At 69.0% G+C, this 56617-nt stretch carries 56 protein-coding genes and 3 pseudogenes (1 of these 59 running past the window's edge); 30 read left to right on the top strand and 29 right to left on the bottom strand.

What is annotated here, in order from left to right; genetic code table 11:
- Positions 1-1094 carry the 3' portion of a sensor histidine kinase gene (locus G6N64_RS00620; RefSeq protein WP_281361475.1) on the top strand. The gene continues 340 nt to the left of window position 1, outside the view, so the window shows 1094 of its 1434 coding nt (coding positions 341-1434); its start codon lies off the left edge, out of view; the stop codon is at positions 1092-1094.
- An 11-nt stretch (positions 1095-1105) separates the two neighbouring features.
- Here the strand turns inward: G6N64_RS00620 and G6N64_RS00615 are convergent, their stop codons facing one another.
- From G6N64_RS00615 to G6N64_RS00570, 10 genes are all read right to left on the bottom strand, one after another.
- The gene (locus G6N64_RS00615; RefSeq protein ID WP_163795151.1) at positions 1106-1510 is read right to left on the bottom strand and encodes an HIT family protein; all 405 of its coding nucleotides are present in this window, start codon (positions 1508-1510) and stop codon (positions 1106-1108) included.
- 114 nt (positions 1511-1624) lie between these two features.
- The gene (locus tag G6N64_RS00610) at positions 1625-2470 is read right to left on the bottom strand and encodes an SDR family NAD(P)-dependent oxidoreductase (protein ID WP_163801339.1); all 846 of its coding nucleotides are present in this window, start codon (positions 2468-2470) and stop codon (positions 1625-1627) included.
- Positions 2467-2916: a nuclear transport factor 2 family protein gene (locus G6N64_RS00605; protein ID WP_163795150.1), complete on the bottom strand. Its 450-nt coding sequence runs from the start codon at positions 2914-2916 to the stop codon at positions 2467-2469. Before G6N64_RS00605 ends, G6N64_RS00610 begins: the two co-directional genes overlap by 4 nt.
- A gap of 4 nt (positions 2917-2920) precedes the next feature.
- Entirely contained in the window at positions 2921-4048 is a 1128-nt protein-coding gene (locus G6N64_RS00600) for an NDMA-dependent alcohol dehydrogenase (protein WP_163795149.1), read from the bottom strand.
- A 91-nt stretch (positions 4049-4139) separates the two neighbouring features.
- Complete coding sequence (locus G6N64_RS00595; protein WP_163795148.1) at positions 4140-4679, bottom strand: nuclear transport factor 2-like protein; 540 nt, start codon at positions 4677-4679, stop codon at positions 4140-4142.
- Positions 4680-4681: 2 nt separating this feature from the next.
- Positions 4682-4888, bottom strand: coding sequence for a ferredoxin (locus tag G6N64_RS00590; protein ID WP_163795147.1), 207 nt, complete (start codon positions 4886-4888; stop codon positions 4682-4684).
- Between the two features lie 5 nt (positions 4889-4893).
- The gene (locus tag G6N64_RS00585; RefSeq protein WP_163795146.1) at positions 4894-6249 is read right to left on the bottom strand and encodes a lanosterol 14-alpha demethylase; all 1356 of its coding nucleotides are present in this window, start codon (positions 6247-6249) and stop codon (positions 4894-4896) included.
- Positions 6246-7070, bottom strand: coding sequence for an SDR family oxidoreductase (locus G6N64_RS00580; RefSeq protein ID WP_163795145.1), 825 nt, complete (start codon positions 7068-7070; stop codon positions 6246-6248). The genes G6N64_RS00585 and G6N64_RS00580 overlap by 4 nt, the downstream gene beginning before the upstream one ends.
- A 13-nt stretch (positions 7071-7083) precedes the next feature.
- The gene (locus G6N64_RS00575) at positions 7084-8289 is read right to left on the bottom strand and encodes a cytochrome P450 (protein ID WP_163801338.1); all 1206 of its coding nucleotides are present in this window, start codon (positions 8287-8289) and stop codon (positions 7084-7086) included.
- A gap of 73 nt (positions 8290-8362) precedes the next feature.
- Positions 8363-8971 (bottom strand): TetR/AcrR family transcriptional regulator, encoded by a 609-nt coding sequence (locus tag G6N64_RS00570; RefSeq protein WP_163795144.1) that lies wholly within the window; start codon positions 8969-8971, stop codon positions 8363-8365.
- Between the two features lie 185 nt (positions 8972-9156).
- On the opposite strand from G6N64_RS00570, the gene G6N64_RS00565 reads away from it, so the two are divergent.
- The 5 genes from G6N64_RS00565 (at position 9157) to G6N64_RS00545 (ending at position 13972) form a co-directional block, all read left to right on the top strand.
- Positions 9157-10626 (top strand): aldehyde dehydrogenase, encoded by a 1470-nt coding sequence (locus tag G6N64_RS00565; protein WP_163795143.1) that lies wholly within the window; start codon positions 9157-9159, stop codon positions 10624-10626.
- A gap of 82 nt (positions 10627-10708) precedes the next feature.
- The gene (locus tag G6N64_RS00560) at positions 10709-11464 is read left to right on the top strand and encodes an SDR family oxidoreductase (RefSeq protein WP_163795142.1); all 756 of its coding nucleotides are present in this window, start codon (positions 10709-10711) and stop codon (positions 11462-11464) included.
- Positions 11461-12309: an NAD(P)-dependent oxidoreductase gene (locus G6N64_RS00555; RefSeq protein WP_163795141.1), complete on the top strand. Its 849-nt coding sequence runs from the start codon at positions 11461-11463 to the stop codon at positions 12307-12309. Before G6N64_RS00560 ends, G6N64_RS00555 begins: the two co-directional genes overlap by 4 nt.
- Before the next feature lie 3 nt (positions 12310-12312).
- Complete coding sequence (locus G6N64_RS00550) at positions 12313-12756, top strand: carboxymuconolactone decarboxylase family protein (protein ID WP_163795140.1); 444 nt, start codon at positions 12313-12315, stop codon at positions 12754-12756.
- Entirely contained in the window at positions 12746-13972 is a 1227-nt protein-coding gene (locus G6N64_RS00545) for a hypothetical protein (RefSeq protein WP_163795139.1), read from the top strand. The genes G6N64_RS00550 and G6N64_RS00545 overlap by 11 nt, the downstream gene beginning before the upstream one ends.
- Here the strand turns inward: G6N64_RS00545 and G6N64_RS00540 are convergent.
- The gene (locus G6N64_RS00540; protein WP_246230873.1) at positions 13969-14424 is read right to left on the bottom strand and encodes a hypothetical protein; all 456 of its coding nucleotides are present in this window, start codon (positions 14422-14424) and stop codon (positions 13969-13971) included. The genes G6N64_RS00545 and G6N64_RS00540 overlap by 4 nt on opposite strands.
- Before the next feature lie 2 nt (positions 14425-14426).
- Positions 14427-15617 (bottom strand): DUF6973 domain-containing protein, encoded by a 1191-nt coding sequence (locus G6N64_RS00535; RefSeq protein WP_246231364.1) that lies wholly within the window; start codon positions 15615-15617, stop codon positions 14427-14429.
- Positions 15618-15763: 146 nt separating this feature from the next.
- Between G6N64_RS00535 and G6N64_RS00530 the strand changes: the two genes are divergently transcribed.
- Together G6N64_RS00530 and G6N64_RS00525 are read left to right on the top strand one after the other, a co-directional pair.
- Complete coding sequence (locus tag G6N64_RS00530; protein ID WP_163795137.1) at positions 15764-16453, top strand: DUF5642 family protein; 690 nt, start codon at positions 15764-15766, stop codon at positions 16451-16453.
- 9 nt (positions 16454-16462) lie between these two features.
- Entirely contained in the window at positions 16463-17176 is a 714-nt protein-coding gene (locus G6N64_RS00525; RefSeq protein WP_163795136.1) for a DUF5642 family protein, read from the top strand.
- A gap of 43 nt (positions 17177-17219) precedes the next feature.
- Here the strand turns inward: G6N64_RS00525 and G6N64_RS00520 are convergent.
- The 3 genes and pseudogenes from G6N64_RS00520 to G6N64_RS00510 form a co-directional block, all read right to left on the bottom strand.
- Positions 17220-18853, bottom strand: a pseudogene (locus G6N64_RS00520) (13E12 repeat family protein).
- A gap of 131 nt (positions 18854-18984) precedes the next feature.
- The gene (locus tag G6N64_RS00515) at positions 18985-19614 is read right to left on the bottom strand and encodes a TetR/AcrR family transcriptional regulator (protein ID WP_163795135.1); all 630 of its coding nucleotides are present in this window, start codon (positions 19612-19614) and stop codon (positions 18985-18987) included.
- 40 nt (positions 19615-19654) lie between these two features.
- On the bottom strand, positions 19655-20884 hold the full coding sequence (locus G6N64_RS00510; RefSeq protein WP_163795134.1) for a cytochrome P450: 1230 nt from the start codon (positions 20882-20884) through the stop codon (positions 19655-19657).
- A 99-nt stretch (positions 20885-20983) separates the two neighbouring features.
- On the opposite strand from G6N64_RS00510, the gene purD reads away from it, so the two are divergent.
- Positions 20984-22258 carry a phosphoribosylamine--glycine ligase gene (gene purD, locus G6N64_RS00505; protein WP_163795133.1) on the top strand — a complete coding sequence of 425 codons (1275 nt, stop codon included), beginning with the start codon at positions 20984-20986 and terminating at the stop codon, positions 22256-22258.
- On the opposite strand, the gene G6N64_RS00500 is transcribed toward purD, so the two are convergent.
- Positions 22255-23163 (bottom strand): alpha/beta hydrolase, encoded by a 909-nt coding sequence (locus G6N64_RS00500; RefSeq protein ID WP_409370790.1) that lies wholly within the window; start codon positions 23161-23163, stop codon positions 22255-22257. The genes purD and G6N64_RS00500 overlap by 4 nt on opposite strands.
- A gap of 130 nt (positions 23164-23293) precedes the next feature.
- Between G6N64_RS00500 and G6N64_RS00495 the strand changes: the two genes are divergently transcribed.
- From G6N64_RS00495 to G6N64_RS00485, 3 genes are all read left to right on the top strand, one after another.
- Positions 23294-23917, top strand: a complete 624-nt coding sequence (locus G6N64_RS00495) for a TetR/AcrR family transcriptional regulator (RefSeq protein ID WP_163795132.1) — start codon at positions 23294-23296, stop codon at positions 23915-23917.
- Between the two features lie 19 nt (positions 23918-23936).
- The gene (locus G6N64_RS00490) at positions 23937-24920 is read left to right on the top strand and encodes an SDR family oxidoreductase (protein WP_163795131.1); all 984 of its coding nucleotides are present in this window, start codon (positions 23937-23939) and stop codon (positions 24918-24920) included.
- Positions 24921-24983: 63 nt separating this feature from the next.
- Positions 24984-26408, top strand: a complete 1425-nt coding sequence (locus tag G6N64_RS00485) for an APC family permease (protein ID WP_163795130.1) — start codon at positions 24984-24986, stop codon at positions 26406-26408.
- Here the strand turns inward: G6N64_RS00485 and relZ are convergent.
- Positions 26374-28116: a bifunctional ribonuclease/(p)ppGpp synthase gene (relZ, locus tag G6N64_RS00480; protein ID WP_163795129.1), complete on the bottom strand. Its 1743-nt coding sequence runs from the start codon at positions 28114-28116 to the stop codon at positions 26374-26376. The genes G6N64_RS00485 and relZ overlap by 35 nt on opposite strands.
- Positions 28117-28174: 58 nt before the next feature.
- On the opposite strand from relZ, the gene purB reads away from it, so the two are divergent.
- The gene (purB, locus tag G6N64_RS00475) at positions 28175-29593 is read left to right on the top strand and encodes an adenylosuccinate lyase (RefSeq protein WP_163795128.1); all 1419 of its coding nucleotides are present in this window, start codon (positions 28175-28177) and stop codon (positions 29591-29593) included.
- A 2-nt stretch (positions 29594-29595) separates the two neighbouring features.
- Positions 29596-30777 carry a cytochrome P450 gene (locus G6N64_RS00470; protein ID WP_163795127.1) on the top strand — a complete coding sequence of 394 codons (1182 nt, stop codon included), beginning with the start codon at positions 29596-29598 and terminating at the stop codon, positions 30775-30777.
- Between the two features lie 93 nt (positions 30778-30870).
- Here G6N64_RS00470 and G6N64_RS00465 read toward each other — a convergent pair.
- A pseudogene (locus tag G6N64_RS00465) lies at positions 30871-32065 on the bottom strand (IS481 family transposase).
- Positions 32066-32163: 98 nt separating this feature from the next.
- On the bottom strand, positions 32164-33024 hold the full coding sequence (locus tag G6N64_RS00460) for a type IV toxin-antitoxin system AbiEi family antitoxin domain-containing protein (RefSeq protein WP_163795126.1): 861 nt from the start codon (positions 33022-33024) through the stop codon (positions 32164-32166).
- Positions 33025-33182: 158 nt separating this feature from the next.
- Between G6N64_RS00460 and G6N64_RS00455 the strand changes: the two are divergent.
- Positions 33183-34378 (top strand): annotated as a pseudogene (locus G6N64_RS00455) (IS481 family transposase).
- An 85-nt stretch (positions 34379-34463) separates the two neighbouring features.
- Here G6N64_RS00455 and G6N64_RS00450 read toward each other — a convergent pair.
- Positions 34464-35081 carry a hypothetical protein gene (locus G6N64_RS00450; RefSeq protein WP_163795125.1) on the bottom strand — a complete coding sequence of 206 codons (618 nt, stop codon included), beginning with the start codon at positions 35079-35081 and terminating at the stop codon, positions 34464-34466.
- A gap of 29 nt (positions 35082-35110) precedes the next feature.
- On the opposite strand from G6N64_RS00450, the gene G6N64_RS00445 reads away from it, so the two are divergent.
- The 4 genes from G6N64_RS00445 (at position 35111) to G6N64_RS00430 (ending at position 39423) form a co-directional block, all read left to right on the top strand.
- Positions 35111-36001 carry a phosphoribosylaminoimidazolesuccinocarboxamide synthase gene (locus tag G6N64_RS00445; RefSeq protein ID WP_163795124.1) on the top strand — a complete coding sequence of 297 codons (891 nt, stop codon included), beginning with the start codon at positions 35111-35113 and terminating at the stop codon, positions 35999-36001.
- Complete coding sequence (locus G6N64_RS00440; protein ID WP_163795123.1) at positions 35998-38139, top strand: S9 family peptidase; 2142 nt, start codon at positions 35998-36000, stop codon at positions 38137-38139. Before G6N64_RS00445 ends, G6N64_RS00440 begins: the two co-directional genes overlap by 4 nt.
- The gene (locus G6N64_RS00435; protein WP_163795122.1) at positions 38136-38624 is read left to right on the top strand and encodes a glutathione peroxidase; all 489 of its coding nucleotides are present in this window, start codon (positions 38136-38138) and stop codon (positions 38622-38624) included. Before G6N64_RS00440 ends, G6N64_RS00435 begins: the two co-directional genes overlap by 4 nt.
- Positions 38625-38718: 94 nt before the next feature.
- Complete coding sequence (locus tag G6N64_RS00430) at positions 38719-39423, top strand: DUF2334 domain-containing protein (RefSeq protein WP_163795121.1); 705 nt, start codon at positions 38719-38721, stop codon at positions 39421-39423.
- On the opposite strand, the gene G6N64_RS00425 is transcribed toward G6N64_RS00430, so the two are convergent.
- Both G6N64_RS00425 and G6N64_RS00420 read right to left on the bottom strand, forming a co-directional pair.
- On the bottom strand, positions 39420-40025 hold the full coding sequence (locus tag G6N64_RS00425) for a hypothetical protein (RefSeq protein WP_163795120.1): 606 nt from the start codon (positions 40023-40025) through the stop codon (positions 39420-39422). The genes G6N64_RS00430 and G6N64_RS00425 overlap by 4 nt on opposite strands.
- A complete protein-coding gene (locus G6N64_RS00420) occupies positions 40025-40678 on the bottom strand; it encodes an MBL fold metallo-hydrolase (RefSeq protein ID WP_163795119.1) in 654 nt (217 codons plus the stop codon). The genes G6N64_RS00425 and G6N64_RS00420 overlap by 1 nt, the downstream gene beginning before the upstream one ends.
- Positions 40679-40738: 60 nt before the next feature.
- Here G6N64_RS00420 and purS point away from each other — a divergent pair, with 60 nt between their 5' ends.
- Complete coding sequence (purS, locus tag G6N64_RS00415; protein ID WP_163795118.1) at positions 40739-40978, top strand: phosphoribosylformylglycinamidine synthase subunit PurS; 240 nt, start codon at positions 40739-40741, stop codon at positions 40976-40978.
- On the top strand, positions 40975-41649 hold the full coding sequence (gene purQ / locus G6N64_RS00410; protein WP_163795117.1) for a phosphoribosylformylglycinamidine synthase subunit PurQ: 675 nt from the start codon (positions 40975-40977) through the stop codon (positions 41647-41649). The genes purS and purQ overlap by 4 nt, the downstream gene beginning before the upstream one ends.
- 7 nt (positions 41650-41656) lie before the next feature.
- Here purQ and G6N64_RS00405 read toward each other — a convergent pair whose 3' ends face one another.
- Positions 41657-42454 (bottom strand): family 1 encapsulin nanocompartment shell protein, encoded by a 798-nt coding sequence (locus tag G6N64_RS00405; RefSeq protein ID WP_163795116.1) that lies wholly within the window; start codon positions 42452-42454, stop codon positions 41657-41659.
- A complete protein-coding gene (locus tag G6N64_RS00400) occupies positions 42454-43467 on the bottom strand; it encodes a Dyp-type peroxidase (protein ID WP_163795115.1) in 1014 nt (337 codons plus the stop codon). Before G6N64_RS00400 ends, G6N64_RS00405 begins: the two co-directional genes overlap by 1 nt.
- Positions 43468-43681: 214 nt before the next feature.
- Here G6N64_RS00400 and G6N64_RS00395 point away from each other — a divergent pair, with 214 nt between their 5' ends.
- On the top strand, positions 43682-44938 hold the full coding sequence (locus G6N64_RS00395; RefSeq protein WP_163795114.1) for a M18 family aminopeptidase: 1257 nt from the start codon (positions 43682-43684) through the stop codon (positions 44936-44938).
- On the opposite strand, the gene G6N64_RS00390 is transcribed toward G6N64_RS00395, so the two are convergent.
- Positions 44912-45847, bottom strand: coding sequence for a PfkB family carbohydrate kinase (locus G6N64_RS00390; RefSeq protein ID WP_246230868.1), 936 nt, complete (start codon positions 45845-45847; stop codon positions 44912-44914). The two genes, G6N64_RS00395 and G6N64_RS00390, sit on opposite strands and share 27 nt — an antisense overlap.
- A 41-nt stretch (positions 45848-45888) precedes the next feature.
- Between G6N64_RS00390 and G6N64_RS00385 the strand changes: the two genes are divergently transcribed.
- From G6N64_RS00385 to G6N64_RS00365, 5 genes are read left to right on the top strand one after another with little or no spacing between them, the layout of a single operon-like run.
- Positions 45889-46233, top strand: coding sequence for a VOC family protein (locus tag G6N64_RS00385; protein WP_163795112.1), 345 nt, complete (start codon positions 45889-45891; stop codon positions 46231-46233).
- A gap of 39 nt (positions 46234-46272) precedes the next feature.
- Complete coding sequence (locus G6N64_RS00380; RefSeq protein ID WP_163795110.1) at positions 46273-46413, top strand: hypothetical protein; 141 nt, start codon at positions 46273-46275, stop codon at positions 46411-46413.
- 9 nt (positions 46414-46422) lie between these two features.
- On the top strand, positions 46423-48741 hold the full coding sequence (purL, locus tag G6N64_RS00375) for a phosphoribosylformylglycinamidine synthase subunit PurL (protein WP_163795108.1): 2319 nt from the start codon (positions 46423-46425) through the stop codon (positions 48739-48741).
- Positions 48738-50462: an alpha/beta hydrolase gene (locus G6N64_RS00370; RefSeq protein WP_163795105.1), complete on the top strand. Its 1725-nt coding sequence runs from the start codon at positions 48738-48740 to the stop codon at positions 50460-50462. The genes purL and G6N64_RS00370 overlap by 4 nt, the downstream gene beginning before the upstream one ends.
- Entirely contained in the window at positions 50462-51076 is a 615-nt protein-coding gene (locus tag G6N64_RS00365; protein ID WP_163795103.1) for an Rv0804 family intramembrane glutamic endopeptidase, read from the top strand. Before G6N64_RS00370 ends, G6N64_RS00365 begins: the two co-directional genes overlap by 1 nt.
- Here G6N64_RS00365 and G6N64_RS00360 read toward each other — a convergent pair.
- Positions 51073-51498: a PPOX class F420-dependent oxidoreductase gene (locus G6N64_RS00360; protein ID WP_163795101.1), complete on the bottom strand. Its 426-nt coding sequence runs from the start codon at positions 51496-51498 to the stop codon at positions 51073-51075. The two genes, G6N64_RS00365 and G6N64_RS00360, sit on opposite strands and share 4 nt — an antisense overlap.
- A 74-nt stretch (positions 51499-51572) precedes the next feature.
- Here G6N64_RS00360 and G6N64_RS00355 point away from each other — a divergent pair, with 74 nt between their 5' ends.
- Positions 51573-51968, top strand: a complete 396-nt coding sequence (locus G6N64_RS00355; RefSeq protein WP_163795099.1) for a sterol carrier family protein — start codon at positions 51573-51575, stop codon at positions 51966-51968.
- A gap of 143 nt (positions 51969-52111) precedes the next feature.
- Entirely contained in the window at positions 52112-53653 is a 1542-nt protein-coding gene (gene purF, locus G6N64_RS00350; RefSeq protein ID WP_163795097.1) for an amidophosphoribosyltransferase, read from the top strand.
- 39 nt (positions 53654-53692) lie between these two features.
- Here the strand turns inward: purF and G6N64_RS00345 are convergent, their stop codons facing one another.
- Together G6N64_RS00345 and G6N64_RS00340 are read right to left on the bottom strand one after the other, a co-directional pair.
- Positions 53693-54676: an NAD(P)H-binding protein gene (locus tag G6N64_RS00345; RefSeq protein WP_246230867.1), complete on the bottom strand. Its 984-nt coding sequence runs from the start codon at positions 54674-54676 to the stop codon at positions 53693-53695.
- 55 nt (positions 54677-54731) lie between these two features.
- Positions 54732-55157: a cupin domain-containing protein gene (locus G6N64_RS00340; RefSeq protein WP_163795094.1), complete on the bottom strand. Its 426-nt coding sequence runs from the start codon at positions 55155-55157 to the stop codon at positions 54732-54734.
- Between the two features lie 65 nt (positions 55158-55222).
- Between G6N64_RS00340 and purM the strand changes: the two genes are divergently transcribed.
- On the top strand, positions 55223-56305 hold the full coding sequence (purM, locus tag G6N64_RS00335) for a phosphoribosylformylglycinamidine cyclo-ligase (protein ID WP_163795092.1): 1083 nt from the start codon (positions 55223-55225) through the stop codon (positions 56303-56305).
- A gap of 45 nt (positions 56306-56350) precedes the next feature.
- Here the strand turns inward: purM and G6N64_RS00330 are convergent, their stop codons facing one another.
- Positions 56351-56542, bottom strand: coding sequence for a DUF3073 domain-containing protein (locus G6N64_RS00330; protein WP_163795090.1), 192 nt, complete (start codon positions 56540-56542; stop codon positions 56351-56353).
- Positions 56543-56617 lie beyond the last annotated feature (75 nt).

Here is a 56617-nt window from a genome sequence, read left to right as displayed (position 1 = left end):
TGCCGGTGACCGTCGGATCGATCAACGACTCCGGCGTGGAGTGGCGGGCGATGACGGTCCGCGGGCCGCAGGGCGAGCGGACCACGGTGGCGATCGACCTGTCCGAGGTGCAGTCGACGATGCGTGCGCTCGCGTGGTCGCAGGTCGGCATCGGCGCCGCGGTTCTCCTGGTCCTCGGCATCGCCGGTTACGCGGTGGTGCACCGCAGTCTGCGTCCGCTGGCGGAGGTCGAGCAGACCGCTGCGGCGATCGCGGCGGGTGAGTTGGACCGCCGCGTGCCGCAGCGCGACCCGCGCACCGAGGTCGGTCGACTCTCGTTGGCGCTCAACGGGATGCTCGCCCAGATTCAGCGCGCCGTGGCGTCCTCGGAGGCGTCGGCGGAGCGGGCCCGCACTTCGGAGGATCGCATGCGACGGTTCATCACCGACGCCAGCCACGAACTGCGGACGCCCCTGACCACCATTCGCGGTTTCGCGGAGCTGTACCGCCAAGGTGCTGCGCGGGACATGGAGATGTTGATGAACCGCATCGAGAGCGAGGCCCAGCGGATGGGCCTGCTCGTCGAGGATCTACTGCTGCTGGCGCGACTCGACGCGCAGCGGCCGCTCGAACACAACCGCGTCGACCTGCTGGCACTGGCCAGCGATGCCGTGCACGACGCGCAGTCGGTGGCGCCCAAGCGGTCCATCACGATGGAGGTGTTCGACGGCCCCGGCACCCCCGAGGTGCTCGGCGACGAGGCACGACTCCGGCAGGTGCTCGGCAACCTGGTGGCCAACGCGCTGCAGCACACCCCGGAGAGCGCGCAGATCGCGGTTCGGGTCGGCACCGACGGCGACAGCGCGGTACTCGAGGTGTGCGACGAGGGTCCGGGCATGAGCCGCGAGGATGCCCAACGCGTCTTCGAGCGGTTCTACCGCACCGATTCGTCGCGGACGCGCACCAGCGGAGGCACCGGTCTCGGACTGTCGATCGTCGACTCGCTGGTGTACGCGCACGGCGGGACCGTCAGCGTCACCACGGCGCCGGGGCAGGGCTGCCGTTTCCGGGTCTGTCTGCCGCGCATCGCCGAGGTGCCGGCGCCCGTCGGGTGACCGGGGCGCCCTCAGGCCTGGTCGGCCAGCGCAGCCTTGATCTTGGCCTGCGCGTCGTCGAGCGATTCCGGCGACGGGTTCCGGTCGACATTGGCGAAGCCGAAGTCCGCGAGGTCGCGCGCGGGGAAGACGTGGACGTGCAGGTGCGGTACCTCCAGCCCGGCGATGATCAGACCGGATCGCTCGGTGCCGAATGCCGTGGACACTGCCTTGCCGATGCGTTGCGCCACCGCCATCACGCGGGCGAACGCCTCGGGTTCGACGTCCTGCCAGTTGTCGATCTCCGCCCGCGGAACCACCAGCGTGTGGCCCGGGGTCATCGGCTCGATCGTCAGGAAGCCGACGACCTCGTCGTCCTCGTAGACGAAGCGACCCGGGATCTCCCGGTTGATGATCTTGGTGAAGACGGACGCCATGGCGTCGAGCATGCCAGACGGTCGCGTGAGCCAACAGTTGCCGCCGACACTACGGTTGATGACAAAATTCGGCCGGAATCCGTCATCAACCGTAGTCTCGGCAAGCCTCGGGCTTCACGCGGCGCCGACGAACCCGGCCAGCTCGTCGACCGTCCAGGGTGGCTCGTCGACGTGTCCGCGGTAGGCCAGGAAGGTGGGTGTCGGCCGGTCGAACCGTCCGACGAAATTACCTGCGGCGATGAAGATCTGACCCGTCACGTCGCGGGCACGGTCGCTGACCAGGTAGGCGTAGGTCGGCGCGACATACTCCGGCGGGGCGGCGTCGAGGGCGCCCTGTCTGCTGACGTCGTCGAGCAGACCGCGGCGGTGCAGCGCCTCGATGTGCTGCTCGTAGTCGTCGCCGGTGGACAGTCGCGTCCTCGCACCAGGACAGACCACGTTGGCCCGAACGCCGTGCTCGCGCAGTTCGGCGGCGACGGCGAGCGTCAACCCGTTCACCCCGCCCTTGCCTGCGGGATAGCCGGTACCGCCGTAGTCCCCGAGGAAGGCGAACGAACTGGTGTTGACGATCGCCCCACCGCCCTGGGCGACCATCCGCGGCGCGGCGGCGCGGCACGTCTCGAACGCCGTCAGCAAATGGGCGTCGAGAAGGTCACGGAACTGTGCGGACGTCACGTTCAGGATCGACGAGCCCGGAGGTTCCGCGGTGCCCGCGCAGTTCACCAGCGCGTCGATGCTGCCGAACTCCGCGACGCAGGTGTCGACGAGGGCGTCGGCGACGGTGGGGTCGGCGGGGGAGCCGGGGAAACCGACTGCGCCGCCGCCGATCCTGGTGACCGCGTCGGCCACGGCGTCACCGTCACGGCCGTTGACCACCACACCGTAGCCGAGCGTGCCGAGGAGTTCGGCGACGGCGAGTCCCACACCGCGGGACCCGCCGACGACGACTGCGCCGGTCAGCCGGCGTCCTGCTCGCCGAACGTCATCGCGTCCATGTTCCAGTAGCCACGCAGGTTGGTGATCAGCCCCGCGTCGTTCACTCGGTAGGTGAACACGCCTCGGACGGTCGCGGTGAATCCGTTCGGAAACACGGTGTGCAGCACCAGGATGTAGGCGATCTCGGTCGGAGAACTCGACGGGAACGTCTCCTGGCACGTCACGGTGAGCGTGTTCGGGCCGATGTTGGCGTCGTAGAACGCCGCCAACGCCTCCTTGCCGCGCACCCCCGTGCCGTCGGGGTTGGTGACGGCCTCGCCGATCGGATCCTCGACGACGACGTCGTCGGCCATCAGGGCCAGCCAGCCGTCGCGGTCACCCGATTGCACGCAGCGCCACGATGCGCGCGACGCCGCGACGACGGGAGTCTCGACCGTGGTCTCGGTCTCGGTCTCGGTGGAGCCGGTCACGCGACTACCGGTCGGCGTCGGTGTAGCGGATGACGCCGCGGATGTTGCGGCCCTCGAGCATGTCGGTGTAGCCCTCGTTGATCTGCTCGAGCGAGTACTCGCGCGTGACCATGTCGTCGAGGTTGAGCCGGCCCGCCTTGTACATCGACAGCAGCTGCGGGATGTCGAAGTGCGGGTTGCCGCCGCCGAAGATGGTGCCCTGCAACCGCTTCTGCATCAGCGTCAGCATCGCGAGATTCAGCGTGACGTTGGTGTCCATCATGCTGCCGATGGCGGTCAGCACGGTGGTGCCGCCCTTGGAGGTCAGGTTGACGTAGTTGTCCACGTCCTTTCCGTCGAGTTCGCCGACGGTCACGATGACCTGCTTCGCCATCAGTCCCTGGGTAACTTCGGCAACGCCCGCGAAGGCGGCCTCCATGTCGGGGTAGGCATGCGTGGCACCGAACTTCAGCGCGGCGTCGCGCTTCCACTCGACGGGCTCGATGACGAAGAGATTCCGCGCACCGGCGTTGACCGCACCCTGCAGCGCCGACATGCCGACGCCGCCGACGCCGATGATCGCGACGTCGTCGCCGGGGCGGATGTCACCGGCCTTGACCGCCGAGCCGTAACCCGTCGTCACGCCGCAGCCCACCAGGCAGGCCACCTCGAACGGGATCGACGGATCGATCTTCACCACGGAACTCTTGTGCACCACCATGTACGGGCTGAAGGTGCCCAGCAGGGTCATCGGGAAGACGGGCTGGCCCTTCGCGGTGATGCGGTGGGTGCCGTCGGAGACGGCGACGCCGCCGAGCAGTCCCGCGCCCAGGTCGCAGAGGTTGCGCATACCGGCCTGACAGGACGGGCAGCGGCCACACGACGGAATGAAGGCGAGGACGACGTGGTCACCGGGTGCCAGGTCCTCGACGCCGGGTCCGACCTCGGTCACGATGCCTGCGCCTTCGTGGCCGCCGAGCACGGGGAAGCCCATCATCGGGATGCCACCGGTCACCAGGTGGTGATCGGAGTGGCACATGCCCGAGGCTTCCATCTGGATCTTGACCTCGTCCTTGACGGGGTCGCCGATCTCGATCTCCTCGATCGACCACGGCTTGTTGAACTCCCAGATGAGAGCACCCTTTGTCTTCATTGGTACGCGCCTTCCGATAGAGCCATCAGGGCCAGACTAGAGCCTCTAGTTAAGTACGTCACAGCCACCCCAAGCAACTGCTTGGTGGAGATCACCAGATGGGAACGGGGCTGGTGCCGATCTTGTAGTAGCCCGGCAGTTTCTCGCCTGCCACGCTGCGTTCGATGCGCCTTTGCATCCCCTGGCTCAGTTCGCCGGACTCGATGAGTTTCATGAACATCTTCGACACGTGGCCGAAGTCGAAGAAGTCGCGCTGCCACTCGATCAACAAGTCGTCGTTCAAGCGGAACCAACTCCCACCGATGCCGTAGATCTCGTCCTGGGTGCCGTCGCCCAACTTCGCGATCTGCTTCCAGAATCCGACGATCTCGTTCTGCTTCTCGTCGACGAGCACCTTCTGGTACTCGTAGACCCAGTTGTCCAGGCCCTCCATCTCGAAGCCCAGCGCGACGTCCCGGATCTCGTCCTTGCCGACGCACATCACGTCTTCCTTCGGCCCGATGTTCCAGCCGTAGGTCGCGTCGTCGGTGTAGAACTCGGCGAGGTTCTTCCAGTCGCCGGCCGCTTCGGAGTCCTTGTTGGCCTGCAGCCAGCGCTGCACCCAGTCGTCCAGCTGTTCACGTGACGCCATTGTCAGTCCTTTTCTACGAGGGATAGGGCTTGGGTGGGGCACATCTCGATCGCCCGCTCGACGTCCTCGCGGATGTCGTCGGGTGGCTCGGGGTCGAGGATCTCGACGACGCCGCGCTTGGGCACGGCGAAGACGTCAGGGGCCTCCAGTTCGCACATCGCGTGGCCCTGGCACAGATCCTCGTCGAGGACGACGCGGTAGCAGCCCATGGAACTCAGGCCCGTACGCGCTTGCGGTAACGCACCTTGGCGGGCTGGGCCAGCTGCACGACCATCTTGGAGTGGTCGTTCTGGTAGCTATCGGCGGGCTGTGACATCTCGAACTCGTACTCGCGCAACAGCACCGAGAAGATCGCCTTGATCTGCATCTGCGCGAACGCCGCGCCGACGCAGCGGTGCTTGCCCGCGCCGAACGGAATCCACGTCCAGCGGTTGGCCAGATCCTCCTGGCGTGGCTTCTGGTAGCGGTCCGGATCGAAGGCGTCCGGATTCGGGAAGTCCTCGGCGATGCGATTCGAGATCGCCGGAGACGCGGCCACGAACTGTCCCTTGTGAATCGGGTGGCCCGCCACCTCGAACTCGTCCTGCGCGACGCGCATCAGGATGATGAGCGGCGGGTGCAGGCGCAGGGTTTCCTTCAGCGAGTTGTCGAGCTTCGGGATCTGGCGCAGCGCGTGGAAGCTCACTTCCTGGCCGTCGGAGTAGAGTTCGTCCAGCTCCTGCTGGACCTGGGCGTAGACCCCGGGGTTGCGCAGCAGCTCGATCAGCGTCCACGACGAGGTGCCCGAGCTGGTGTGGTGACCCGCGAACATCAGCGAGATGAACATGCCGGTGACCTCGTTGGCGGTGAAGCGGTGGTTGCCCTCGTCGTCCTTGATCGAGACCAGCACGTCGAGCAGGTCGCGATCTTCCTTCCCCTTGGGCGGATTCGCGATCCGCCCGTCCATGATCTCCTGCACCAGGTTGACGAGCTTCACGCGTGACTCGTCGCGGATGCGGAAGCTCTCGATGTCAAGGTAGGGGTCGACGTAGCAGAGTGGGTCGGTCCCGCGCTCGAGTTGGTGGTAGTAGTGCGCGAAGCGACCGTCGAGCTGCTCGCGGAACTTGAGGCCGATGAGGCAGGCCGTCGAGGTGTAGATGGTCAGTTCGGAGAAGAAGTCGAGGAGTTCGATCTCGCCCTCGTCGCCCCAGTCGGCGATGATCTTCTTGACCTCGTTCTCGATGGTCGCCGCGTGGCCCTTCATCTGCTCGCCGCGAAGTGCGGTGTTGTGCAGCATCTCTGCTCGGCGCTCGGGGTCGGCGTCGAACACCACGCCCTCGCCGAAGATCGGCGTCATGAACGGGTAGGCCTCGGCCTGGTTCAGTTCGGCGTCGCTGGACCGGAAGAAGAACTCGTTCGCCTCCGCCCCGGACAGCATGACGACCTGCTTGTCGACCAGCTGGAACCAGCCGACGTCACCGCACTCCTGCCGGATGCGGTTCATCAGGCCGATGGGGTCGGTACGGAACTCCTCGAGGTGGCCGTACTCCTCCTCGCCGCCGGAGACGCGCGGAACGATAGTGGCTGTCATGTGAGCTTCTCCTCGTCGAGCTTCAGCTGCCGGCGCTCCTGGGGAGCGGTGGTCAACGGCGCCTCGGGTTGCAGTTCCATGTTTGCGATGAACCCGCCGCGCGGCGTCTCGGCGACGAACGTGATCGCACGTGCGAGGTCGGCTGCGCGCAGGAAGTAGTCGTGCCGCGCCTGTCCCCACTTGGCCCAGTCCTCCAGGGCCGGCCCGATCAGGTCGGCGGGCAGACTCCAGCCCATCGATGTCTTCGTCGGGCCCGGATGCACGATCGACGCGCGGACACCGGTGCCCTCGAGCTCCATCTGCAGGTTGTTGACCATCGCGACGAGTGCCGCCTTCGCTGCGCCGTAGGCACCCATGTGCGGCCGTTGCCGAAGTGCCACTTCGGATCCGACGAAGATGAGGTCGCCGCGCTGCCGCTCGAGCATGCCGGGCAGCACCGCGGTGGCCAGCCGATTGGCGCCGACGAGGTGGATCTGCAACTGGGAGTCGAACTCGTCGGTGCTGATGTCGGCCAGCTTGCCGAAGTAGGTGTCACCGGCGCCGGCGACCATCACCTCGATCTCGCCGAGGGCCTCCTCGGCGTTGGCGACGAACGACTTCACCGAGTTTGGATCGGTGACGTCGAGGTGGAAGCCGACGGCCTCACCGCCGCCGGCGTTGATCTTGCCGACGATGTCCTCGAGCTTCTCGACGCGGCGCGCGCCCAGCGCGACCGGAAAGCCGCGCGCGGCGAGTTCGATCGCGGTGGCCTCGCCGATGCCGGCGGATGCGCCGGCGACGATGGCCGGTCTGCGATCGGGGAGGGGGGCGAAACGTGGCATTGCCGGGGTCCCTTCAGCGGGGGTGGATCGTCATGGGGAGGTGGGCGAAACCGCGGACGTTGCTCGAGTGCACGCGGACCGAGTTGGCCTCGTCCACCTCGTAGCCGCGGATCCGCTTGAAGAGTTCGGCCAGGGCGACGCGCGCCTCCATGCGGGCCAGATGGGCCCCGAGGCAGAAGTGCGCCCCGCTGCCGAAACTCAGTAGTTTCGAACCGATCTCACGACCGATGACGAAGTCGTCGGGCCGATCGAACACGCGCTCGTCACGGTGTGCGGAGCCCGGCAGCAGCAGGACGACGTCGCCGTCGGGAATCGTGGTGTCGTGCAGCGTGAGGTCGCCGGCGACCGTGCGCGCGAGGATCTGGCTCGACGTGTCGTAGCGCAGCGTCTCCTCCACCCACAGGGGGATGCGCTCGAGGTTGTCGTAGAGCGGAGCGAGCTGGTCGGGGTTCTGGTAGCCCCAGAAAGCCGCGTTCGCAAGCAGTTTGGTGGTCGTCTCGTTGCCCGCGATGACCATCAGGAACATGAAGCCGAGCACCTCGTCGTCGGTGAGGCGGTCACCGTCGATCTCGGCCTCGAGCAGCGCGGTGGTGAGGTCGTCGGACGGCGTCTTCCGGCGCTCCGCGACCATCTCCTGGTAGTAGACGATCAAGTTGAGCGACGCCTCGATGGCGGCGGGAGGCACGTCGGTGACGCCCTCGTCGCGGTGCATCACGCCGTCGGCCCAGGCGCGGACCTGATCGCGGTCGGGCACCGGTACGCCCATCAGTTCGGAGATGACGTCCATCGGCAGCTTGCCCGCGAACTCCTCGACGTAGTCGACCGTGCCGTCGGCCGCCCTCTCCATCAGCACGTCGAGGTGCTGGGTGGCGATCTGCGTGACGCGGGGCTCCAATTCGCGGATGCGTCGCGGGGTGAAGCCCTTGGACACCAGCGTGCGCAGCCGCAGATGCGAAGGATCGTCCATGGCGAGGAACGACATGGTCTTGGCCGCGTGCGGGCCGCGCGACGCCGGGTCGAGGGACACCCCGAACTTGTTCGACAGCGTCGTGCTGTTGCGGAATCCCTGGTGGACGTCGGAATGCCGTGACAGTGCCCAGAATCCGAGTTCGTCGTTGCGATACAGCGGCGCCTCGTCGCGCAGCCGCCGGTAGTACGGGTACGGGTCTTCGTGGAAGTCGTAGTCGTAGGGGTCCAGCAGGACCCCGGGCGGGTTCATCGGGGCGGGAGTCGTCGCAGGCATGCCGGTGGTCATGGGTGTTCTCCCGAACTCTCGTCTCCGACGGTGTAGCTCACTGGTCGTCCCCGACGATGAGGGCGACCACATAGCTGAGGCGGTCGGCGATCTGGTGGTAGGTGAAGGCGCCGCTGCCTGCGTTGACCAGCGCACCGAAGAACGTCATCTCGAGCGCCGAGATCACGCGCGGGTCGCCCGTCGGGCCGACGGCGGATCGGATCCGCCGGTGGATCTCCGCGCCGATGCGGTCCCGCACCTTGCGGACGGTCGGGTCGGTGCCGGTGAGCAGGGCCGTGGTGCAGGCCGCGGCGACCTCGGGCTCGTCGGCGACGGTCAGCGCCATCGCGCGCAGCGCCTGCTCGACCCGCGACGGCATCGGCTCGTTGACGTCGGTGAACAGGGGTACCTGCTTCATCAGGTCGAGGTAGACCTCAGCGATCAGGTGGTTCTTAGACGAGAAGTAGGTGTACGCGGTGGCGGGCGCGACCTTGGCCCTCGCCGCGACGGCCCGCACCGTGAGGTCCGCATAGGACGACTCCCGCAGCATCTCGATGCCCGCGGTGAGGACCTTGCGGAAGGTCTCCTCCTGCCGGCGGTTGCGCGGCGTCTCGCCGGGTTCGGTGGTCGCCGCACCCGTCATCGCCACTACTGCATCGCTGGACACATGTCCAAGTTATCGGACGCAGTTCCCGAAAGGCAAGCCTCGGCGGCGATCCTGCACGTGGACAGCGGTTTAGCGTGTGATCGCTGGTCGATGCTAGGGCGCGACCCTTGCCTCTCCGACACGGCAGAGGTTATGGTTCGACCGGGAACAGCCGGACAGCTGTCCAGAATCGGAGGCGAAGTCTGATGGCGTTACTGGGCGATCGCGAGAGTCGGCTGCTCATCGACGGGAAGCTGGTGGCCGCCGGCGGCGGCACGTTCGCCACCATCAATCCCGCCACCGAGGAGACGCTGGGCGTCGCGGCCGACGCCACGCCCGACGACATGGACGCCGCGATCGGCGCCGCCCGCCGCGCGTTCGACGACACGGAGTGGTCGACCGACGTCGCGCTGCGGGTGCGGTCGATCCGCCAACTGCAGCAGGCGATGCGCGACCACACCGAGGAACTTCGCGCGCTGACCATCGCCGAGGTGGGCGCGCCACGGATGCTGACGTCGGCCGCCCAGCTCGAGGGCCCGGTCGAGGACCTGAGCTTCTGCGCCGACACCGCCGAGTCCTACCAGTGGACCACCGATCTGGGCGTCGCCTCGCCGATGGGGATGAAGACCCACCGCACGATCGCCCGCGAGGCCATTGGCGTCGTCGGCGCCATCACGCCGTGGAACTTTCCGCATCAGATCAACCTGGCGAAGCTTGGGCCGGCGTTGGCGGCGGGCAATACCATCGTTCTCAAGCCGGCACCCGACACACCGTGGGCGGCAGCAGTTCTCGGCGAGCTGATCGCCGAGCACACCGACATCCCCCCGGGCGTCGTCAACATCGTCACCTCGAGTGACCATGGCGTCGGCGCGCTGCTGTCGACGGATCCCCGTGTCGACATGGTGTCGTTCACCGGGTCGACCAACACCGGGCGCGCCGTGATGTCCGACGGGTCGGCGACGCTGAAGAAGGTGTTCCTCGAACTCGGCGGCAAGTCCGCCTTCCTGGTGCTCGACGACGCCGATCTCGGTGGCGCCTGCGCGATGGCGGCGTTCACCGCGTCGATGCACGCCGGTCAGGGCTGTGCCATCACCACCAGGCTGGTCGTCCCGCGGGCACGCTACGACGAGGCCGTCGAGGCGGCGGCGGGCACCATGGCCGGACTCAAGCCCGGCGACCCGAACGATCCCGGCACGATCTGCGGCCCGGTGATCTCGGCGCGTCAGCGAGACCGCATCCAGGGCTACCTGGACTCGGCGATCGCCGAGGGCGGCCGGTTCGCCTGCGGCGGCGGCAGTCCCGCCGACCGTGACACCGGCTTCTTCATCGAGCCGACGGTGATCGCCGGACTCGACAACGACGCGAAGGTCGCCCGCGAGGAGATCTTCGGGCCGGTGCTGACGGTCATCGCGCACGACGGCGACGACGACGCGGTCCGGATCGCCAACGACTCGCCGTTCGGACTGTCCGGCACGGTGTTCTCCGGTGACGACGACCGTGCACAGGCGGTCGCGAGGCGCCTGCGCGTCGGCACGGTCAACGTCAACGGTGGCGTCTGGTACTCCGCGGACATGCCCTTCGGCGGATACAAGCAGTCCGGCATCGGCCGGGAGATGGGCCTCGCCGGTTTCGAGGAGTACCTCGAGATCAAGGCGATCGCCACACTCGCGCGGTAGTTCGTCGGCGCCGAGTGTGCACATACGTCACGCCAATCGCCGAGAAGCGTGTCTCGACAAGACACTCGGCGGAAAGGAAAACATGTACGGAGAGCAGTTCAAGGACAAGGTCGCGATCGTCACCGGTGCCGGCGGCGGCATCGGGCAGGCGTACGCGGAGGCGCTGGCACGCGAGGGGGCCGCGGTCGTCGTCGCCGACATCAACGTCGAGGGCGCGCAGAAGGTCGCCGACGGCATCACGGGCGAGGGCGGCCGCGCGTTGGCGGTGCGGGTCGACGTGTCGGATCCCGACTCGGCCAAGGACATGGCCGCCCAGACGCTCGCGGAGTTCGAGGGCATCGACTACCTCGTCAACAACGCGGCGATCTTCGGCGGCATGAAGCTCGACTTCCTGATCACGGTGGACTGGGACTACTACAAGAAGTTCATGAGCGTGAACATGGACGGCGCGCTGGTCTGCACCCGGGCGGTGTACCGCAAGATGGCCAAGCGTGGCGGCGGGGCGATCGTCAACCAGTCATCCACCGCGGCATGGCTGTACTCGAACTTCTACGGTCTGGCCAAGGTCGGCATCAACGGGTTGACCCAGCAGCTGGCCACCGAACTCGGTGGGCAGAACATCCGGGTCAATGCCATCGCGCCCGGTCCGATCGACACCGAGGCCAACCGCACCACCACGCCGCAGGAGATGGTCGCCGACATCGTCAAGGGAATCCCGTTGTCGCGCATGGGTGAGGTGGACGACCTGACCGGTATGTGCCTGTTCCTGCTGTCGGATCAGGCGAAGTGGGTGACCGGACAGATCTTCAACGTCGACGGCGGACAGATCATTAGATGACCGAGTTGAAGCTGGGGTACGTCGGACTGGGCAACCAGGGCGCGCCGATGGCCAAGCGCCTCGTCGACTGGCCCGGCGGCCTGACGGTGTTCGACGTCCGCCCGGAGTCCATGACCCCGCTGGTGGAACTCGGTGCCACGGCGGCCCACGACCTCGCCGACGTGGCCGCCGCCGGGGTCATCAGCGTCACCGTGCTGACCGACGCGCAGGTGCGCGACGTCGTCACCGAACTCGCCGCCCATGCCGGGCCCGGTACCGTCATCGCCATTCACTCCACGATCGAGCCGGACACCGCCGCTGAACTCGCTGAAACGCTGCGGCCACGGGGGATTCACGTCGTGGACGCACCCGTCAGCGGTGGTGCGGGTGCGGCCGAGAAGGGTGAGTTGGCCGTCATGGTCGGCGCCGACGGCGAGGCGTACGAACGCGTGAAGCCCGTCTTCAAGCGGTGGGCGTCGATGGTGGTCCGCGCGGGTGAGCCCGGTGCGGGCACGCGGATGAAGTTGGCGCGCAACATGTTGACGTTCATCGGCTTCGCCGCCGCGTGTGAGGCGCAGAAGTTGGCGGAGGCGGCAGGCATCGACCTGCAGAAGCTGGGCCGGGTGGTGCGGCACAGCGACGCGCAGAGCGGCGGTCCAGGCGCGATCATGGTGCGGGACGACACGTCGCCGCTCGAACACGACAACTTCGTGTACGACATGTTCGTCCACACCCGTGGGCTGGCCGAGAAGGATCTGAAGCTGGCCCTGGGCTTGGGCGAGGCCACCGGTGTGGATCTGCCGCTGGCACGAATTGCGTTGCGAGACCTGGCAGACGGCCTCGGTGTGCCGCACGAGAGGAGCTAGACGATGGACGAACTTCGCCGCAAGGGCCTCGAGAAGATGAACGAGGTCTATTCGTGGGAGATGCCGAACATCGAGGGGGACGCGTACTTCGACCTCACCGTCGATCACCTCTTCGGCACGATCTGGACCCGGCCCGGTCTGTCGATGCGGGACAAGCGGCTGATGACGCTGGCCGTCGTGACGGCGCTCGGTGAGCAGGGTCTCGCGGAGATCCAGGTGAACGCCGCCCTGGCCAACGGCGAGCTGACCGAGGAGGAGCTGAAGGAGATGGCCATCTTCCTGACGCAGTACGTCGGCTTCCCGCGGGGCGCCGGCTTGAACGGCGTCGTGGGCAAGGTCGCCGGCAAGCGGAAGAAGGCGGCGGAGAAGGGTTCCGACGAGGACAAGCGCGCCAACGTGAACTCGGCGGTCAAGATGAGTACGGGGAAGTCACTCGATGATGAGTAGGTATGCCGCGCTGTCGCGCGAAGAACTCGCCACCCTGGTGCCCGAGCTGCTGCTGATCGGCCAGCTCATCGACCGATCGGGGATGGCGCACTGCATCAGTGCGTGGGGCCGCGACGAGATGCTGCAGATCGCCATCGAGGAGTGGGCGGCGTCCAGTCCGCTCTACACGAGGCGGATGCAGAAGGCGCTGAAATACGAAGGCGTCGACATCTTCACGCTGTTCAAGGGTCTGCAGCTCGACATCGGTGCGCCGCCGCAATTCATGGACTTCCGCTACACCGTCCACGACCGGTGGCACGGCGAGTTCCACCTCGACCACTGCGGCGCACTGCTCGACGTAGAGCCGATGGGCGAGGACTACGTCCACGGGATGTGCCACGACATCGAGGACCCGACGTTCGACGCCACGGCGCTGGCCACCAATCGCAAGGCCCAGGTGCGTCCCATTCACCGGCCGCCGCGCGTGCCGTCCGGCCGGACGCCGCACTGCGCGTGGACGGTCATCATCGACGAGTCCTACCCGGAGGTGCCGTTCATCCCGGCGATGGACGTGGTCGCCGCCAGTAATGCGCACGCCTGTGAACTCGACCCCATCGACCCGGACGACGAAGGCGCGGCCGACTATTCGGGCGAGCTGCTGGCCGACGTGGACTTCGGCGCGTTCTCGCATTCGGCGCTGGTCCGCATCGCCGACGAGGTGTGCCTGCAGATGCACCTGCTGGTGCTGTCGTTCACCCTCGCGGTGCGGGCACGCGCCAAGGGCGACGTGGCGCTCGAGGAGTCGATCCGTTACAAGCAGCTGATCGGCATCGCGGGCGTGGCGGCCGAACGCATCCACCGGGCGCTCGGTCTCTCGAGCGACGTCGCCGGTGCGCTGCGCGTCCTCGAACTGCACCCGCTGCTGAACCCGGCGGCCTACGTGTATGCCGACGTCGACTCGGAGTCTCTGCGAGTGCGGCGGTCGCCGGCCTTCGAGGACGGGTCGTGGATATCGCTCTGCTCGCCGGTCGCCGACCTGCCGCTGCAGGCCATCGTTGCCGCCGTCGACCCGCACCTGCGCGCCGAAGTGACCGGTACGCAGTCGGATTGGACGGTGCGCATCATCGAGACCGACACCCCGGCCAAGGAACTGGGCGAGGTCGCGGTGACCAAGTTCAGCGGCGGCGCGAGCTGGGTGTTCGAGGAACGGAAGTCCCTGCCGCTGACCGTGGTCTAGGAGGCGGGCACGGCCAGCTGGACGGCGCCCCGGGGTGACGTCTCGACCACCACGTCGGCGGGGAAGCTCACGCGATCGTCCGCTCCGCGCAGATAGTCGCCGCTGACACCGACGGCCTTGACCGGCTTGCCGCCGTCCTCGAAGACCAGCAGGCTTGCCTTCGATCCGTAGAACTTGCTCTTGATGACCGGTTCGCCCACGGTCTTCTCGATGAAGTCACCGGGAGTGCCCTCGTGGAAGAGGTGCACCTCGTCCCACGTCCACGACGTCATGTCCCGCAGTGGACGCGAGCCGCCGGACGCGACCAGCGCCGAGAGACCGTCGTTCAGTTGCTTGTCGTTGTAGTCGACGTCCATCGATTTCTGCATGAATCCGCAACCCGTCAGGAGGAGGAGTAGGCACAGCGCCGACACGATCGCGACGACACGTGGCCTACCGGCAGGTGAACTCACGATCAGTAGCCTCCCGTCGATATGCCGCCGGGTTGGCCGGGGTCGTACGGACCACCGGGTCCCGCCCCGGTCGGATCGGCCGGCTGGCCGGGCAGTGTGTTGGGCGTCGTGTGTCCAGCCCCGCCCTGAGGGATGTCGTCACTGTAGGCGAGCCTGTCGCCGCTGGGAGCGATCACCACGGTGTCGCCGTTGGTGACGGCCTGCTCCACCAGGTCCGCCAACTCTTCGGGGTTGGCGTCCGGGTTGGCCATCGCGATCTGTCGTCCGACCTCGTTGTTGTGCAGATCCATCGCCTCCGCAGTCGCGGGGTTGCCAGGCAGTCCTTCGTGAGCGGTGGCGAAGTCGCTCGTCCACTCCTCGCCGAACCGCTGCGTCATCAACGCGTTCCAGTAGGCATGCCTGTAGGCGTCGGTGTGGTTGTCCGCGGTGTCGCTCCCGCCGTTCGGCGGGGGGAAGCGTTCGATCGCCTCCGCTGCGGCGGCCTCCTTGATCTGGTTGAGATCGCGGAGTTCGAACGGCGACATGTCCTCGAGCATCCGAGCTTCGGTAGCGGTGACGTGCATGGGATCGGTGAACTCGTTGAGGGGCCAGCCTGGCTCCCAATCCAGGGCGCCGCCCGGGTCCTCGCCCGTCTGATACTTGCGGAGTATGTCGTCCAGCGGATCGGTGGGCGGTGGGGGAGGCTCCTCCTTCCAGCCGGCAGGTTTGGCCTCGCCGCCTACGGCGTCGTACTCGCCACCCAATCCGCGGATACGGCCCGCGATCGAGGAGAGTTCACCGTTCGAGCGATTGACGATCTCCGCCATGTCTGCGGATCCCTTGCGGACGATCGGCCAGAGCAGTTGGTCCCCGCCCGCCATCTGTGGCACCGTCGCCGCTGCGCTGGTGACCCACTGTTTGACCGCGTCGAGGTCGCGGCGACCGGCTGACACCACTGCCGCCGACCGCCCCACCTCGTTGCCGAGGCTCTGATCCAATTCGCTGATGCGGCCGAGCTTCTCGGCCTGCCTGCTGTTGGCGTCGGCGTAGACGTCGGACGCTGAACCGGACCACGCCGAGCCTGGTGCCGCCGATCGGACCCGGTCCTGCATCTGGCTCAGCTGTGCGCTCTGGTCGAACTCGGATCCATCCGGCGGCGCACCCTGGCCGAACGCCGCGCGCGCCTGTGACCACGTCGCCAAGAAGGCGTTCATCAGGCTCACCGGTGCCGACCTCCCCTTGCGTCTCCGCTGAGTCTAGTGCCGCCGGGGAGGGGCCAGTGGCGGGTAATGACGCGGTCGCGGGAGTCGGGTGCTTGGTCGAACCACCGCTCATCCCCAGACCCGCCTAGGCTCCGTGCATGAGACCGTTGAATCGAGCGGTCATCGTCGCGGCGAGTACGTGCGTGGTACTCGGTGGTTGTGCGACCACGGGTACTCCCGCCCAGCAGTCGGCAGCGGTCCATCCGGTTGACTTGGCCCGGCTCGGTGCCGTCGGGAGCGAGTTTCCGACCGGGCAGGTGGTCAACCCCCTCAACGGTCCGTCGGCGCTGACCGGGTCGAAGGCGGCGGAGGTCGGCGACCTCGTGGCCTACGGCGAGCGAATGACGGCCATCCCGGACTCCTGTCGCGTACTCCTCGAACCCGTTGCTGCGTCCGACGGCGTCGAACAGGCATCGGTCACCTCCGCGACCGGACCCATGGATCCCTTCATCGCCGTCAGCGCGTACCTCCCGGTGTCCGTTCCCGTGGCGATCCCTGACGGGGGTTGCGAACAGTTCGACTATGAGGTCGAGGGCGCGATCCCGGATGGCACCGTGCGACGTCTGACGGCGCCGGTCATCGACGGCGCACAGACGTATGCCCTGAGGACCGCGATCACGGTCGATGGAGTCCCGATCGCAGGTGCGCTCGTCGAGTACTTCTACGTCGCGATCCTCGACGGGCGTACCTTCGTGAAGATTTGGGCACGCGTCCCGAACGAGTTCGAAGCCGAACCGGCGCTGGGGAAACTCTTGACTCGGACCGTGTCGGCACTGGCAGACGCATAGGCTCGGCCGGTGCTGACGCTGCGGAGTGGAGCGGTCGTGCTGACGTGTGCGCTGGTGATGTGCGGTTGCGCCACCGAAGACGAGCCGCGCGACACGGGTATGGGCGAAACACGTTCGAGCGTCGTGGTGACCACGCCCGCCCGGCCCGGGCTCGACCTGTCTCGCATCACCGAGGCGATGCCGGCGCTTCCCTCTGGATTCGTTCGGACGGAGAAGCAGCCGATCGTGCCGCTCGAACTGGCAGATCGATTCGTGGACAGGGTCTCGACCGTCGTGTCGTACGGGCGGCCGTTCGTCGTAGAGCCTGCAACGTGCCGGCCGCTGCTCAAGCCCGTGGATGCCGCCGTCGGAGCTGACACGATCCGATTCCGCGGCGACCGCGGGAGGAAAGAGATGATCTCGGTGGGAGCCACTCAACCGGTGACGATTCCGCAGCCCATCCCGGCGACGGGATGCGACAGGATGTCGTTTCAGGTCCCCGACGACGGACATCCGATGAGCGGAACGGTCGATCGCTTCGCGCCGCCTCCCATCGAGGGCGCTGAGACCATCGCCCTGAGGGTCCTCGTCGACGACTCTCCGTACACCGAGTATCACTACGCGGCGATCCTCGACGGTGGTGGCTTCGTCGACGTTCACACCAGAGTCGATCCAGCCTTCGCCGCAGAGCCCGCACTATCGGACCTGCTGGTCACCGCCGTCGACGCCGTGCGCGGCCGCTGAGGGGCGCGCGTGTCCTGAACCTTTTGTCACCCGCAGCATTCGGCTAGGCCGCGGTGGTGGTGGTGGGTGGTGCTGGTGCGCCGGGTTCGTGGGTGTCGTTGTCGCCGTGCTCGTTTGGCGGGTCGGGGTGTTCGGTCGCGGTGTCGTTGACGGCGGCGTCGCCGGCTGCGGGGTCCACGGGCCACCAGGGGATGGGCTCGTCGTGGGTGTCGCGCTCCGCGTCCGTGTCGGCTGCGGGGTCGGGAGGCGTGGCTGCCGCGTCGTCGGCGCCGTCCGTCCAGGCGGGTGGTTGCCATACGGGTGGTTGCCAGGCGTCCTGTGGTGGTGGGCGCAGTGTTTCGGGGTGGTGGTAGTCGTTGGTGCGTGTCTGTCCGGTGTCGAGGCCGGGTGGGGGGATCCATTCGACCTGGTGGGTGTCGGTGAGGCGGGTGGTCCAGCCGCCGGGGCCGACGGCGCGGTTGTCGGGTCCGCAGGCGAGGGTGAGGTCGTCGACGTTGGTGTCCCCGCCGGCTGCCCAGTCGGCGGCGGCGTGGTGGACCTGGGTGCGGTAGGCGGGGACGGTGCAGCCGGGTTTGGTGCAGCCCCCGTCCCGGGCGATCAACGCCAGGCGTTGGGCGACCGAGGCGGTGCGGCGGGTGCGGAACAGGTCCAGGACGGCGCCGGTGGCGTCGTCGAACACGGCGAGGTAGTTGGTGGCGTCGGTGCGGGCGGCCATGGTGAGGACGTCGGCGACGGGGATGAGGGTGCCGCCGCCGGTGACACCGATCCCCGCCCGGGTGGCCAGCTCCTGCAGGGTGGTGCGGACGATGATGGTGGTGGGCAGGCCGCCGTGCTGGCCGCGTTCTGTCTTGTCCAGGGCCATCCGGCCGATGTATTCGAACGCGTCGTGACGGCGCTGTTCGAGGGTGCGTAGGTCGCGGTCGATCTGGTCTTGGGTGGGGGTGCCGGTGGTGCAGGGGTGCTCGTCGGCGGGGTTGCACATCCCGCGGGCGGAGAACCGGGCGTCGAGGGCTTCCCACACGGCGTACGCCGACGGGGTGAGATTGCCGCGCACGCCGGTCATGGCGTCGTCCTGCTGGCGGCCGAAGATCAGGCTGCGGCGGCGGGCGCGTTCGGTGTCGTCGGGGGCGGGGCCGTCCTGGTCGAGGAGGAACACCGTGCGGCGGGCGAGGTTCTCCAGTTCGGTGGGCCCGCAGCCCACGGCGTGGCGGACCCAGTCGACTTCGATCTGGTCGCGGGTCGCGCCGTCCACCCAGCCGGGAACCTTCTTGAATTGTTTGCGGATCACGGTGACGTGTTCGCCGGTGATGAGTCCCAGCCGCTGCGCGGTGGCGGTCGCCGCCAACCGAGGCGCCATCGGTTCCCCGGTCAGGGACTGGCGGGGCCGAGGTGCTCGGCGTCGGTGAGCCGGCGCCCGGCCTCGGCGGTCGAGATGCGGTACCGGGTCGCGAGGACGTCGCGCCAAGACTTCGCCCCCAACTCCGCCGGGGTGGTCTCGGCGCGCAGGCGGGCCAGGATCCGGTGGTCCTGGGTGGGCAGTTGGCAGCCCAGGGTCTGCAGCCGGTCGAGGACCTGAAGCAGTTGAGGGCTGGTGAGGGTGTCGAGGTCGCAGCGATCGAAGGTGTCGTAGGCGTCGCACAGCGAGGTGAGCGCTGCGAGCACCTCGTCGATCGACATACTTCGAACATACGTTCGAAAGCAGTAGGTTTCAAGGTTCCGGAGGTAAGGGATCCCGAAGAATTCACGGTGCGGTGTGACCACTGAAACGCAAGTGGCGCAACGCATCCAGTGTGACTGCGAGACTGTCGTCAACCCGTCGACGGCTCGTCCGCCATCGACCCCCGAGGCGGCAGAACCGCCCCCGCCACCCACCGTCGCATGTACGCCCGCAGGTCGCGCCCGGTCCGCGGCGGGCGGCCGGGATCGATCACGAACGATTGGATGATCCGCAGGAGGTGCTCGGCCAACTGGTCGAGGTCGCCGTCGGTGAATCCGAGGGCGGCCCAGTCGACGTCGAATCGCCGCACCATCGCGTTCGCGAACCGAAGTGCGACGTCGGAGGTGACCGACTCGGTGTGTGCGTCCGCGCGTCCGGGCACCAGCAGCAACCCGATGTGCTTGTCCTTGGGTAGCCACTCGAGGGCGGTCGCGATCGCCTCCGTGACGGCGTCCACCGGATCGGTGATCCCGCGGAGGTGGTCCGCCACGCGCTCGAGGAAGTCGTCGGCGGCGTGCACGGCGGCGGCGATCAGCAGGGCGTCGGTGCTCGGGAAGTAGCGGTACACGGTCTGGCGGGTGACGCCCAGCGTCCGGGCGACGTCGGCGATGGAGATCTCGGCGCCGCGTTCGTCGATGGCCTTGCCCGCGGCAGCGAGGATGCGCGCGACCGCCTCGTCGTCGCTCGCGGGGGCAGACCCCGCCCAACCGTGGGTGCGCACCGGCGAATGGTACCCGGCGGTTTTCGATCCCGGCCCCGGGTCAGCCCCGGTAGGAGACCTGCAGGTCCTTGACCCCGTTGATCCATCCCGACCGCAGCCGTTGCGGCTCAGCGAGTTTGGAGATGTTCGGGAGCTGGTCGGCGATCTCGTTGAAGATCAGCTTGATCTCCATGCGAGCGAGGTTGGCTCCGATGCAGTAGTGCGCACCGTTTCCGCCGAAGGCCAGGTGCGGGTTGGGGTTTCGCGTCACGTCGAAGTCGTACGGCCGGTCGAAGACGTCGCCGTCGAAGTTCGCGGAACTGTAGAACAGCCCGACTCGCTGACCCTCCTCGACGGTGACCCCGCCGAGTTCGACGTCGGTCAGCGCCGTGCGTTGGAAGCAGTGCACCGGGGTGGCCCAGCGGATGATCTCGTCGACGGCGGTGGCCGGGCGCTCCCGATTGAACAGCTCCCACTGGTCGGGGTTGTCGAAGAACGCGTTCATGCCGTGGGTCATCGCGTTGCGCGTGGTCTCGTTGCCCGCCACCGCCAGCAGGATGACGAAGAATGCGAATTCGACGTCGCCCATCGCCTCGCCGTCGACGTCGGCCTGGATGAGTCGGGTGACGATGTCGTCGGCCGGGTTGCGCCTGCGCTCCTCGGCCATGTTGTACGCGTAACCCATGAGTTCGGCGTTGGCCGTCGTCGGGTCCGAGTCGAAGTCGGGATCGTCGGTGTTCATGATGCAGTTGGTCCAGTGGAAGAGCTTCTGCCGGTCCTCCTCGGGTACGCCGATCAGATCGGCGATCGCCTGCAGCGGCAGGTTCGTCGCGATGTCGTCGACGAAGTTCCCGCTCTCCTTCTCGGCGGCCCGGCGGACGATGTCGGCAGCCGCCGAGGCCAACGTCTGCTCCAGCGCGGCCACGGCGCGGGGCGTGAACAACCGCGAGACGATCTTGCGCAGCCGCGTGTGCTCGGGCGCGTCGTGGTTGATCAGCAGCGCCTTCGTCAGTTCGAGCTGGTCGCTGGTGACGCCGTCGGGCAGTCGCATGACGGCGCCCTTGCGGTTGGTCGACCACAGGTCGCCGTTCTTCGAGATGGACTTGACGTCCTCGTGCTTGGTCACCACCCAGTAGCCGCCGTCGTCGAAGATCGACTGGCCCTGGGCATTCCACCAGACCGGTGCCGTCTGACGTAGCTCCGCGAATTCGGCGACGGGGATGCCCTGGAGGAGGACGTCGGGGTCGGTGAAGTCGTACCCGGGGGGCAGGGGATTCTGCATGGTCGTCATGGCGGCCACCTTCCGTGTGACGTGCGGCACGTGTGCCTGCGACCATACACCCAAGCGTCGGATGTATGGCCGTGGTCGTTGGGTCTAGGGTGGTCAACCGTGCACGTCCTCGTGATCGGGTCAGGCGCCCGCGAACACGCCCTGCTGTTGGCGCTGCGGCGCGATCCGGAGGTGACCGCTCTGGCGGTGGCGCCGGGCAATGCCGGTACGGCCGCCGTGGCCGATCAGTACGACGTCGACATCACCTCGAGTGAGGCCGTCGTCGCACTCGCCACGAAGCTCGGGACCGACCTGGTGGTGGTGGGTCCGGAGGTCCCACTGGTACTCGGTGTCGCCGACGCGGTGCGCGAGGCGGGCATCGCCTGCTTCGGCCCCTCCAGGGACGCCGCCCGCATCGAGGGTTCCAAGGCCTTCGCGAAGGACGTGATGGACGCCGCGGGCGTCCGCACCGCACGCAGCGAGATCGTCGACAACCCAGCGCATCTCGACGCCGCGCTGGACCGGTTCGGCCCCGCGGCCGGCGAGCGGGCATGGGTGGTCAAGGACGACGGGCTGGCCGCGGGCAAGGGCGTGGTGGTGAGTGACGACCGCGACGCGGCACGCGCGCACGCGGCCAGCCTGCTCGACTCGGGCCACCCGGTGCTGCTCGAGTCGTTCCTCGACGGCCCCGAGGTGAGCCTGTTCTGCGTGGTCGACGGCGAGACCGTCGTCGCACTACTGCCTGCCCAGGACTTCAAGCGCGTCGGCGACGGCGACAGCGGACCCAACACGGGCGGCATGGGCGCCTACGCGCCGTTGCCGTGGCTGCCCCCGGGAACCGTCGAGCAGATAGTCGCCGAGGTCGTCGAACCCGTTGCCGCAGAACTGGTTCGCCGCGGATCGTCGTTCTCCGGCCTGCTCTACGCGGGCCTGGCGATGACGTCGCGCGGTCCCTCCGTGGTGGAGTTCAACTGCCGTTTCGGTGATCCCGAGACGCAGTCGGTGCTCGCGCTGCTGGGGACGCCGCTTGCGGGGCTGCTGCACGCCGCTGCGACCGGGTCACTCGCGGAGCAGCCACCGCTGGTCTGGAACGACGGTGCGGCGGTGACGGTGGTGCTGGCCGCGGAGAACTATCCCGGGCGACCGCGGGTCGGCGACGCGATCATCGGCGCGGAGGCCGACGGCGTGCTGCACGCGGGCACCGCGCGACGGGACGACGGTGCGATCGTGTCGTCCGGCGGCCGAGTGCTGTCGGTCGTCGGCACCGGTGCCGACCTGACGGCGGCCCGCGACGCCGCGTACGCGCTGATGGGCTCGATCCGCCTGCCGGGCGCCCACTTTCGCACCGACATCGGGTTGGCCGCGGCCGAAGGCCGGCTGGCCCTCGACGGCTAAGCGACCAGGAGTGGCGCCAACCAGGTGATCTCGGCCGGCAGCTGCGAACTCCAGAACGCGCCGTCATGACCGCCGGGAGAGAAGCCGCCGGCCGGCGGGGTCGGCAACTCGGCGATGAACTGGCGCGTGGCGGACGCGAACGGATCGCCGTTGCCGCAGTCGATCCGAATCGGGATCGAACCCAGGTTCGGCAGCCCCCACACGCTGTTGGCAGCGAAGTCGTCGGCGCCGTCGAACGCTCCAGGTGCGGCGGCGCCCGACGTCGTCCAGAGTGCCGGGCTCACCGCGCAGATCGCGGCGGTCCGGGCCGGACCGAGCCGGGAACCCAGCAGCAGTGCGCCGTATCCGCCCATCGACCAGCCGAGGAAGCCCACGCGGGAGGTGTCGAGGTTCTGTCCCGCCAGCATGGGGATCAACTCATCGAGGACCATGGCGCCGGTGTCCTCGCCCGACGCGCGGCGGTGCCAGTAGCTTCCCCCACCGTCGACGGCGACGACAGCGAACGGCGGCAGGCCGGCGGCCACCGCCTGCGCGAGGCCCTGTTCGACTCCGCCGGCCATCACGGTCGCGGCGTCGCTGCCCTTGCCGTGCAGCGCGATGACGGGACGCAGCGGCGCGGTCTGCCCCGGCGGGCGTGCGATCGCCCAGTTGGTCGTGACGCCGCCGCGTGCCGCGGAGGTGAACGATCCGGTGACGTAGGTCGGGGCGGGCGTGGCGGGCTGGAGCGGGGGCTGCGGGGCGAGTGGAGCCATCGGAGAACCGACGCCGGTCATCGAGACGGGTGTCCCGTCGACGGATACGTGACTCGCTGTCGAACCGATCGCGTAGGCGCCGGCGGCGCCGACTGCCGCCCCGACGCCGAGGCGCAGGATGGCTCGCCGGCTGAGTTCGGACACGGGGGCCACTATGCCAAAGCCGGCTGAGTGCCGGACCGGGGCGGGGCGGAACACGCGAAAAACGAAGCGAACGACGGATTCCCGAACCACGCCTGACGATTGGCCGAAACCGCTATGCCGCGACCCCGCGACTGGCAGCATGCAAGACGTGACGGCAGCGGTCACCCCGAAGGGTGAGAGGAGACGGTTCGCGCTCGTCAGCGCGGCCGCCGACCTCCTGTGCGAGGGCGGCTTCGACGCCGTCCGGCACCGTGCCGTCGCGCGCCGCGCGGGCCTCCCGCTGGCGTCGACCACCTACTACTTCTCCTCGCTCGACGACCTCATCGCCAAGGCCGTCGAACACGTCGGCAGTCGCGAACTGGAGATGCTGAACTTCCGCGTCGCCGGACTTTCCCGCCGCCGGCGCGGCGCCGAGTCGACGGCCGACGTCCTCGTCGACCTCCTGGTGGGCGAGGGCCCCGGCAGTCGGGAGTCGGAGGAACTCATCTCCCGCTACGAGCGGTACATCGCATGCGCACGCCAACCCGGCCTGCGCGACGTGCAACGCCGCATGATGCAGCAGCGTGCGGATGCCGTCGTCGAGGTCGTCGAACGCTCCGGTCGCGCGGTCCGCGACGAACTCGTCACCGCCCTCGTGTGTGCGGTCGACGGTGCCGTCGTCGCCTCCCTCGTCGGTGTGGGAGACGGGCCCCGCGCCACGGCGCGCGCGACGCTCGTCGAGGTCATCGACGTCCTGGCGCCGTTCGACACCGCGGGCGTCTGACCGGATACCGTCGGGGGCGATGAACCCCTCCCTGACCAGCATCGCCGACGTCCTGCTCGACCGCTCGCTGGTCGGGTACACCAAGCTCGGCTCCGGTCTGCGCAGGCTGTGGTGGCCCGCGGACCCGCCGTCAGACGCACTCGCGGGCAAGCGCGTCGTCGTGACCGGCGCCACCGCGGGCATCGGAGAGGCGATGGCCGGCTCGTTCGCCGGCCTCGGGGCAGAGGTGCACCTGGTGGGCCGCAATCGCGACCGGGTACGCCGGTCCGCCGCGGCGATCCGCGAGACCGTGCCCGGTGCGGTAGTCCACGACGAGGTCTGCGACGTCGGGGATCTCGACGCGGTGCGGGAGTGGACGGACGACCTGTCCACGCGCGTCGACGCCCTGCACGGCGTCGTCCACAACGCAGGCGCCATGCCGAAGCAGCGCGTCGAGACGCCGCAGGGCCACGAGAGCCAACTCGCCGTCCACGTGCTCGGACCACACCTGATCACCGATCGGCTGCTGCCGCTACTGCGCAATGCGGGCGGCTCGTCGGTCGTGTTCATGTCCTCGGGTGGCATGTACAGCAGTGCGCTCAGCGCCGACGACCTCGAGTCCACCCGCGGCGACTACGACGGCGTCCGGGTCTACGCGCGAACCAAGCGCATGCAGGTGGTGCTCGCCGACGCGTGGGCCACACGGCTCGCGTCGGGCGACGTCCGCGTCGAGAGCATGCATCCCGGCTGGGCCGAAACTCCCGGGGTCGCCGAGGCCCTGCCGACCTTCCGCAGCATCACCCTGCCGCTGCTGCGCGACGCGCGCGACGCCGCCGACACCGCCGTGTGGCTCGTCGCGACGCGTCCAGAGTCCAGTCCCGGCCACTTCTGGCACGACCGCGCCCAGCGCCCGACGACCTTCGGGTGGCAGCGGCCGCAGGATCCTGCGGTGGTCGCGCGCGTGCTGGACGCGGTGTCGAGCATGACCGGTACGACACGAAACTGGGCGGCTTTGGGCGATTGACGCGCGCCGTGGCGGGGGTTGACCCATGATGTCCTGACACAGTCGACTGACAGGAAGGTCGCGATGTCCAAGGCCGAAACGGTCGACAAGCAACCCGAACTGAAACGCGTGATGGGCCCCGGCCTCCTGCTGCTGTTCGTCGTGGGGGACATCCTCGGCACCGGCGTCTACGCGCTGGTCGGTGACGTCGCCGCCGAAGTCGGTGGGGCGGCATGGGTTCCGTTCCTGGTGGCCTTCCTGGTCGCCACCATCACGGCCTTCAGCTACCTCGAACTCGTCACCAAGTACCCCCAGGCGGCGGGTGCTGCGCTATACGCGCACAAGGCATTCGGCGTCCAGTTCGTCACGTTCCTGGTGGCGTTCATCGTGATGTGCTCGGGGATCACGTCCGCGAGCACCGCCTCCCGGTTCTTCGCCTCGAACTTCTTCACGGCGTTCGACTTGGACTGGGGCAAGACCGGAATCGTCGTCATGGCCCTGGCGTTCATGGCGCTCATCGCCATGGTGAACCTGCGCGGCGTCGGCGAGAGCGTCAAGCTCAACGTCGTCCTGACCATCATCGAGATCTCGGGACTGCTGCTGGTGATCGGCGTCGGCTTCTGGGCCTTCGGCGGCGGCGGAGCCGACGTGGACTTCTCCCGCGTCGTGGCGTTCGAGACCGCAGAGGACAAGCACTGGTTCCTCGCCGTCACCTCGGCGACGTCGCTGGCCTTCTTCGCGATGGTGGGCTTCGAGGACTCGGTGAACATGGCCGAGGAGACCAAGGACCCGGTGCGGATCTTCCCCAAGGTCCTGCTGACTGGCCTCGGGATCGCCGGCGTCGTCTACGTCATCGTGGCGATCGTGGCCGTGGCACTGGTGCCCATCGGGGTGCTCGAAGCCAGCGACACCCCGCTCGTCGAGGTGGTCAAGGCCGGCGCGCCCGGGCTGCCGATCGAGACGATCCTGCCGTTCATCTCCATGTTCGCGGTGTCCAACACCGCCCTGATCAACATGCTGATGGCCAGTCGGCTGATCTACGGCATGTCCCGCCAGCACGTCCTGCCGCCGGTCTTGGGCGTGGTGCACCCCAAGAGCCGCGCACCTTGGGTGGCGATCCTGTTCACCACGCTGATCGCGTTCGGGCTCATCTTCTACGTGACGGCCTTCGCGAACAGCAACGCGATAGCCGTGCTCGGCGGCACGACGTCGCTGCTGCTGCTCGCCGTGTTCGCCATGGTCAACGTCGCCGTGCTGGTGCTCCGCCGCGACGTCCAGGCCACCGGTGGTCACTTCAGAACCCCGACGGCGCTACCCGTCGTCGGCTTCTTCGCGTCGGCGTACCTGGTGCTTCCGTTCTCGGGTCGGCCGGTTCAGCAGTACGTGCTCGCCGGGATCCTCGTCGTGACCGGCATCGTGCTGTTCCTGATCACCCAGGTGATCAACAAGCAGCTGGGCATCCGCGGCGCCGGCATCAGCGATCCGACGAATCTGGGGGAGTCGCCGTAGCCTCCAGGCCGGCGCGCTGGCGCTCGAACCTGTTCTGCAGCAACTCCTTTCGATGCTCATTGCCGGCGAGATCGACGAACCGGTCGCGGAACACGGCCAGCAGCACGTCGTCGAGACGGCGGACCGCGCCCGCCGGGTAGCGGTATCCCATCGCCCGGTTCACGGCGTCCTCGTCGACGCCGTCGAGGACGTCGGTCAGCTCGTCGAGCGTCGTGATGCCCAGTTCGAGCAGCAGACCGGAGATCCACCCGTAGTGGTCGGTGCGCGACCAGCCGGCGTCGGCGTAGCGGTTGCCGAGGTACGTCGCGAGCACCGGGGTGGCGATGCGGGGATCCGACGAGGGCTCGTCGGTGTCGACCATCGTGACGCGCAGCCGCTCGCGGATCGCGGTGAACTCGCTGTCCGCCAGCTCCAGCAGCCCGGCCGCCAGCGTGAACCGGCGATCCAGGTCCGGCGCGTGCTCGGCGGGGATCGAGCCCTTGTAGCGGACGTCGTGTTCGAACTCCGCCCACGCGTGCTGCAGGACGGTGCGCACCTGGATCGACGCCGGCTGCCGCTCACCCTCCACGCCCACCAGCAGGTGCCTGCTGGCATACCCCCACCGACCCTCGCGGGCGGTCTCCAGGCCCATGTCGCGGTCGTCGAGCAGCGTCATCTCGTCGCCCAGCAGTGTCGCGACGGTCCCGACGTCCTCACGCAGATAGGTGATGACCCGCAGCCCCACCTGATCGGTGATCTCGTTCAGCGGGTCGACGAACATCGGCCGGTCGTCGACGGTGCGGACCGCCTTCGCCGCGAACGACTCGACGCTCTTGGTCCGCGCGGTGATGCTGAGGTAGTTGATGCCGGCGTCGTCGAGCAACGACGTCACCAGCCCCAGGTAGTGGTCGGTCGCCACGACGAGGCCCGGCCTGCGCGCCGCGTACTCCGCCACGGCGTTCGTCGCCGTGTGCGGCTCGGTCTTCTGCGGAAGCAGGTCGGCGGGCAGGGTGGGCGTCACGACGTATCCGGTCTCGGCGTCGCCGTAGACGGTTACGTCGTCCGGCCTGCGCACCGAGTACATCGCCACGTAGGCGCACAGGACGGCGTCGACGGGGTCCTCGACGCGGCGCAGCTCGCTCTTGCGGGTGGCCAGCTCGGCGGCGTCGCGGCACCGCGTCCACTCGGCGTTGGCCGTGGCGACCATCCGGACGGGCGCATGCTCGAGTCCCTCGATCAGGTCGATCAGCCGGAGCAGCTCGGCGCGCAGGTGATCGAGGTCGCGGCCCTTCTTGTCCTTGTACTTCAGCGTCCTGCCCAGGCGGAACAGCGCGACCGACGCGGCGTGCGGGTACACCTCGAGGGCGCGGCGGGGACCGCTGCCGAACGGGTCGAGGTCCAGGTCGAGAGCGGTGGCCAGCCGGCCGGCACGGGTGCCCTTCGAGAATTCGGGCTTGCCGGTGTTCGCGGGGTGGGCCCCGGCCTGGAACGGGCGGAAGTCCCGGTTCAGCGCCGCCTCGCAGGGCCGGTTGCCCGTGGCGTTGACCACGATGAGCGGAGCGTCGATGCCGAGCACGCAGTCGCCCTCGACGTACGGCCGGATCGCGGCGAGGATGCTGGCGTCGTCGGTCTGCGCCGACATGTGGACCAGGGCGCCGTCGGAGTCCAGCACGGCGACGCCGGTCGGCTTCCGCTCGCCCCACGCCAGGTCCAAGCCCACGAAGTACACGGCCCTAGCTTGCCTCAGTATGGAAGCGTCGCCGCACGCGCCGTTAGGCTCTGTGTTCGTGACGATCCCGAATGTCCTGGCCAACCGTTATGCCAGCGAGGAGATGCGGGCGATCTGGTCCCCCGAGGCCAAGATCGTCGCCGAGCGCCGACTGTGGGTCGCCGTCCTGCGGGCGCAGGCCGAACTGGGCGTCGCGGTGCCCGACGGCGTCGTCGAGGACTACGAGCGCGTGCTCGAGAACGTCGACCTCGCGTCGATCGCCGCGCGGGAACGCGTCACCCGCCACGACGTCAAGGCCCGCATCGAGGAGTTCAACGCGCTCGCCGGTCACGAGCACGTGCACAAGGGCATGACCAGCCGCGACCTCACGGAGAACGTCGAGCAGCTGCAGATCCGCCGCTCGCTCGAAGTGGTGCACAGCCACGGCGTCGCCGTCGTCGCGCGACTGGCCGCGCGGGCCGCCGAGTACCGCGACCTGGTGATGGCGGGCCGCTCGCACAACGTCGCCGCGCAGGCCACCACCCTCGGCAAGCGGTTCGCGTCCGCGGCCGAGGAGACGATGCTCGCGCTGATCCGGCTCGCCGAGTTGATCGACCGGTACCCGCTGCGTGGCATCAAGGGACCGATGGGCACCGCGCAGGACATGCTCGACCTGTTCGACGGGGACACCTCGCGGCTAGACGAACTGGAGCGCCGGGTCGCCGACTTCCTCGGGTTCTCGGTCGTGTTCACCAGCGTCGGGCAGGTGTACCCGCGGTCGCTCGACCACGAGGTGGTGTCGGCGCTGGTGCAGTTCGGCGCGGGACCGTCGTCGTTCGCCCACACCATCCGGCTGATGGCCGGACACGAACTGGTCACCGAGGGCTTCGCGGAGGGCCAGGTCGGATCGTCGGCGATGCCGCACAAGATGAACACCCGGTCGTGTGAGCGCGTCAACGGCCTGCAGGTGATCCTGCGCGGCTACGGCTCGATGGCCGCCGAACTCGCCGGCGCGCAGTGGAACGAGGGCGACGTGTTCTGCTCGGTCGTGCGCCGGGTGGCGCTGCCCGACGCGTTCTTCGCCGTCGACGGGCAGATCGAGACGTTCCTGACCGTCCTCGACGAGTTCGGCGCCTACCCCGCGGTGATTCAGCGCGAACTCGACCGCTACCTGCCGTTCCTCGCCACGACGCGGATCCTGATCGCCGCCGTGCGCGCGGGCGTGGGCCGCGAGGCCGCCCACGAGGTGATCAAGGAACACGCCGTCGCCGTCGCACTCGCCATGCGCGAGAAGGGATCCGAGCCCGACCTGCTGGACCGGCTCGGGGCCGACCCGCGACTGCCGCTCGACCGCGCCGCACTCGACGCCGCGCTGGCCGACCGGGCCGCGTTCACCGGAGCCGCGGGCGCACAGGTCGATTCGGTGGTCGCCGCCGTCGAAGGGCTGGTCGACCAGTTCCCCGAGGCGGCGAGGTACACCTCGGGCGACATCTTGTGAGCATGGCGGGGGTGGATCTCACCGACCTCGACAACTTCGCGTCGGGGTTCCCGCACGAGATCTTCTCCCGCCACCGCGCCGAGGCGCCGGTGTACTGGCACGAGCCCACCGCGCATACGCCGGACGGTGAGGGTTTCTGGACGGTCGCCGCGCACGCGGACGTGCTTGCGGTGCTGCGCGACCCGGAGACCTACTCGTCGGTGACCGGAGGTGCCCGGCCCTACGGCGGCACCCTGCTGCAGGACCTCGCGATCGCGGGTCAGGTGCTCAACATGATGGACGACCCGCGGCACGCCCAGATCCGCCGGCTGGTGTCGTCGGGGCTGACGCCGCGGATGATCCGGCGGGTCGAGGACGACCTGCGCGCCAGGACGCGGCGGCTGCTGGACTCCGTTGTGGCCGGGGAGCCGTTCGACTTCCTCGTCGACGTTGCGGCGGAGCTGCCGATGCAGATGATCTGCATCCTGCTCGGCGTACCGGAGTCGGAGCGGCACTGGCTGTTCCACGCCATCGAGCCGCAGTTCGACCTCGGCCGGACCGCCAGCGAGGACGCCGGCGCGAAGATGTACGCCTACGGGCAGGAGTTGATCGCCGCCAAGCGCCGCGACCCCACCGACGACATGCTCTCGGTGGTGGCCAACGACCGGGACTGCGCGTTGACCGACCTCGAGCTGTACCTGTTCTTCAGCCTGCTGTTCAGCGCCGGCGCGGAGACCACACGCAACGCGGTTGCCGGCGGGCTGTTGGCGCTGATCGAGAACCCCCTGGCGCTGACGTCGCTGCGCGACTCGTTGGACGGGCTGCCCGTCGCCGTCGAGGAGATGGTCCGCTGGACCTCGCCCTCGCCGTCCAAGCGCCGCACCGCCACCCGCGCGTGCACGCTGGGCGGTGTCGAGATCGAGGCGGGGCAGAAGGTGCAGGTGTGGGAGGGCTCGGCCAACCGTGATATGTCGGTGTTCGCCGACGCCGACGTGTTCGACGTGACGCGCAAACCCAACCCGCACCTGGGCTTCGGGCACGGCGTGCACTACTGCCTCGGCGCCAACTTGGCGCGCCTGGAGCTACGCGTCCTGTTCGAGGAGCTGCTGACGCGCTTCTCGTCGGCGACGCTGGTGCGGCCCGTTGAGTGGACCCGCAGCAATCGACACACCGGCATGCGGCACATGGTGGTCTCGCTCGCCTGATCCTGGGGCGATTTGTGCACCCGCAGCCGCGCTCACCGCGGTGTGGTGTCTCGGGACATCGCTGACACATATGTCGCGGGACATCGCTGACACTCATGGTGCCTGGTGGGGTTCGCGGGTGCGATAGGTACGGGTGGTTTTGTCGCCGCGTTGGTGTCTGCGGGTGGGGTCGGCGGTGAACGCGCGAACGAGGCGGTTGCCGCTGAAGATGGTGATGTGGTCACCGTCGCGGATGCTGATGCAGTCGTGGCCGGCCCATCGAAGTCCGACGTTGACGCGGTAGGGCGGCACGTACAGGTTGCCGCCGATCTGGTCGACGCGATGGCGGGATACGAACAGCGGCCCAGGGAGCGGACGGTCGGCGGGGCAGGCCTTGACAGTGGCGCGAAACGCCTCGGCGGGGGTCGCTCCCCGTAGGGCTCGGTGCGGCCGGTGGTGGTTGTAGAACGTGCGGTATTCGTCGAGCATGGCGTTGAGTTCGGTGAGCGAGGCTGCTGGATCGTGGGCGTCGAGCCACTTCTTGAGGGTCTGCCAGAAGCGCTCGATCTTGCCGCACGTCTGCGGATGGAAGGGGGTCGAGTTGACGGCGCGTACGCCGAGGGCTCGGAGGTTGATCTCGAACGCCGATTCATGGGCGTGGAATCTTCCGGTGTACACGATTCCGTTGTCCGACAACGACATCGACGGTATTCCGCACTCGGCGATACCGGCCAGAATGACCGACCAGACCAATGCGCCGTCAGCGTCGGCGTCGGCGGCGCGTAGACCTACCGCGTAGCGGGAGTGGTCATCGAGGCTGCCCGCGATGGCGACCGCAGTGCCGTCGGCCAGGGACCATCGGGTCCAGTCCGACTGCCAACATTCGTTGGGCCGGTCGAAGGTGAAGCGCTTGATCGACGACTTCGGACGTTTCTGCGGCTGCGGGTGATCGCACCGCGGCGGGTCAGGATCTGCCACACCGTCGACGGCGACGGCACCGCGGGCACCCGTCGCGCTGCAACGACCACACGATCGACTGGGCGCCGTGATCGCGGCCCTGTTCGATCAACTGCTTGCGGCGGCGCACCACGATGTCCTCGATCTCGGGTGAGGTCTGCCCTGGCGAAGTCGACGGGCGCCGGGACCGGTCCTGCAACCCGTCGATCCCTTCCTCGCGGAAGCGCCGGCGGTATTTGTAGAACGTCTGCCGACTGATGCGCTCGTCGCGACAGAACGCCGCCACATTGTCCAACTGCCCGGCCACCGCCGCAGCCATCCGAATGTCCATCGCCGTCACCTTCTGGGCCATGAACCATCCTGGTCGCGGCCCTACTCAGGTGTCAGCGATGTCCCCAGACACATCGGTGTCAGCGATGTCCCCGAACAGAACACCGCGCTCACCGCGGCTCAGCGTGCACGAATCGCTCGTTTTACCTCTGCGATGACCCGACCGGGGTACTCGACGAGGTCGAGCCAGGTGAAGCGCAGCACCTGGTACCCGGCCAGTGCGATCGCGTTCTGCTTGCTCCGGTCCCGCTGGAACGCGTCGGCGTCGCTGTGGAACGCGAAGCCGTCGATCTCGATGGCCACCTTGGCGTCGCGGAACACGACGTCGACCTCGTAGCCGGCGATGCGTCGATTCGGCTTCCATCCGGTGATCCCGGCCGCTCGCAGCAGGCGCGCCATCTCGCGCTCGGCCTCGGATCGAGCACCGTCGTCCGCGGCTTGCAGGAGGCGTCGCGCGGCGGGCGAACCGTGACGCCCCTTGTTCCGTAGATGTGCCGTCCACAGCGCCGGCAGTTGAGCATGTCGTTGAAGCGCCTGATCCAAGAGCTTCGGTCCTCCACCGCGCCTGGTCGCGGCCTCGACCACCGTCAGAGGCAGCGTCGTCACACGCAAGCCCCTGCAGTCCGTGACGTCGTTGACTCGCAGATCTCGTCGCCGCAGCCGGACGCCGGGACGCCGTACGTGGTTGCTCACCCGCGGCACGGTGACCTCGGCGACCTCGGGTGCGAACTTGGTGAGGTCGATCCACCACGCGGCTGCCAGGCCGCTGGCGACCGCTCGGTCACCGTTGCTCCAGACGGCCACACGGATTCGGGCGGCATCGGTGAAGGGGCGGTCGTCGACGAAGTAGACGCCTCGCGCGCAGCGTCGCCAGTGCCCCGATCGCACGCGGCGGTCGACGGCGTCCTGACTGAGACCGGCGCGGCTCGCCTGCGAGGTCGTGATGACGCCGTCGTGGCGCCGAAGTAGTTCATCGAGCACGCGTGGTTTGACGCGCCAGCCCGCGATCGCGTTCCGTTCTGTGCGATTTGTGCACGCGGAACCGCGGTGAGCGCGGTGTTCTGTTCGGGGACATCGCTGACACCGATGTGTCTGGGGACATCGCTGACACCTGAGTAGGGCCGCGACCAGGATGGTTCATGGCCCAGAAGGTGACGGCGATGGACATTCGGATGGCTGCGGCGGTGGCCGGGCAGTTGGACAATGTGGCGGCGTTCTGTCGCGACGAGCGCATCAGTCGGCAGACGTTCTACAAATACCGCCGGCGCTTCCGCGAGGAAGGGATCGACGGGTTGCGGGACCGGTCCCGGCGCCCGTCGACTTCGCCAGGGCAGACCTCACCCGAGATCGAGGACATCGTGGTGCGCCGCCGCAAGCAGTTGATCGAACAGGGCCGCGATCACGGCGCCCAGTCGATCGTGTGGTCGTTGCAGCGCGACGGGTGCCCGCGGTGCCGTCGCCGTCGACGGTGTGGCAGATCCTGACCCGCCGCGGTGCGATCACCCCGCAGCCGCAGAAACGTCCGAAGTCGTCGATCAAGCGCTTCACCTTCGACCGGCCCAACGAATGTTGGCAGTCGGACTGGACCCGATGGTCCCTGGCCGACGGCACTGCGGTCGCCATCGCGGGCAGCCTCGATGACCACTCCCGCTACGCGGTAGGTCTACGCGCCGCCGACGCCGACGCTGACGGCGCATTGGTCTGGTCGGTCATTCTGGCCGGTATCGCCGAGTGCGGAATACCGTCGATGTCGTTGTCGGACAACGGAATCGTGTACACCGGAAGATTCCACGCCCATGAATCGGCGTTCGAGATCAACCTCCGAGCCCTCGGCGTACGCGCCGTCAACTCGACCCCCTTCCATCCGCAGACGTGCGGCAAGATCGAGCGCTTCTGGCAGACCCTCAAGAAGTGGCTCGACGCCCACGATCCAGCAGCCTCGCTCACCGAACTCAACGCCATGCTCGACGAATACCGCACGTTCTACAACCACCACCGGCCGCACCGAGCCCTACGGGGAGCGACCCCCGCCGAGGCGTTTCGCGCCACTGTCAAGGCCTGCCCCGCCGACCGTCCGCTCCCTGGGCCGCTGTTCGTATCCCGCCATCGCGTCGACCAGATCGGCGGCAACCTGTACGTGCCGCCCTACCGCGTCAACGTCGGACTTCGATGGGCCGGCCACGACTGCATCAGCATCCGCGACGGTGACCACATCACCATCTTCAGCGGCAACCGCCTCGTTCGCGCGTTCACCGCCGACCCCACCCGCAGACACCAACGCGGCGACAAAACCACCCGTACCTATCGCACCCGCGAACCCCACCAGGCACCATGAGTGTCAGCGATGTCCCGCGACATATGTGTCAGCGATGTCCCGAGACACCACACCGCGGTGAGCGCGGCTGCGGGTGCACAAATAGCTACTTGCGGCGGGCGATGCCGGCGCTGCGCAGCTCCAGGTCGGCGAGCCCGCGGACCGCGATAGCGTCGTCGCGCCGCCAGGCGCCCACGGGGTCGATGCTCACGGCCGCGAGCTTGCCCAGCGGGCGGTTGGCCAGGGCGCGCAGCGCGAGCAACTGCTCGCCCGCGGGCGTGGCAGCGAGCGTGACGGCCACCCACTTGCGCCGGAAGAAGCGGATGCGCAGCAGCAGCCAGGGCATCGCGACGAACAGGATGGGCGGCGCCGCCACCGCTAGCGCCAGCACCACCGCCAGCCAGGACGCCGTCGAGTCGAGGCTGGCGCCGGCGCCCGCGATGTCCCGCGCCGCGTCGCTGGCCGCGCGCAGCGGCTTGGCGAGCGCGTCGCCGACCAGTGGGAAGTCGTCGGCGTTGTCGCCGGCCGAGTTGAGGTTCCCGGCGACCCCGTTGGCGCCGTCGTTGACCTGCCGGCCCACCTCGGCGATCGTGGCCACCGCGGAGTGCACGGCGAGGCCGACGAACACCCAGATCACCGACCAGAACACCACCACGGCGTCACTGAACAGCTGGACGAGCAGGCGACCGGGCGTGGTCGCGTACGGCACGTAACGAGAACTCATGCCCTGATCCCAGCAGATAGTGTTGCCGAATGCGCCCAGCTCTGAGCGACTACCACCATCTGGCGAGCGGCAAGGTGCGTGAGCTGTACCGCGTCGACGCCGACCACCTGCTGTTCGTGGCCAGCGATCGCATCTCCGCCTACGACTTCGTGCTCGAGGGCGGCATCCCCGACAAGGGCCGCATCCTGACCGCGATGAGCGTGTTCTTCTTCGACCACCTGAAGGCGCCCAACCACCTCGCCGGTCCGCCCGACGACGAGCGCATCCCCGCCGAGGTGCTCGGTCGGGCGCTGGTGGTCCGTCAGTTGGAGATGCTGCCCGTCGAATGCGTGGCGCGCGGCTACCTGACCGGGTCCGGCATCATCGACTATCGCGCGACGGGTGAGGTCTGCGGCATCCCGCTGCCCGAGGGCCTGACCGAGGCGAGCAAGTTCGAGACCCCGCTGTTCACGCCCGCGTCGAAGGCCGAGTTGGGGGACCACGACGAGAACATCACGTTCGCCGACGTCGTGGAGATGATTGGTGCCGAGCGCGCCGCCGAGGTGCGCGACCGCACGCTGGAGATCTACACGCAGGCGGCCGAACACGCGCTGAGCAAGGGCATCATCATCGCGGACACGAAGTTCGAGTTCGGCACCGACGCCAACGGTGACCTCGTGCTCGCCGACGAGGTGTTCACGCCCGACTCCTCGCGCTACTGGCGGGCCGACGCCTACCGGGAGGGCGAGGTGCAGGAGAGCTTCGACAAGCAGTTCGTCCGCAACTGGCTGACGGGCCCCGAGTCCGGCTGGGACCGTCACGGCGAGACGCCACCACCTGCGTTGCCGTCCGACGTGGTCGAGGCCACCCGGGCGCGCTACATCGAGGCCTACGAACGTATTTCAGGACTGAGATTCGACGATTGGATGACAGCTTCATGACCGGTACACCGCCGATCGCCACGCGGGTGGAACACCGCCGGGAGCACCACGGCGACGTCTTCGTCGACCACTACGAGTGGCTGCGCGACAAGTCCAACCCCGACGTCATCGCCTACCTCGAGGCGGAGAACGCCTACACCGAGCAGGAGACCGCGCGGCTGGAGCCGTTGCGGCAGAAGATCTTCGACGAGATCAAGGCCCGCACCAAGGAGACCGACCTGTCGGTGCCCACGCGCCGCGCCGACTGGTGGTACTACGGCCGCAGCTTCGAGGGCAAGCAGTACGGCGTGCACTGCCGTTGCCCCGTTGCGGATCCGGGCGACTGGACGCCGCCTCAGTTCGACGAGCACACCGAGATCCCCGGCGAGCAGGTGCTGCTCGACGAGAACGTCGAGGCCGACGGTCACGAGTTCTTCTCCCTCGGCGCCGCCACGATCAGCATCGACGGTCACACGCTGGCCTACTCCGTCGACGTCCTCGGCGACGAGCGCTACACGCTGAAGTTCAAGGACCTGCGTACCGGGGAGATGTACGACGACGAGATCGTGGGCATCGGCGGGGGTGCCACCTGGGGCGCCGACAACGCGACGATCTACTACGTCACCGTCGACGAGGCATGGCGACCCGACACCGTGTGGCGGCACCGGCTCGGCGCGGGCCGGCCGGGTGAGCGGGTCTACCACGAACCCGACGAGCGGTTCTGGATCGGCGTCGGCCGGTCGCGCAGCGACAAGTACCTCTTCATCGCCGCCGGCAGTTCGGTGACCTCGGAGATGCTGTACGCCGATGCGACCGACCCCAGGGCGACGTTCACGTCGATCCTGCCCCGCCGCGAGCTGGTCGAGTACTCGGCCGAGCATGCCGTGGTCGGAGGGGAGGACCGCTTCCTCATCCTGCACAACGACGGTGCCGTGAACTTCACGCTCGTCGACGCGCCGGTCGGCGATCCGACTGCGTTCCGGACCCTCATCGAACACCGCGACGACGTCCGGCTCGACGCCGTCGACGCGTTCGACGGTCTGCTGGTGGTCAGCTACCGCAGCGAAGCGCTGCCCAAGATCCAGCTGTGGCCGATCCACGCCGACGGCGACTACGGCCGTGCCGAGGACGTCACGTTCGAGACCGAGTTGACGTCGTCGGGGCTGGCGGGCAACCCGAACTGGTCGGCGCCGCGACTGCGGGTGGCGACCACCTCGTTCGTGGTGCCGCTGCGAATCTACGACATCGACCTGGCCAGCGGCGAACGAATCCTGTTGCGGGAGCAGCCGGTCCTCGGCGACTACCGTCCCGACGAGTACGTCGAGCGGCGTGACTGGGCGGTCGCGGAGGACGGCGCCCGCGTCCCGGTCTCGATCATCCACCGGGCCGGGCTCCAGTTCCCGGCGCCGACGCTGATCTACGGGTACGGCGCCTACGAATCCTGCGAGGACCCGCGGTTCTCCATCGCCAGGCTGTCGCTGCTCGACCGTGGGATGGCGTTCGTCATCGCCCACGTGCGCGGCGGGGGTGAGCTGGGCAGGCCGTGGTACGAGCAGGGCAAGCTGCTCAACAAGCGCAACACGTTCACCGACTTCATCGCGGTCGCACGGCATCTCGTCGACACGGACGTGACGCGGGCGGAGAATCTGGTCGCCCTGGGCGGCAGCGCGGGCGGGCTGCTGATGGGCGCGGTGGCCAACCTGGCGCCCGACGCGTTCGCGGGGATCCTCGCGCAGGTGCCGTTCGTCGACGCGCTCACCACGATCCTGGACCCGTCGCTGCCGTTGACGGTCACCGAGTGGGACGAGTGGGGCAACCCGCTGGCCGACGAGGACGTCTACCACTACATGAAGTCCTACTCGCCGTACGAGAACGTCGAGGCGAAGGCGTACCCGTCGATCCTCGCGATGACGTCGCTCAACGACACCCGCGTGTACTACACCGAGCCGGCGAAGTGGGTTGCCGCACTGCGACACTCGGACGTTCGCTCGGTGCTGCTGAAGACCGAGATGGTCGCCGGTCACGGTGGGATCAGCGGACGGTACGAGCGCTGGAAGGAAGCCGCCTTCCAGTACGCCTGGATCCTCGCCACCGCCGACCCCGAGAATCACGGTGACGGGCAGGTCGACCAGGACCCGGTGTTAGCGTCGACGACGTGACCCTCAAGGACATCCCCCTCACCACGCTCGACGGCACGACGACCACGTTGGCGGAATTGTCGGACGGCGCAACGCTGATCGTCAACGTCGCCTCGAAGTGCGGACTCACCCCGCAGTACACCGCGCTCGAGAAGCTCGCCGAGGGCTACGCCGGCCGCGGCCTCACCGTGGTGGGGGTGCCCTGCAACCAGTTCATGGGTCAGGAGCCGGGCACCGCGGAGGAGATCCAGGAGTTCTGCTCCACCACCTACGGGGTGACGTTCCCGCTACTGGCCAAGACCGACGTCAACGGCGCCGACCGGCACCCGCTGTACGAGGAACTCACCAAGACCGCCGACGACGCCGGCGACGCAGGCGACGTGCAGTGGAACTTCGAGAAGTTCCTGCTCGCACCCGATGGCACCGTCGTCCACCGCTTCCGGCCCCGCACCGAACCCGATGCCGTCGAGGTGATCAACGCCATCGAGGCGGTCGTGCCCCGCTGAGCACTGGGTTCGTTGCCCGCCCACCCACCAAATCGTCAACTCCCGCGCACGCGTCCGTCACCGTCCGGACACCTCGCGTTGCCATACTCCGAACGTGGCTGGAGAACTGATCGTCTCGATGTCCGGGGTCAGGGACCGCACGCTGGCCGACGCGGACGCGTTCCGCGCCGAACTCGCCAGGCGTGACGTGCCGGCGTCGTTCCTGGTGGCGCCGCGCCGCAAGGGCGGATACCGGCTCGACGCCGACCCGGTCGCCGTCGACTGGCTGACGGACCGCCGAGCACAGGGCGATGCGATCGTCCTGCACGGCTACGACGAGGCCGCCACCAAGAAGCGGCGCAGCGAGTTTGCCACGCTGCCCGCCCACGAGGCGAACCTCCGATTGATGGGCGCCGACCGCGTGCTGGAGCACCTCGGCCTGCGCACGCGCCTCTTCGCGGCCCCCGGCTGGACGGTGTCCCAGGGTGCGACCATGGCATTGCCTCGCAACGGGTTTCGGCTCCTCGCCGGCATCAACGGCGTCACCGACCTGGTCCGCCACTCGACGCAGCGGGCGCGGGTGCTGGGCATCGGTGAGGGCTTCCTCGCCGAGCCGTGGTGGTGCCGCACGCTGGTGCTGGCCGCCGACCGCACCGCCCGCCGCTCCGGAACGGTCCGGATCGCGGTGGCGGCGAACCAGCTCAGCCGACCGGGTCTGCGGCAGGCCGTACTCGACGCCGTCGACCTCGCCGTCATGCACGGATGCGTGCCCGCCGTGTACCGCTGGGAACCGCGGGCCGCGCTGACCGACGCCGCCTAGGGCAGGTCGATCGTCGTGGTCACCGACACCATCTGCGGTGTCGGTGGGGCCGAGGAGAAGCCGAACCGGACGGGCGGATCGAGCGCGGCCACCCCGCCGAGATCGGCACCCTGGAATTCGCCCCGAAGCGTCGCGATGTGGCGGGTCCTGCGCACGCCGTAGTACTCGCGTCGGCCGTTGCCCGCGCTGCCCGCCGTGTGCACGCCCGACACCAGTCGCGAGGCCACGGGATCGATGGCGCGCAACCACAGCGGCGCACGCGACAGCGGTGCGGGCACGAGGCGCAGCAGCCAGTCGAAGGGTGCGGGCTCACCGAGCGTTCCCGCCACCTCGAGACCCGGACCCGTCACGCCGAACCCGTCCGGAGCGTGGTCGACGGTGACCGTCCCCAGTTCCGTCCGGTCGAACGTGTATGTGGCCGAGACGAAGTCGGCGATCTCCCGGCTCGGGGCGAGGAGGGTGCGCACGCCGTCCGCGGTCTCGACCATGACGTCGGCGAAGCGTCCGAACGGGGACGTCAGCCACGAGCCCACGACGAACCGGACGCCCGACCCCGTGCCGAACCCGGCGATGTGCCCGGTGAACACGACCCGTTCGCCCATCAGAAGGCCGTGCCGCTCTCTTCCTCGAGGACCTGGAAGTCGGTGTCGGTCATCTCCGACAGCCGTCCGTAGTAGATGCCGCGCGCCTCCTTGGCCACCACGGCCTGGTGGATCGGGACGGCGCGCGTCGGCGCGACCGCGCGCAGGTACTCGACGGCCTCGGACAGCTTCATCCACGGCGCGGCCGCGGGGGTCGCCAGCACGTCGACGGGCTCACCGGGGGTGAAGAGGGCGTCGCCCGGATGCATGAGGCGCGCCGGGTGATCCCCGTCACCCACCAGGTAGGAGATGTTGTCGATGACGGGGATCTCCGGATGGATCACCGCGTGCGTGCCGCCGACACCGCGCACGGCCAGGTGGCCGATCTCGAGGGCGTCGCCGGCGTGCACCGCCGTCCACGGGTCGCCGAGCTGCGCCGCCGTCATCGGGTCGGCGTACAGCTTGGCCTGCGGGTTCGCGTCGATCAGCGCGGGCAGACGCTCGACGTCGGCGTGGTCGGGATGCTGGTGGGTGACCAGGATCGCCGACAGGCCGGTGATGCCCTCGAAGCCGTGCGAGAAGTTGCCCGGGTCGAAGAGGACGGTCGTGTCGCCGCCCGAACCGTCGGGGAAGCTCGCGAGCAGGCAGGAATGGCCGAAATGCGTCAATTGCATCCCTCCATTGTGCCGCCGGTAGAGTCGAGACCGACCAATCTCCATCAGAAGGAGCCGCCCGTGGCCCGGGTTGTAGTCCACGTCATGCCGAAGGCCGTGATCCTCGACCCGCAAGGGCAGGCGATCGTCGGCGCCCTCGGCCGTCTCGGCCACTCCGGCATCTCGGATGTCCGGCAGGGCAAGCGGTTCGAACTCGAGGTCGACGACACCGTCAGCGACGCCGCGCTCAACGAGATCGCGGAGTCCCTGCTCGCCAACACCGTCATCGAGGAGTTCTCGGTGCACCGGGAGTCGGAGTGAGCACGCGCGTCGGCGTCATCACGTTCCCCGGGTCGCTCGACGACGTCGACGCTGCCCGCGCCGTGCGGCTCGCCGGCGCCGAGCCCGTCAACCTGTGGCACGCGGACGCAGACCTCAAGGGCGTCGACGCGGTGATCGTCCCCGGCGGGTTCTCCTACGGTGACTACCTGCGCTGCGGAGCAATCGCGAAGTTCGCCCCCGTGATGGGCGAGGTCGTCGACGCCGCCGAGAAGGGGATGCCGGTCCTGGGCATCTGCAACGGTTTTCAGGTGCTGTGCGAGGCGGGCCTGCTGCCCGGCGCGCTGACCCGCAACGCCGGACTGCACTTCGTGTGCAAGGACATCTGGCTCGAGGTCGCCTCGAGCGATTCGGCGTGGTCCACCCGCTACGACGAGGGCGCCGACATCCTCGTGCCGCTCAAGTCCGGTGAGGGCCGCTTCCAGGCGAGCGACGAGGTACTCGACGAACTCGAGGGGGAGGGCCGCGTGGTGTTCCGCTACCGCGACAACCCCAACGGCTCACAGCGCAACATCGCAGGCATCAGCTCGGCGAACGGCCGCGTCGTCGGCCTGATGCCGCACCCCGAGCACGCCACCGAGGCGCTCACCGGGCCGTCGGACGACGGGCTGGGCATCTTCCTGTCCGCGCTGGACGCGGTACTGACGGCCTGACCGGCCCCTACGTCGTCAGCGCGACCGCTGCCTCGGCGGTGTAGTCGAGGAACGTCAGCGTCTCCTGCAGGTACAGCTGGACGGTGTCCGCGTCGTGGGACAGGTAGCCGATGGACACGTCGGTGCCGAGCCGGAGGTCGAAGTCCCCGCCGCGGGTCGACAGCACGAACGCGCCGTCGATCGCAGGAGCCCAGATGATCTCGCCGTCGACGAGCCGGTTGAGGTGCTCGCGGATCGGATAGCCGTGCGCCGTCGTCTCGCTCACCTTCGTGTAGACGTCGGCCGACAGCAGCACGCCGTACGGTCCGTCGACGCCCGCGAGTCGCAGCGCCGACAACGCCTGAGCAATCGCGTCGGGGATCTCCTGCGGGTCGCTCGGCAGCGTCAGCGGCGGGTTCGAGCTGCCCTTGCGGATGCCGTCGATGCCGGCGGCGGGGTACCCCTCGAAGATGGCGCGATCCTCGGCGAACGCCAGCCGCTTGGCGGCCTCCTTGACCGCATCCCAGTTCGAGTCCTGGGAGCCGCGCTCGACGTCGTCGACGTCGACCCGGCCGACCGTGAACGGCACCCGCAGACGCACCAGCGGCCGCGCCTCCCGGAGGTGCGCGACGACGCCGTCCCCGGGTGGTGCGACGTCGAGGAGGTGACCGGTGCTCACCGCCGCGGCGGCTGGACCGCCGGGCTCGCTGACGTCCACGACGCGGCGACCGGCGATGTGTCGCTTGAACGTTCGGGTGGCCTCTTGTTCGATCTCGTCCCACGCCTCGTCGGTGATCGGGGCAAGTTGGCGGTACAGGTTGTTCATCAGTGTCGTCCTTTCAGACTGCCGATCGACAGTGAGCCGGCGTACGAGGGGGTGGGTTCGGCCGTCGACGTCGCAGCACCCGGCAGGTCGGGCGGGTCGTCGAGGAAGTCGGCCGTAGGGGTGAAGAACAGGGTCCCGGTCACGGCGGTCGAGAAGTCGAGGATGCGGTCGGTGTTGCCCGGCGGGTCGCCGATGAACATGTTGCGCAGCATCCGCTCGGTGACCGCGGCAGCTCGCGAGTAGCCGATGTAGTACGTGCCGAACTCGCCCTTGCCGATCTCGCCGAACGGCATGTTGTGCCGCAGGATCTTCAGCTCGTTGCCGTCGTCATCGGTGATCACGTTCAGCGCGAGGTGCGAATCGGGCGGCTTGACGTCGTCGGCGAGTTCGATGTCGTCGAGCTTCGTGCGGCCGATCACGCGTTCCTGCTCCTCGACCGACAGCGACTTCCAGGCGCTCATGTCGTGGAGGTAGCGCTGGACGTGCACGTAGCAGCCGCCCGCGAAGTCGGGATCCTCGTCGCCGATCTGGGTCGCGCTGACCGCCAGCGGGCCGTCGGGATTCTCGGTGCCGTCGACGAACCCCATGAGGTCGCGGTTGTCGAAGAACTTGAACCCGTGGACCTCGTCGATGACGGTGATCGCGCCCGCCATCGCCTCGACGATCCGGTTCGCGAGTTCGAAGCAGACGTCCAGGGATTCGGCGCGGACGTGGAACAGCAGATCTCCGGGCGTCGACGGGGCGTAATGCCGGGGCCCGGTCAGCTCGACGAACGGATGCAGTTCGGCCGGGCGCGGTCCGGCGAACAGCCTGTCCCAGGCGTCCGAGCCGATCGAGGCGACCACCGACAGGTGCTTGGCGGGATCGCGAAACCCGATGGCGCGCACCAGTCCCGAGATGTCGCCGAGCGCGTCGTGCACAGCGGCCTCGCCGCCGTCGTCGATGACGGCGACGATGAAGATCGCCGCCGGGGTGAGCGGCGCCAGCACCGGCTGTGAAACAAGATCAACCACACGAGGACAGTAGCGCGGGGATGACCCGAAGAGCCGGTCGAGATCGAAAGATGGCAGCTAGCCCCCACGGGGGCTTCGGGCTGCCGCGACCCGCGCCGAACTCGATCCCGGCGAGCGTGCGCGAAGTCCGGTTCGCGACCGGCGTGTCGCCCGCAGACACGCACGCTCGCCGGGGAAGGTGACCCACCGTCGGGGGACGCGCCAAGATGGGGGGATGGCAGCCAGCCCCGAGAGCCTCTGCGAGTTCATCGACGCATCGCCGTCGCCGTTCCACGTCTGCGCCACGGCGGCGGCCCAACTGGCCGACGAGGGCTTCGTCGAACTGTCCGAGGCCGACGCGTGGCCGGCGGATGGTGGCCGATACTTCACGGTGCGCGCCGGCTCGCTGATCGCGTGGAAGTCGGCGGACGCGGGTGCGCCGTTCCGCATCGTCGGTGGTCACACGGACAGCCCCAACCTGCGGGTCAAGCAGCACCCGGACCGGTTCAGCACGGGCTGGCGCATCGTCGCGCTGCAGCCGTACGGCGGGGCGTGGCTGAACTCGTGGCTCGACCGCGACCTCGGGATCAGCGGCAGACTGTCGGTGCGGCGAGGCACCACGGTGGAGGACGTGCTCGTCCGCATCGACGACCCGCTGCTGCGCGTACCGCAGTTGGCGATTCACCTCTCCGAGGACCGCAGGGGCGTCGAACTGAACCCGCAACGGCACGTCAACGCAGTGTGGGGGGTGGGTGACGGGCCGGGGGACTTCCTCGCCCACGTCGCCCAGTTCGCCGACGTCGACCCCCGTGACGTCCTGGCCGCCGACCTGATGACCCACGACCTGACCCCGTCCCGGTTGGTCGGCGCCGACCGCGAACTGGTGAGCGCGCCGCGGCTGGACAACCAGGGCACCTGCTACGCCGGACTCGAGGCGTTCCTCGCCGCAGAACCCGGCGACCACGTCCCGGTGCTGGTGCTGTTCGACCACGAGGAGGTCGGGTCGACGTCCGACCACGGCGCCCAGTCCGAACTGCTTCCGACCACCCTCGAGCGGATCACGCTGGCCGCGGGCGGCACACGGGAGGACTTCCTGCGCAGGCTGCCGGGGTCGATGGTCGCCTCGGGCGACATGGCGCACGCCACCCATCCCAACTACCCCGAGCGCCACGAACCCGGCCACCTGATCGAGGTGAACGCAGGACCGGTGCTCAAGGTCCAGCCGAACCTGCGCTACGCCACCGACGGGCGCACCGCGGCGGCGTTCGCGCTGGCGTGCGAGCAGGCCGGTGTCCCGCTGCAGCGCTACGAGCACCGCGCCGACCTGCCGTGCGGCTCGACCATCGGACCGATGACCGCGGCGCGGACGGGCATCCCGACCGTCGACGTCGGCGCCGCACAATTGGCGATGCACTCCGCGCGCGAACTCATGGGCGCGTCGGACGTCGCGTCGTATTCGGCCGCGCTACGAGCGTTCCTGGCGCCCGCCTAGGCTCGACAGGTCGGGTCGTCCGCCGAGCCGCTGAACCGTGGAACCGGCCGCGGCGGAGGCGAGTTCGCCTGCGCGTCGCGGATCGTCGCCGCGGCGCAACGCCGCCAGCAGTCCCGCCACGAACGCGTCACCGGCACCGGTGCGGTCGACGACGGGGACGTCTGCGTGCGGGAACAGCGCGTGGTCGCCGTCCCACACCAGGACGTCGCCCACGTCCGGCACGGCGAGCGCGACGAGGTCGGGTCCGTGGGCGAGTACCTGCTTGCCCACGGCGGTCGCGTCGTCCACGGTCTCGACGGCGTGGCCCGCGATCAGCTCCGCCTCGGTCGCGTCGGCGCGCAGGACGTCCACCGACGGCAGCAGCTCGTCGAGGGCCTCGGCGTCCGGTGCGCCGTCCACCATCACCAGGGCACCGAGCCGAGCGGCGTAGCGCGCGGCGGCGAGCACGGTGGTCCTCGGCTGTTGCGCCTGGATGCTCACCACCTCGGCGGATCGAAACAGAGCCGAACAGCGGTCGAGGTCGTCGACGGTGACCAGCGACGTCTCCGGGACGTCCTCCACGAGCATCCTGTCCCCACGGGCGTCGACGACGTCGACGAGCAGGGCCGTGGGACCGCGCCGCGGAACGCAGCTGACGTCGATCCCGTCCCGCGCCGCCTGTCGCAGGAGCGCGGCCCCCTGGATGTCGTCACCCGCGACGGCGACGAGCGCCGTGGGCACCCTGAGTTGGGACAGCCCCACGGCCTGGTTGGCGCCCTTGCCGCCGAGCATCTCGCGACGGCCGCTGCCCGGCACCGAGCCGCCGGGATCCGGAAGGTCGTCGACCCGTACCACCACGTCGCGGCCCATCTGGCCGATCACCACCACGCCCACGGTGTCGGTGTGCCCGTTGTCGAGCGCGTCAACCAACTCGCTCCGAGGCGTCGGCCCCATCGGTTAGCCTGCCGGGCATGCCACTTCACGTCGAGATGGTCACGTTCGACTGCGAGAACCCCGACACGCTCGCCGCCTGGTGGGCCGACGCCGTGGGCGGCGAGGTGAACGCCGTGGCGCCCGGGGACTTCGTGATGGTCGCGTGGGACCAGGGGCCGACGCTGGGCTTCCAGCGGGTGCCCGATCCGACGCCCGGGAAGAACAAGGTGCACGTGGACTTCCACGCAGCGGACAGGGAGGCCGAGGTCGCGCGGCTCGTCGCCGCGGGTGCGACGGACCTCGGTCGCAACAGCTTCGGTCCGGACTTCGAGTGGGTGACGCTGGCCGATCCGGAGGGCAACGCGTTCTGCGTGGCGGGGTGACCGCCCGGCGGGGATGATCCCACCCTGCCGGCCGACGCCGTGCCGCCCGACGAGGCCGGCGAGACGCCGTTCGAGGTGACGATCGTGGTGGTGCTGGGCAGCGTGGTGATGCACGGGCTGGTGGGGCACCTGTTGGCCGGCCGCGGCACCGTGGACGGCGGAACGCCCGCAAGGCAATAAACTGTCTCCGTGACGACCGAAGCAGCCGGTGCCCGCAACGTCGACGGCCAGACCGTCGATTCCGTGTCGCTCGCCTCGGCGAGCCCCGACCAGCCGCAGCCGTTCCGCGAGCTCGGGCTCAAGGACGACGAGTACGACCGGATCCGCGAGATCCTCGGCCGCCGACCCACCGACGCCGAACTCGCGATGTACTCGGTCATGTGGAGCGAGCACTGCTCGTACAAGTCCTCCAAGGTGCACCTGCGCTACTTCGGTGAGACGACCACCGAGGCCATGCGTTCCTCGATGCTCGCGGGCATCGGAGAGAACGCCGGCGTGGTCGACATCGGTGACGGCTGGGCCGTCACCTTCAAGGTGGAGTCGCACAACCACCCGTCCTACGTCGAGCCCTACCAGGGTGCGGCCACCGGTGTCGGCGGCATCGTCCGCGACATCATGGCGATGGGCGCCCGGCCCGTCGCGGTGATGGACCAGCTCCGGTTCGGCGCTGCCGACGCGCCCGACACCCGTCGCGTCCTCGACGGCGTGGTGCGTGGCGTCGGCGGCTACGGGAACTCGCTGGGGCTGCCCAACATCGGCGGCGAGACGGTCTTCGACCCCTGCTACGCGGGCAACCCGCTCGTCAACGCGCTCTGTGTCGGCGCGCTGCGCACCGAGGATCTGCACCTCGCGTTCGCCTCCGGCGCCGGCAACAAGATCATCCTGTTCGGCGCGCGGACCGGCCTGGACGGCATCGGCGGCGTCTCGGTGCTCGCGAGCGAGACCTTCGGCGGCGACGAGGGCGAGGGTCCCGGCCGCAAGAAGCTGCCGAGCGTGCAGGTGGGCGACCCCTTCATGGAGAAGGTCCTCATCGAGTGCTGCCTCGAGCTGTATGCGGCCGGCCTGGTCATCGGCATCCAGGACCTCGGTGGAGCCGGATTGTCCTGTGCGACGTCCGAACTCGCCGCAGCCGGCGATGGCGGCATGTCCATCGAGCTGGACAAGGTGGCCCTGCGCGCGGAGAACATGACGCCGGCGGAGATCCTGTCGAGCGAGTCGCAGGAACGCATGTGCGCCGTCGTCGCACCCGAGAACGTCGAGAAGTTCATGGCGGTGTGCCGCAAGTGGGAGGTGCTCGCCACCGTCATCGGTGAGGTCACCGACGGCGACCGCCTCGAGATCACCTGGCACGGCGAGACCGTCGTCGACGTGCCGCCGCGCACCGTCGCCCACGAGGGTCCGGTGTACGAGCGCCCCGTCGAGCGGCCGGACACCCAGGACCGGCTCAACGCCGACACCACCGCGCACCTGCCGAGGCCCGCCACGGGCGAGGAGTTGCGCGCCACGCTGCTCGAGCTGCTGGGCAGCCCGCACCTGTGCAGCCGCGCCTTCATCACCGAGCAGTACGACCGCTACGTGCGCGGCAACACCGTCCTCGCCGAGCACGCCGACGGCGGCGTCATCCGCATCGACGAGCGCACCGGCCGCGGCATCGCCATCGCCACCGACGCCTCCGGTCGGTACACCAAGCTCGATCCGTACACCGGCGCGCAGCTCGCCCTCGCCGAGGCCTACCGCAACGTCGCGGTCACCGGCGCCACCCCGATCGCCGTCACCAACTGCCTGAACTTCGGCTCGCCCGAGGACCCCGCCGTCATGTGGCAGTTCAGCCAGGCCGTCCGCGGTCTGGCGGATGGCTGTGTGACGCTGGGTATTCCGGTCACCGGCGGCAACGTGAGCTTCTACAACCAGACCGGCACCACCGCGATCCACCCGACCCCCGTGGTCGGTGTCCTCGGCGTCCTCGACGACGTCGCGCGGCGCATCCCGACCGGCCTGGGCGTCGAGCCCGGTGAGACGCTGATGCTGCTGGGCGACACCCGCGACGAGTTCGACGGCTCGATCTGGGCGCAGGTCACCGCCGACCACCTGGGAGGGATGCCGCCGACCGTCGACCTCGACCGCGAGAAGCTGCTCTCCGAGGTGCTGATCTCGGCGTCACGCGACGGACTGGTCTCGGCCGCCCACGACGTCAGCGAGGGCGGCCTCATCCAAACCGTCGTGGAGGCGGCGCTGGCCGGCGAAACAGGTTGCCGGCTCATCCTTCCCGAGGACGTCGACCCCTTCGCGTTCCTGTTCTCGGAGTCGACGGGCCGCGTGCTCGTCGCCGTCCCGCGCACCGAGGAGAGCAGGTTCCGCGCGATGTGCGAGGCGCGCGGACTGCCGGCCGAGCGGATCGGCGTCGTCGACGACGGGAGCGACGCCGTCGAGGTGCAGGGCCAGTTCACGGTCAGTCTTGACGAGTTGCGGAGCACGTCGGAGGGCGTGCTGCCCAGGCTGTTCGGGTGAGGCCCCCGGCCACCACACGACACCCCCTTCTGATCTGGGCCTGGGGACTGATCCGCCTCGACTTCGTCGGCGTCCCCTTCGGTGCCCTGTTCTTCTGCCTCTCGCTGACCCCCTCGCTGCTGCCCCGGGACTGGCTGTTCCAGGGCCTCATCGGCGGGGTCAACGCGTCCATCGGCTACGCCATCGGCGTACTCGTCGGGAAGTTCCTCCACCGCGTCGTGCTCCGGCACCGACGGTGGTGGCCGCCACCCACCCGCATCCTGAACCGTGTCAAGGTCGCGGTCGTCGCCCTCTCGATCGTCGCGGCGCTGCTGATGCTCGTCCGCGCGTCGGCGTGGCAGCGTCAGGTGTCGGCACTGATGGGCATCGAGGGGCCCGAGACGTCGGCCTACCTGCGCACGCTGATCGCGTCGGTGGCCGTCGGCGCAGCCTGCATCGGTGTCTCGCGGATCATTCTCGACGCCTCGAAGGTGCTGGCGCGCATGCTCATCCGCCGATGGCACCTGCACCACGAGATGGCGTTCCTCATCGGCGCGTCCATCGTGGTCGTCCTCCTCGTCACGATGGTCAACGGTGTCCTCTTCCGCGGGTTCCTCGCCGGCGCGAGCGCGGTCTTCCAGCCCCAGAACTCGACGACGCGTGACGGCGTCGCCCAGCCGGACGCTCCCGAGAGGTCGGGCAGCCCGGACTCGTTCGCGCCGTGGGACACGCTCGGCTATCAGGGCCGCAACTTCGTCGCCACCGGACCCGACGTCGACGAACTGGTGCGCATCAACGGCCGGCCGGCCAAGGAGCCGATCCGGGTGTACGCCGGTCTGCAGACCGCCGACGACGACGCCGGGCGGATGGACGTCCTGATCCGCGAACTGGAGCGCACCGGCGCCTTCGACCGCAAGCTGCTCGTGATAGTCCCAACGACGGGCACCGGGTGGGTCAATCCCGTTGCGGCGCGGGCGATCGAGACGATGTACAACGGCGACACCGCGATGGTCGCCGTCCAGTACTCGTACCTGCCGAGCTGGATCTCCTTTCTCGGCGACCAGGACAAGTCGATCGAATCCGGCCGGATGCTCGTCGACGCCGTCCACGATCGGTGGGCCCGGCTGCCACCGGATCGCAGACCCGAGCTGGTGCTCTACGGCGAAAGCCTGGGCTCGATGGCCGGACAGGGCGCATTCGCCTGGCTGCCCGACATCGCGAAAATGGGCTTCTCCGCGGTGCTGTGGGTCGGACCGCCACACGAGAGTTCGCTCTGGAGCGGGCTCGTCACGCGCCGCGACCCGGGCAGCCGGGAGGTCGAGCCGCGCTACGACAACGGGCGCACGGTCCGCTTCTCCCAGGCCGCCGACTCCGACGACATCGCCCGCATCGCCGCCGGACCGTGGGACGGCACGCGAGTGCTGTTCCTGCAGCACGCATCCGACCCGATCGTCTGGTGGTCGCCGAATCTCGTCTTCTCCCGGCCCGATTGGCTGGTCGAGCCGCCGGGTGCAGATCGCACGTCCTCGATGCGCTGGTACCCGATCGTCACGTTCTGGCAGGTGAGTGCCGACATGACCAACGCGTCCGGGGTGCCGGGCGGGCACGGCCACAACTACGGCGACTCGGTGCTCGACGGGTGGGCTGCGGTCATCGCACCCGACGGTTGGACCGCCGAGGACACCGAGCGCGTGCGGGTGTCCATCGAGCAGTCCCACACGCCCGGCAACCCGGAGTACTGATGCGGAGGCTGCGCGCACTGGCTCTCGCGGCCGCGCTGCTCGCGTGGAGCGCGTTCGTCGCCCCGAGGGTCCCGCCGCGCCCGCAGGCTGTGGTGCAGGCCGTCCTCGCAGGGGTTCTGGTGCGCGGCACCCGGGCACGACTCGGCCTGGCCCCACCCCGGCTGTGGTCCGGACTCCGCTACGGGGTGCCTTTGGCGGCCGTCGTCTCCGCAGCCGTGGCCGGTTCGACGCGGATCCCCGCCGTCCGCCGCGGGATGGCCGCGCGCGAGCTGCCTGCGCCCACCCTCGAGTGGCTGCTGTGGCGGATCCCGATGGGCACCGTCTGGAGCGAGGAGGCCGCGTTCCGTGGCGCGCTCGGCACCCTGACCGATGCGGCCTTCGGCAGGCGCTGGGGGCTGGTGCTTCAGGCCGCGACGTTCGGCGGCAAGCACGTCGCCGATGCGCGGTCGGCCGGCGAGTCCGTCGTGGGCACGGTCGCCGTCACCGGGGTGGCGGGCTTGGCGTTCGGCTGGCTCTACGGGAGGTCGGGCAGCCTCGCCGCGTCGATGCTCGCGCACCTCGCCGTCAACGAGGCGGGAGCCGTTGCGGCGCTGTGGGTTCAGCGACGCCGCTAGACGTCGCGGGCGTCCGCCGTCATCAGGTGCGGCTCGGTCTCCAGATCGTCGATGCCGAAGCCGATGATGCGCGTCGGCGTGATCCGGATGATCGCGGTGTCGAGGGCGTCGCCGTTGGGTTCGCTCGGCGCCGAGTCGAGCCGGACCTGGGTCGCGGTGCCGCGGATCTCCAGGCAGCGCACCCGCCACGGGTCGCGCGAGGCGATGTCGTCGACGACGAACGCCACCGACGTATTCACGCCCACGTTGCGGTACTTGCGGCTCGAGGACATGCGGTACCCGGACACGTCGATGGTGCCGAGGGCGTCGTTGTAGGTGAACCCGACCGGACTGTTCTGCGGCGTCCCGTCCGGCTTCACGGTGGCGAGCCGGCCCAGATCGGCGCGCTCGAGGTACTCGACTTCGTGTGGTCTGAATGACATGTCGCGACGGTAGGACCTCAACGCGACTTGAGGTCAAGCGTCACGACGGGACGGACCTTTGGAACACTCGACGCATGGCCCCCCGAAACGTCGCGGACCCCGCGAAGACCCGCGAGGCCGTCGCCGCACTGGCCCCCTGGCTGCGCGACGAGACCGTGCCCGCGCCCGAGCGCAGCGCCCTCGCCGAGGCCGTACGACTGACGGCCCGCACCCTCGCCGCGACGGCCCCCGGAGCCAGCGTCGAGGTCCGCATCCCGCCGTTCGTCGCCGTGCAGTGCATCGCCGGGCCCAAGCACACCAGGGGGACGCCGCCCAACGTCGTCGAGACCGACCCGCGCACCTGGTTGTTGCTCGCGACGGGGCTCCAGACGGTGCCCGCAGCGATGGCGACGGGGACCGTTCGGGCCTCCGGATCGCGAGCGGGGGAGATCGCCGCGTGGCTGCCGCTGGTGACCATCGAGAAACCCTGAGCACGACCCGGGGAATGGCGACACGCGCATCCGTCGTTGAACACGCCGACGGAGGACGTGACATGTCGCGCCGATTCCGCTCGGCGCGGCCGAAGACCGTAGACTGGCGCCGTCACCCACAGCCCCAAGGGAGCAGACTGATCGTGACCGCCGAGCAGCCCGCACTGGATGAGAACGAGCCCCGCGAGGAGTGTGGCGTCTTCGGCGTCTGGGCCCCTGGCGAAGACGTGGCGAAGCTCACGTACTACGGCCTCTATGCCCTGCAGCACAGGGGCCAGGAGGCTGCTGGCATCGCCGTCGCTGACGGTTCACAGGTGCTGGTGTTCAAGGATCTCGGCCTCGTCAGCCAGGTGTTCGACGAGCAGACGCTCGCCGCGATGGAGGGTCACGTCGCGATCGGCCACTGCCGCTACTCGACCACCGGATCGACCACGTGGGAGAACGCCCAGCCGGTGTTCCGCAACACCGCCGCCGGCACGGGCGTCGCGCTGGGACACAACGGCAACCTCGTCAACACCACCGAACTGGCGGCCAGGGCACGTGACGCCGGGTTGATCAACACCCGCGGCGCGGCAGCGGCCACCACCGACTCCGACGTCCTGGGCGCCCTGCTCGCCCACGGTGCGGCCGACTCCACGCTGGAGCAGGCCGCCCTCGATCTGCTCCCGACCGTCCGCGGCGCCTTCTGCCTGACGTGGATGGACGAGAACACGCTCTACGCGGCGCGCGACCCGCACGGCGTCCGCCCGCTGTCGCTGGGCCGCCTCGACCGCGGCTGGGTCGTCGCGTCCGAGACGGCCGCGCTCGACATCGTCGGCGCATCGTTCGTCCGCGACATCGAGCCCGGAGAGTTGCTGGCCATCGACGCCGACGGCGTGCGCTCCACCCGCTTCGCCAACCCGACGCCCAAGGGTTGCGTCTTCGAGTACGTGTACCTGGCGCGGCCCGACAGCGTCATCGGCGGCCGGTCCGTCCACGCCACCCGCGTCGAGATCGGTCGCAGGCTGGCCGCGGAGAAGCCCGTCGAGGCCGACCTGGTGATCGGCGTTCCCGAATCCGGCACGCCCGCAGCGGTCGGCTACGCGCAGGGGTCGGGCATCCCGTTCGGTCAGGGCCTGATGAAGAACGCCTACGTGGGCCGCACCTTCATTCAGCCCTCGCAGACCATCCGCCAGCTGGGCATCCGGCTGAAGCTGAACCCGCTCAAGGAAGTCATTCGCGGGAAACGGCTGATCGTCGTGGACGACTCGATCGTCCGCGGCAACACGCAGCGGGCGTTGATCCGCATGCTCCGCGAGGCCGGTGCGCTGGAGGTGCACGTCCGGATCGCGTCGCCGCCGGTGCGTTGGCCCTGCTTCTACGGCATCGACTTCGCGACACCGGCCGAGCTGATCGCCAACGCCTCGAGCAACAGCGCCGACGAGCAGGACATGCTCGACGGCGTACGCCGCGCGATCGGCGCCGACAGCCTGGGCTACATCAGCCAGCAGGGCATGATCGCCGCCACCGAGCAGCCGGCGTCGCGACTGTGCTCGGCCTGCTTCGACGGCGACTACCCGATCGAGCTGCCCGGCGAGACCGCGCTGGGCAAGAACGTGATCGAGCACATGCTCGCCACGGCCGCCCGCACCGGGATTCCGCTGCAGTCCGCGAACGACAACGCGTCGGCGCTGCGTCGCCCCTGAGGCTCGGCGCGGCCTCGACGGACCCGTTCGTGAAAGCCGTTACGACGCAGGCGAACTGAAGCGCATGATGCTGCGGCGACCACGCTGTCCGGCCGTGCCGTCCTGCTTCAATGCGTCGCGCACAGCCTGGTCGTAACCGGTCAGACCGCCGGGCGGGCGGGGGATGACGTCGTCGATGTCGTGCTCGTGCATGATCGCGTCGCACTCCAGCGAGTGGACGAGGGGTCGCGCCAGTCCGGCGGGGATCGGCGTCACCAGGCCCACCCACAGGCTCGCGATGGTCGGCGTCAGGAACGGGACGCCCACGATCAGACGCCGGCGCAGACCCGCGGCGTCGGCGTACACCTGCATCGCATCGCCGTACTCGAGGACGTCGAGCGACCCGATGTCCCACGTGCGCGACTCGGACACCGTGGCGGTCGCGGCCTCGACGAGGTAGTAGAGCGCATCGTCGATGGAGATCGGCTGCACCTTGTTGTGCACCCACCGCGGCGCGGTCATCACCGGGAGCCGGTCGGTGAGGTGGCGGATCATCTCGAACGACGCCGAACCGGAGCCGATCACGATGCCCGCCTGCAGGACCAACGTCTCGATGCCCGAGGCGATCAGCTTCTCGCCGACCGTGGTGCGCGAGCGCAGGTGCTTCGACAGGTCGGCGGCGTTCGGCGGGTGCAGACCCGACAGGTAGACGATCCGCGAGACGCCGGCGGCCTTGGCCGCGTAGACGACGTTGTCGGCTGACCGTGCCTCCTCGCGCTCGAAGTCCGAGGACGTGCCCATCGAGTGCACCAGGTAGTAGACGACGTCGACGTCGGCGAACGCCGCCGTCAGGGAGTCCCTGTCGCTCAGGTCGCCCTTGGCCACCTCGACCTGGTCGCGCCACGGAACGTCGTCGATCTTGGCCGGTGTGCGCGCCAGGGCACGCACCGTGTGGCCGTGCTTGAGGAGCTGCGGTACGAGAAGCCCGCCGATGTAGCCAGTAGCGCCCGTCACCAGGCAGCGGCGAGTTTCCGTGTCCGTCACTCGTCCTCCATTCGTCGGGTAGGGATATGACCCCTGAGCGGGTAGTTCAAACCGATTACTCGAAGGGGCACCCCGGGTTGGGCGCGTCATTCGCCAGCGGCTGGCCCTCCGGGACGATGTAGCCGACCCACATCACCAGCGGTTCGGAGCCCAGATTGCGGCCGACGTGGACGTATCCGGGTCCCGTCTCCTCGGTGATCGGGTCGCCCGCGTCGTACACGCCGTCGATCTCGCAGTTCGCCGAGTAGTGCGTCAGCGTGCCCTGCCGGATCACCCCGTAGACCTGGCCGGGATGCCAGTGCCACCCCGTCGTGCCGCCGGGCGCAATCGTCAGTTGGCGGGTGACGTACTGAACCCCGTCGACGGTCGCCTGTGCGAGGACCGTGGCCTCGACGCCGCTGTTCGGGGTCGCCGCGGCGGGTCCGGCGGCGATCGGCAAGGCCAGTGCGGCGAGGACGGCCGCGGTGCGAATCCGGTTCATGAGAGCTGAGCGTGTCACATGGGCGCGGGGACGCCGGTGTGGCGCGACCGGTACCCTTGCCCTCGATGACGAGCAAGGGTCGACCTGCGGGAGAAGACAGCGCCTCATACGCGGCGGCAGGCGTTGACATCGAGGCGGGCGACCGAGCCGTCGAACTCTTCAAGCCCCTGGCGCAGCGCGCCACCCGTCCCGAGGTACGGGGCGGCCTGGGCGGGTTCGCGGGCCTCTTCGCACTGCGCAACGACTACCGGGAGCCGCTGCTGGCGTCGTCGACCGACGGCGTCGGCACCAAGCTGGCGATCGCACAGGCGATGGACAAGCACGACACCGTCGGGCTCGACCTGGTGGCCATGGTGGTCGACGACCTCGTGGTCTGTGGCGCCGAGCCGCTGTTCCTGCAGGACTACATCGCCGTCGGCCGCACCGTCCCCGAGCGCGTCGCCGAGATCGTCTCCGGCATCGCCAACGGCTGCGTCATCTCCGGATGCGCGCTGCTCGGCGGTGAGACGGCCGAACACCCCGGCCTGATGTCACCGGACCACTACGACCTGTCGGCCACCGGCATCGGCGTCGTGGAGGCCGAGGACGTGCTGGGACCGGACCGGGTCCGGCCGGGGGACGTCGTCATCGCCATGGCGTCGACGGGCCTGCACTCGAACGGCTATTCGCTGGCACGCCGGGTGCTGCTGGAGATCGACCGGATGAGCCTCACCGGCCACGTCGAGGAGTTCGGCCGGACGCTCGGCGAGGAGATGCTCGAGCCGACGCGGATCTACGCCAAGGACTGCCTCGCACTCGCCTCCGAGGCGCAGGTGCGGACGTTCTGCCACGTCACCGGCGGCGGCCTGGCGGGCAACCTGGAACGCGTGATCCCCAACGGTCTCACCGCCGAGATCGATCGCGGAACGTGGACGCCCGCACCGGTCTTCGGCATGATCGGCCACCGCGGACGCGTCGACCGCGCCGAGATGGAGAAGACGTTCAACATGGGCGTCGGCATGGTGGCCATCGTCGCGGCGGAGGACACCGACCGCGCTCTGGCCATCCTGACCGCGCGCCACGTCGACAGCTGGACGCTCGGCACCGTCTCGAAGAGCGCCAAGGGTGAGCCACGCGCCCAACTGGTCGGGCAGCACCCGCGTTTCTAGTGGGGAGCCGGACCCGGGGTCATTGCCCCCGGGGACGCGATGACGCTAGCGGCGCCAGTCGTCGTCGTCGCTCCAGCGGTCGTCTACCGGGACGTCACCGTTGAGGGTGTCGGGCTCGGGGGAGCCGGAGCCGCCACCCAGTTCCTGCTGTAACCGTTGGAAATCGGTTTGTGGCGAGCTGTACTTGAGGTCGCGAGCGACCTTCGTCTGCTTCGCCTTCGCCCGGCCGCGGCCCATGGGGGACCCCCTTGCGCAATAACGGAGCGGCCCGAAATTCAGGCGGCTCCGATCTGAGTGTGTCTATCGTCCTGA

It is taken from the genome of Mycolicibacterium sediminis (assembly GCF_010731735.1).
In the GTDB taxonomy this organism is placed as follows: domain Bacteria; phylum Actinomycetota; class Actinomycetes; order Mycobacteriales; family Mycobacteriaceae; genus Mycobacterium; species Mycobacterium sediminis.
Note: the sequence above shows the minus strand (reverse complement) of the source record. Positions and strands in the feature narration are given on the sequence as shown.

Excerpts from the sequence above, each read along its gene's own strand:
- G6N64_RS00615 (WP_163795151.1), bottom strand. The coding sequence starts at position 1,510 with ATGGCGTCCGTCTTCACCAAGATCATCAACCGGGAGATCCCGGGTCGC.
- G6N64_RS00600 (WP_163795149.1), bottom strand. The coding sequence starts at position 4,048 with ATGAAGACAAAGGGTGCTCTCATCTGGGAGTTCAACAAGCCGTGGTCG.
- G6N64_RS00595 (WP_163795148.1), bottom strand. The coding sequence starts at position 4,679 with ATGGCGTCACGTGAACAGCTGGACGACTGGGTGCAGCGCTGGCTGCAG.
- G6N64_RS00590 (WP_163795147.1), bottom strand. The coding sequence starts at position 4,888 with ATGGGCTGCTACCGCGTCGTCCTCGACGAGGATCTGTGCCAGGGCCAC.
- G6N64_RS00585 (WP_163795146.1), bottom strand. The coding sequence starts at position 6,249 with ATGACAGCCACTATCGTTCCGCGCGTCTCCGGCGGCGAGGAGGAGTAC.
- G6N64_RS00580 (WP_163795145.1), bottom strand. The coding sequence starts at position 7,070 with ATGCCACGTTTCGCCCCCCTCCCCGATCGCAGACCGGCCATCGTCGCC.
- G6N64_RS00575 (WP_163801338.1), bottom strand. The coding sequence starts at position 8,289 with ATGAACCCGCCCGGGGTCCTGCTGGACCCCTACGACTACGACTTCCAC.
- G6N64_RS00565 (WP_163795143.1), top strand. The coding sequence starts at position 9,157 with ATGGCGTTACTGGGCGATCGCGAGAGTCGGCTGCTCATCGACGGGAAG.
- G6N64_RS00560 (WP_163795142.1), top strand. The coding sequence starts at position 10,709 with ATGTACGGAGAGCAGTTCAAGGACAAGGTCGCGATCGTCACCGGTGCC.
- G6N64_RS00555 (WP_163795141.1), top strand. The coding sequence starts at position 11,461 with ATGACCGAGTTGAAGCTGGGGTACGTCGGACTGGGCAACCAGGGCGCG.
- G6N64_RS00550 (WP_163795140.1), top strand. The coding sequence starts at position 12,313 with ATGGACGAACTTCGCCGCAAGGGCCTCGAGAAGATGAACGAGGTCTAT.
- G6N64_RS00545 (WP_163795139.1), top strand. The coding sequence starts at position 12,746 with ATGATGAGTAGGTATGCCGCGCTGTCGCGCGAAGAACTCGCCACCCTG.
- G6N64_RS00535 (WP_246231364.1), bottom strand. The coding sequence starts at position 15,617 with ATGAACGCCTTCTTGGCGACGTGGTCACAGGCGCGCGCGGCGTTCGGC.
- G6N64_RS00530 (WP_163795137.1), top strand. The coding sequence starts at position 15,764 with ATGAGACCGTTGAATCGAGCGGTCATCGTCGCGGCGAGTACGTGCGTG.
- G6N64_RS00510 (WP_163795134.1), bottom strand. The coding sequence starts at position 20,884 with ATGACGACCATGCAGAATCCCCTGCCCCCCGGGTACGACTTCACCGAC.
- G6N64_RS00495 (WP_163795132.1), top strand. The coding sequence starts at position 23,294 with ATGCAAGACGTGACGGCAGCGGTCACCCCGAAGGGTGAGAGGAGACGG.
- G6N64_RS00490 (WP_163795131.1), top strand. The coding sequence starts at position 23,937 with ATGAACCCCTCCCTGACCAGCATCGCCGACGTCCTGCTCGACCGCTCG.
- G6N64_RS00485 (WP_163795130.1), top strand. The coding sequence starts at position 24,984 with ATGTCCAAGGCCGAAACGGTCGACAAGCAACCCGAACTGAAACGCGTG.
- G6N64_RS00470 (WP_163795127.1), top strand. The coding sequence starts at position 29,596 with ATGGCGGGGGTGGATCTCACCGACCTCGACAACTTCGCGTCGGGGTTC.
- G6N64_RS00450 (WP_163795125.1), bottom strand. The coding sequence starts at position 35,081 with ATGAGTTCTCGTTACGTGCCGTACGCGACCACGCCCGGTCGCCTGCTC.
- G6N64_RS00445 (WP_163795124.1), top strand. The coding sequence starts at position 35,111 with ATGCGCCCAGCTCTGAGCGACTACCACCATCTGGCGAGCGGCAAGGTG.
- G6N64_RS00440 (WP_163795123.1), top strand. The coding sequence starts at position 35,998 with ATGACCGGTACACCGCCGATCGCCACGCGGGTGGAACACCGCCGGGAG.
- G6N64_RS00425 (WP_163795120.1), bottom strand. The coding sequence starts at position 40,025 with ATGGGCGAACGGGTCGTGTTCACCGGGCACATCGCCGGGTTCGGCACG.
- G6N64_RS00420 (WP_163795119.1), bottom strand. The coding sequence starts at position 40,678 with ATGCAATTGACGCATTTCGGCCATTCCTGCCTGCTCGCGAGCTTCCCC.
- G6N64_RS00405 (WP_163795116.1), bottom strand. The coding sequence starts at position 42,454 with ATGAACAACCTGTACCGCCAACTTGCCCCGATCACCGACGAGGCGTGG.
- G6N64_RS00395 (WP_163795114.1), top strand. The coding sequence starts at position 43,682 with ATGGCAGCCAGCCCCGAGAGCCTCTGCGAGTTCATCGACGCATCGCCG.
- G6N64_RS00385 (WP_163795112.1), top strand. The coding sequence starts at position 45,889 with ATGCCACTTCACGTCGAGATGGTCACGTTCGACTGCGAGAACCCCGAC.
- G6N64_RS00365 (WP_163795103.1), top strand. The coding sequence starts at position 50,462 with ATGCGGAGGCTGCGCGCACTGGCTCTCGCGGCCGCGCTGCTCGCGTGG.
- G6N64_RS00360 (WP_163795101.1), bottom strand. The coding sequence starts at position 51,498 with ATGTCATTCAGACCACACGAAGTCGAGTACCTCGAGCGCGCCGATCTG.
- G6N64_RS00355 (WP_163795099.1), top strand. The coding sequence starts at position 51,573 with ATGGCCCCCCGAAACGTCGCGGACCCCGCGAAGACCCGCGAGGCCGTC.
- G6N64_RS00340 (WP_163795094.1), bottom strand. The coding sequence starts at position 55,157 with ATGAACCGGATTCGCACCGCGGCCGTCCTCGCCGCACTGGCCTTGCCG.
- purM (WP_163795092.1), top strand. The coding sequence starts at position 55,223 with ATGACGAGCAAGGGTCGACCTGCGGGAGAAGACAGCGCCTCATACGCG.
- G6N64_RS00330 (WP_163795090.1), bottom strand. The coding sequence starts at position 56,542 with ATGGGCCGCGGCCGGGCGAAGGCGAAGCAGACGAAGGTCGCTCGCGAC.